Origin of the sequence: Streptomyces bicolor (assembly GCF_000719285.1) — a bacterium.
Lineage (GTDB): Bacteria > Actinomycetota > Actinomycetes > Streptomycetales > Streptomycetaceae > Streptomyces > Streptomyces bicolor.
Map to the genome: position 1 here is coordinate 54,791 of NZ_JOFS01000026.1, position 56,276 is coordinate 111,066.

51 protein-coding genes and 1 pseudogene (2 of these 52 running past the window's edge) are annotated in these 56,276 nt (G+C 71.7%); 31 read left to right on the forward strand and 21 right to left on the reverse strand.

The features are described 5' to 3' along the window. The 4 genes in view from bioB to IF78_RS0129635 are tightly spaced (at most 36 nt apart) and all read left to right on the forward strand, a layout consistent with a single transcriptional unit that may run on beyond the window. A protein-coding gene (gene bioB / locus IF78_RS0129620) for a biotin synthase BioB (RefSeq protein WP_031485943.1) crosses the window boundary here: on the forward strand, positions 1–1,010 show its 3' portion. 238 nt of this gene lie to the left of the window's left edge; the window shows 1,010 of its 1,248 coding nt (coding positions 239–1,248); its start codon lies off the left edge, out of view; the stop codon is at positions 1,008–1,010. Continuing rightward, positions 1,003–2,328, forward strand: a complete 1,326-nt coding sequence (locus IF78_RS0129625; protein WP_051828259.1) for an adenosylmethionine--8-amino-7-oxononanoate transaminase — start codon at positions 1,003–1,005, stop codon at positions 2,326–2,328. Before bioB ends, IF78_RS0129625 begins: the two co-directional genes overlap by 8 nt. 1 nt (position 2,329) lies before the next feature. After that, positions 2,330–3,046: a dethiobiotin synthase gene (bioD, locus tag IF78_RS0129630; RefSeq protein WP_031485945.1), complete on the forward strand. Its 717-nt coding sequence runs from the start codon at positions 2,330–2,332 to the stop codon at positions 3,044–3,046. Positions 3,047–3,082: 36 nt separating this feature from the next. Continuing rightward, positions 3,083–3,592 carry a hypothetical protein gene (locus IF78_RS0129635; RefSeq protein WP_051828262.1) on the forward strand — a complete coding sequence of 170 codons (510 nt, stop codon included), beginning with the start codon at positions 3,083–3,085 and terminating at the stop codon, positions 3,590–3,592. On the opposite strand, the gene IF78_RS0129640 is transcribed toward IF78_RS0129635, so the two are convergent. Beyond that, entirely contained in the window at positions 3,589–5,943 is a 2,355-nt protein-coding gene (locus tag IF78_RS0129640; protein ID WP_031485947.1) for a helix-turn-helix transcriptional regulator, read from the reverse strand. The two genes, IF78_RS0129635 and IF78_RS0129640, sit on opposite strands and share 4 nt — an antisense overlap. A 115-nt stretch (positions 5,944–6,058) precedes the next feature. Here IF78_RS0129640 and IF78_RS0129645 point away from each other — a divergent pair, with 115 nt between their 5' ends. Both IF78_RS0129645 and IF78_RS0129650 read left to right on the forward strand, forming a co-directional pair. Further along, complete coding sequence (locus IF78_RS0129645) at positions 6,059–6,745, forward strand: esterase/lipase family protein (RefSeq protein ID WP_031485949.1); 687 nt, start codon at positions 6,059–6,061, stop codon at positions 6,743–6,745. 98 nt (positions 6,746–6,843) lie between these two features. Next, positions 6,844–7,530, forward strand: coding sequence for a class I SAM-dependent methyltransferase (locus IF78_RS0129650; protein ID WP_031485950.1), 687 nt, complete (start codon positions 6,844–6,846; stop codon positions 7,528–7,530). Positions 7,531–7,549: 19 nt separating this feature from the next. Here the strand turns inward: IF78_RS0129650 and IF78_RS0129655 are convergent, their stop codons facing one another. Both IF78_RS0129655 and IF78_RS0129660 read right to left on the reverse strand, forming a co-directional pair. After that, positions 7,550–7,888, reverse strand: coding sequence for a hypothetical protein (locus IF78_RS0129655; RefSeq protein ID WP_051828273.1), 339 nt, complete (start codon positions 7,886–7,888; stop codon positions 7,550–7,552). Positions 7,889–7,934: 46 nt separating this feature from the next. Beyond that, entirely contained in the window at positions 7,935–8,174 is a 240-nt protein-coding gene (locus tag IF78_RS0129660; RefSeq protein ID WP_031485953.1) for a hypothetical protein, read from the reverse strand. A gap of 195 nt (positions 8,175–8,369) precedes the next feature. On the opposite strand from IF78_RS0129660, the gene IF78_RS0129665 reads away from it, so the two are divergent. From IF78_RS0129665 to IF78_RS0129695, 7 genes are all read left to right on the forward strand, one after another. Continuing rightward, positions 8,370–9,245 carry an ABC transporter ATP-binding protein gene (locus IF78_RS0129665; protein ID WP_037641558.1) on the forward strand — a complete coding sequence of 292 codons (876 nt, stop codon included), beginning with the start codon at positions 8,370–8,372 and terminating at the stop codon, positions 9,243–9,245. Between the two features lie 4 nt (positions 9,246–9,249). Further along, positions 9,250–11,817, forward strand: coding sequence for an ABC transporter permease (locus tag IF78_RS0129670; RefSeq protein ID WP_031485955.1), 2,568 nt, complete (start codon positions 9,250–9,252; stop codon positions 11,815–11,817). 46 nt (positions 11,818–11,863) lie between these two features. After that, complete coding sequence (locus tag IF78_RS0129675) at positions 11,864–12,769, forward strand: LLM class F420-dependent oxidoreductase (RefSeq protein WP_031485956.1); 906 nt, start codon at positions 11,864–11,866, stop codon at positions 12,767–12,769. A gap of 56 nt (positions 12,770–12,825) precedes the next feature. After that, complete coding sequence (locus tag IF78_RS0129680) at positions 12,826–13,251, forward strand: GNAT family N-acetyltransferase (protein WP_031485957.1); 426 nt, start codon at positions 12,826–12,828, stop codon at positions 13,249–13,251. Between the two features lie 182 nt (positions 13,252–13,433). Continuing rightward, positions 13,434–14,777 carry a hemolysin family protein gene (locus IF78_RS0129685; RefSeq protein ID WP_031485958.1) on the forward strand — a complete coding sequence of 448 codons (1,344 nt, stop codon included), beginning with the start codon at positions 13,434–13,436 and terminating at the stop codon, positions 14,775–14,777. Beyond that, positions 14,774–15,787 (forward strand): hemolysin family protein, encoded by a 1,014-nt coding sequence (locus IF78_RS0129690; RefSeq protein ID WP_031485959.1) that lies wholly within the window; start codon positions 14,774–14,776, stop codon positions 15,785–15,787. The genes IF78_RS0129685 and IF78_RS0129690 overlap by 4 nt, the downstream gene beginning before the upstream one ends. A 95-nt stretch (positions 15,788–15,882) precedes the next feature. Continuing rightward, the gene (locus IF78_RS0129695; RefSeq protein ID WP_031485960.1) at positions 15,883–16,665 is read left to right on the forward strand and encodes an SGNH/GDSL hydrolase family protein; all 783 of its coding nucleotides are present in this window, start codon (positions 15,883–15,885) and stop codon (positions 16,663–16,665) included. 96 nt (positions 16,666–16,761) lie between these two features. On the opposite strand, the gene IF78_RS45150 is transcribed toward IF78_RS0129695, so the two are convergent. Then, positions 16,762–17,637: a hypothetical protein gene (locus IF78_RS45150; RefSeq protein WP_158751531.1), complete on the reverse strand. Its 876-nt coding sequence runs from the start codon at positions 17,635–17,637 to the stop codon at positions 16,762–16,764. Between the two features lie 355 nt (positions 17,638–17,992). On the opposite strand from IF78_RS45150, the gene purB reads away from it, so the two are divergent. Both purB and mug read left to right on the forward strand, forming a co-directional pair. Continuing rightward, complete coding sequence (gene purB / locus IF78_RS0129705) at positions 17,993–19,435, forward strand: adenylosuccinate lyase (RefSeq protein WP_031485961.1); 1,443 nt, start codon at positions 17,993–17,995, stop codon at positions 19,433–19,435. A 27-nt stretch (positions 19,436–19,462) separates the two neighbouring features. Beyond that, positions 19,463–20,062 carry a G/U mismatch-specific DNA glycosylase gene (gene mug / locus IF78_RS0129710; RefSeq protein WP_031485962.1) on the forward strand — a complete coding sequence of 200 codons (600 nt, stop codon included), beginning with the start codon at positions 19,463–19,465 and terminating at the stop codon, positions 20,060–20,062. Positions 20,063–20,080: 18 nt separating this feature from the next. Here the strand turns inward: mug and IF78_RS0129715 are convergent, their stop codons facing one another. Both IF78_RS0129715 and IF78_RS0129720 read right to left on the reverse strand, forming a co-directional pair. Continuing rightward, entirely contained in the window at positions 20,081–20,806 is a 726-nt protein-coding gene (locus tag IF78_RS0129715; RefSeq protein WP_031485963.1) for an ABC transporter permease, read from the reverse strand. Between the two features lie 2 nt (positions 20,807–20,808). After that, entirely contained in the window at positions 20,809–21,729 is a 921-nt protein-coding gene (locus IF78_RS0129720) for an ATP-binding cassette domain-containing protein (RefSeq protein WP_031485964.1), read from the reverse strand. 108 nt (positions 21,730–21,837) lie between these two features. On the opposite strand from IF78_RS0129720, the gene IF78_RS0129725 reads away from it, so the two are divergent. The 3 genes from IF78_RS0129725 to IF78_RS0129735 all read left to right on the forward strand — a co-directional run bounded on the left by IF78_RS0129725 (position 21,838) and on the right by IF78_RS0129735 (position 24,936). Beyond that, a complete protein-coding gene (locus tag IF78_RS0129725) occupies positions 21,838–23,004 on the forward strand; it encodes a sensor histidine kinase (protein ID WP_031485965.1) in 1,167 nt (388 codons plus the stop codon). 14 nt (positions 23,005–23,018) lie between these two features. Beyond that, on the forward strand, positions 23,019–23,681 hold the full coding sequence (locus IF78_RS0129730; RefSeq protein ID WP_031485966.1) for a response regulator transcription factor: 663 nt from the start codon (positions 23,019–23,021) through the stop codon (positions 23,679–23,681). Between the two features lie 97 nt (positions 23,682–23,778). After that, a complete protein-coding gene (locus IF78_RS0129735) occupies positions 23,779–24,936 on the forward strand; it encodes an ROK family protein (RefSeq protein WP_031485967.1) in 1,158 nt (385 codons plus the stop codon). A 154-nt stretch (positions 24,937–25,090) separates the two neighbouring features. On the opposite strand, the gene IF78_RS0129740 is transcribed toward IF78_RS0129735, so the two are convergent. Both IF78_RS0129740 and IF78_RS0129745 read right to left on the reverse strand, forming a co-directional pair. Beyond that, on the reverse strand, positions 25,091–25,852 hold the full coding sequence (locus tag IF78_RS0129740) for a GntR family transcriptional regulator (RefSeq protein ID WP_031485968.1): 762 nt from the start codon (positions 25,850–25,852) through the stop codon (positions 25,091–25,093). A gap of 252 nt (positions 25,853–26,104) precedes the next feature. After that, complete coding sequence (locus tag IF78_RS0129745; RefSeq protein ID WP_031485969.1) at positions 26,105–26,989, reverse strand: RNA polymerase sigma-70 factor; 885 nt, start codon at positions 26,987–26,989, stop codon at positions 26,105–26,107. 204 nt (positions 26,990–27,193) lie between these two features. On the opposite strand from IF78_RS0129745, the gene IF78_RS0129750 reads away from it, so the two are divergent. Continuing rightward, a complete protein-coding gene (locus tag IF78_RS0129750) occupies positions 27,194–28,024 on the forward strand; it encodes an alpha/beta fold hydrolase (RefSeq protein ID WP_031485970.1) in 831 nt (276 codons plus the stop codon). Between the two features lie 93 nt (positions 28,025–28,117). Here IF78_RS0129750 and IF78_RS46595 read toward each other — a convergent pair. Next, positions 28,118–28,963: pseudogene (locus IF78_RS46595) on the reverse strand (EamA family transporter); the annotation flags it as partial. On the opposite strand from IF78_RS46595, the gene pdxR reads away from it, so the two are divergent. From pdxR to IF78_RS0129775, 3 genes are all read left to right on the forward strand, one after another. Further along, positions 28,954–30,402, forward strand: a complete 1,449-nt coding sequence (gene pdxR / locus IF78_RS0129765; protein ID WP_031485972.1) for a MocR-like pyridoxine biosynthesis transcription factor PdxR — start codon at positions 28,954–28,956, stop codon at positions 30,400–30,402. The pseudogene IF78_RS46595 and the gene pdxR overlap by 10 nt on opposite strands. Positions 30,403–30,631: 229 nt before the next feature. After that, positions 30,632–32,206 carry an alkaline phosphatase D family protein gene (locus IF78_RS0129770; protein ID WP_031485973.1) on the forward strand — a complete coding sequence of 525 codons (1,575 nt, stop codon included), beginning with the start codon at positions 30,632–30,634 and terminating at the stop codon, positions 32,204–32,206. Positions 32,207–32,389: 183 nt separating this feature from the next. After that, positions 32,390–33,802 (forward strand): GNAT family N-acetyltransferase, encoded by a 1,413-nt coding sequence (locus tag IF78_RS0129775; RefSeq protein WP_051828266.1) that lies wholly within the window; start codon positions 32,390–32,392, stop codon positions 33,800–33,802. On the opposite strand, the gene IF78_RS0129780 is transcribed toward IF78_RS0129775, so the two are convergent. Then, positions 33,752–35,038 (reverse strand): trans-sulfuration enzyme family protein, encoded by a 1,287-nt coding sequence (locus IF78_RS0129780; RefSeq protein ID WP_234439907.1) that lies wholly within the window; start codon positions 35,036–35,038, stop codon positions 33,752–33,754. The genes IF78_RS0129775 and IF78_RS0129780 overlap by 51 nt on opposite strands. Before the next feature lie 93 nt (positions 35,039–35,131). Between IF78_RS0129780 and IF78_RS0129785 the strand changes: the two genes are divergently transcribed. After that, the gene (locus tag IF78_RS0129785; protein ID WP_031485976.1) at positions 35,132–35,638 is read left to right on the forward strand and encodes an Lrp/AsnC family transcriptional regulator; all 507 of its coding nucleotides are present in this window, start codon (positions 35,132–35,134) and stop codon (positions 35,636–35,638) included. A gap of 64 nt (positions 35,639–35,702) precedes the next feature. Further along, a complete protein-coding gene (locus tag IF78_RS0129790) occupies positions 35,703–37,391 on the forward strand; it encodes a DUF885 domain-containing protein (RefSeq protein WP_031485977.1) in 1,689 nt (562 codons plus the stop codon). Between the two features lie 27 nt (positions 37,392–37,418). On the opposite strand, the gene IF78_RS0129795 is transcribed toward IF78_RS0129790, so the two are convergent. The 3 genes from IF78_RS0129795 to IF78_RS0129805 form a co-directional block, all read right to left on the reverse strand. Beyond that, positions 37,419–38,252, reverse strand: coding sequence for an SDR family oxidoreductase (locus IF78_RS0129795; protein WP_031485978.1), 834 nt, complete (start codon positions 38,250–38,252; stop codon positions 37,419–37,421). A gap of 79 nt (positions 38,253–38,331) precedes the next feature. Then, positions 38,332–38,847: an immunity 21 family protein gene (locus tag IF78_RS0129800; RefSeq protein ID WP_031485979.1), complete on the reverse strand. Its 516-nt coding sequence runs from the start codon at positions 38,845–38,847 to the stop codon at positions 38,332–38,334. 57 nt (positions 38,848–38,904) lie between these two features. Further along, positions 38,905–39,390, reverse strand: a complete 486-nt coding sequence (locus tag IF78_RS0129805; RefSeq protein ID WP_031485980.1) for a rhodanese-like domain-containing protein — start codon at positions 39,388–39,390, stop codon at positions 38,905–38,907. 94 nt (positions 39,391–39,484) lie between these two features. On the opposite strand from IF78_RS0129805, the gene IF78_RS0129810 reads away from it, so the two are divergent. Next, a complete protein-coding gene (locus IF78_RS0129810; protein WP_031485981.1) occupies positions 39,485–39,931 on the forward strand; it encodes an Lrp/AsnC family transcriptional regulator in 447 nt (148 codons plus the stop codon). 1,005 nt (positions 39,932–40,936) lie between these two features. On the opposite strand, the gene IF78_RS0129815 is transcribed toward IF78_RS0129810, so the two are convergent. Then, positions 40,937–41,941, reverse strand: a complete 1,005-nt coding sequence (locus IF78_RS0129815) for a hypothetical protein (RefSeq protein ID WP_031485982.1) — start codon at positions 41,939–41,941, stop codon at positions 40,937–40,939. A 138-nt stretch (positions 41,942–42,079) separates the two neighbouring features. Between IF78_RS0129815 and IF78_RS43990 the strand changes: the two genes are divergently transcribed. The 6 genes from IF78_RS43990 (at position 42,080) to IF78_RS50495 (ending at position 47,194) form a co-directional block, all read left to right on the forward strand. Further along, positions 42,080–42,511: a transposase family protein gene (locus IF78_RS43990; protein WP_107050035.1), complete on the forward strand. Its 432-nt coding sequence runs from the start codon at positions 42,080–42,082 to the stop codon at positions 42,509–42,511. 302 nt (positions 42,512–42,813) lie between these two features. After that, the gene (locus IF78_RS0129825) at positions 42,814–44,268 is read left to right on the forward strand and encodes an RNB domain-containing ribonuclease (protein ID WP_031485983.1); all 1,455 of its coding nucleotides are present in this window, start codon (positions 42,814–42,816) and stop codon (positions 44,266–44,268) included. Positions 44,269–44,319: 51 nt separating this feature from the next. Beyond that, complete coding sequence (locus IF78_RS0129830; protein WP_107050036.1) at positions 44,320–45,081, forward strand: transposase family protein; 762 nt, start codon at positions 44,320–44,322, stop codon at positions 45,079–45,081. Between the two features lie 691 nt (positions 45,082–45,772). Then, positions 45,773–46,108 carry a DUF4190 domain-containing protein gene (locus IF78_RS46600; RefSeq protein WP_158751533.1) on the forward strand — a complete coding sequence of 112 codons (336 nt, stop codon included), beginning with the start codon at positions 45,773–45,775 and terminating at the stop codon, positions 46,106–46,108. Between the two features lie 181 nt (positions 46,109–46,289). Next, complete coding sequence (locus tag IF78_RS50940) at positions 46,290–46,652, forward strand: DUF4282 domain-containing protein (protein WP_369122758.1); 363 nt, start codon at positions 46,290–46,292, stop codon at positions 46,650–46,652. 413 nt (positions 46,653–47,065) lie between these two features. Beyond that, positions 47,066–47,194, forward strand: a complete 129-nt coding sequence (locus IF78_RS50495) for a hypothetical protein (RefSeq protein WP_267882980.1) — start codon at positions 47,066–47,068, stop codon at positions 47,192–47,194. A 201-nt stretch (positions 47,195–47,395) separates the two neighbouring features. Here IF78_RS50495 and IF78_RS0129845 read toward each other — a convergent pair whose 3' ends face one another. The 7 genes from IF78_RS0129845 to mshA form a co-directional block, all read right to left on the reverse strand. Then, positions 47,396–50,587: an AAA family ATPase gene (locus tag IF78_RS0129845; protein WP_031485985.1), complete on the reverse strand. Its 3,192-nt coding sequence runs from the start codon at positions 50,585–50,587 to the stop codon at positions 47,396–47,398. After that, positions 50,584–51,747 carry an exonuclease SbcCD subunit D gene (locus tag IF78_RS0129850; protein WP_031485986.1) on the reverse strand — a complete coding sequence of 388 codons (1,164 nt, stop codon included), beginning with the start codon at positions 51,745–51,747 and terminating at the stop codon, positions 50,584–50,586. The genes IF78_RS0129845 and IF78_RS0129850 overlap by 4 nt, the downstream gene beginning before the upstream one ends. Before the next feature lie 135 nt (positions 51,748–51,882). Next, the gene (locus tag IF78_RS0129855; protein WP_051828268.1) at positions 51,883–53,037 is read right to left on the reverse strand and encodes an FUSC family protein; all 1,155 of its coding nucleotides are present in this window, start codon (positions 53,035–53,037) and stop codon (positions 51,883–51,885) included. A 93-nt stretch (positions 53,038–53,130) separates the two neighbouring features. Next, on the reverse strand, positions 53,131–53,757 hold the full coding sequence (locus IF78_RS0129860; protein ID WP_031485988.1) for a YigZ family protein: 627 nt from the start codon (positions 53,755–53,757) through the stop codon (positions 53,131–53,133). Positions 53,758–53,810: 53 nt separating this feature from the next. After that, on the reverse strand, positions 53,811–54,353 hold the full coding sequence (locus tag IF78_RS0129865; protein WP_031485989.1) for a SixA phosphatase family protein: 543 nt from the start codon (positions 54,351–54,353) through the stop codon (positions 53,811–53,813). Next, positions 54,350–55,108 (reverse strand): hypothetical protein, encoded by a 759-nt coding sequence (locus IF78_RS0129870; RefSeq protein WP_031485990.1) that lies wholly within the window; start codon positions 55,106–55,108, stop codon positions 54,350–54,352. Before IF78_RS0129870 ends, IF78_RS0129865 begins: the two co-directional genes overlap by 4 nt. Before the next feature lie 193 nt (positions 55,109–55,301). After that, positions 55,302–56,276 carry the 3' portion of a D-inositol-3-phosphate glycosyltransferase gene (gene mshA, locus IF78_RS0129875; RefSeq protein WP_031485991.1) on the reverse strand. 411 nt of this gene lie beyond the right edge of the window, so 975 of the gene's 1,386 nt are visible here — the last part of the coding sequence; its start codon lies beyond the right edge, outside the window — the gene reads right to left on this strand; it ends in the stop codon at positions 55,302–55,304.

A 56,276-nucleotide genomic window follows, 5' to 3' on the forward strand; every position in this document is an offset into this window, starting at 1 on the left:
CCGGCATCCTCAAGTACACCTGGCTCAAGCCGGACGAGGCGTCCGAGGCGGCGGCCGCCGGGTTGGCGGGTGGCGCCAAGCGGGTGTGCCTGGTGGCGTCCGGGCGCGGCCCGACCGACCGTGACGTGGACCGCGTCTCCGAGACCATCAAGACGATCAAGGACCAGAACGAGGGCGTCGAGGTGTGCGCCTGCCTCGGTCTGCTGTCCGACGGCCAGGCCGAGCGGCTGCGCGAGGCGGGCGCGGACGCGTACAACCACAACCTCAACACCTCGGAGTCCACCTACGGGGAGATCACGACCACGCACACCTACGCCGACCGCGTCGACACCGTGCAGAAGGCGCACGCGGCCGGCCTGTCCGCCTGCTCCGGCCTGATCGCGGGCATGGGTGAGAGCGACGAGGACCTGGTCGACGTCGTCTACTCGCTGCGCGAGCTGGACCCGGACTCGGTGCCGGTCAACTTCCTGATCCCGTTCGAGGGCACCCCGCTGGCCAAGGAGTGGAACCTCACCCCGCAGCGCTGTCTGCGCATCCTGGCGATGGTCCGGTTCGTGTGCCCCGACGTCGAGGTGCGCATCGCCGGCGGCCGCGAGGTCCATCTGCGCACGATGCAGCCGCTCGCCCTGCACCTGGCCAACTCGATCTTCCTCGGCGACTACCTCACCAGCGAGGGCCAGGCGGGCAAGGCCGACCTGGAGATGATCGCCGACGCCGGGTTCGAGGTGGAGGGCACCGACCAGGTGACGCTGCCGGAGCACCGGGCGGCGACGGCCGGGGGCGGATGCGGCTCGCACGAGAGTGCGGGGTGCGGGTCGCACGAGAGTGCCGGGTGCGGGTCGCACGAGAGTGCCGGGTGCGGGTCGCACGAGAGTGCCGGGTGCGGGTCGCACGCGGAGGGCGGTGTCTGCGGTACGGCCGCTGCCGCCGCGCCGGCCAACGAGCCGCGCACCGACCTGGTCGCCGTACGCCGCCGGGGCGCCGGAACGGACCTCGCGCCCAATGCCTGACGCGCACGGCCCGACCCATACGTCTGACGCGCCCGGCCCGGCCGGTCTGACCGTGCCCGAGCTGCTGGAGCTCGACCGGCGGCATGTCTGGCATCCGTACGGCCCCATGCCCGGCCGGGTCGAACCGCTCGTCGTGGAGTCGGCGAGCGGGGTGCGGCTGAGGATGGCGGACGGCTCGGGCGAACTGGTCGACGGCATGTCGTCCTGGTGGTCGGCCATCCACGGCTACAACCACCCGGTGCTCAACGAGGCCGCGCGCGAGCAGCTGTCCCGCATGAGCCACGTCATGTTCGGCGGGCTCACGCACGAGCCCGCCGTACGGCTGGCGAAGCTCCTTGTCGACATGTCACCCGACGGTCTGGAGCATGTCTTCCTGGCCGACTCCGGGTCGGTGTCGGTCGAGGTCGCCGTCAAGATGTGCCTGCAGTACTGGCGTTCGCTGGGCCGCCCCGGCAAGCAGCGGCTGCTGACCTGGCGCGGCGGCTACCACGGCGACACCTGGCAGCCGATGTCGGTGTGCGACCCCGAGGGCGGGATGCACGAGCTGTGGACCGGGGTGCTCCAGCGCCAGGTGTTCGCGCAGCCGCCGCCGGCGGAGTACGAGGAGTCGTACGCCGACCATCTGCGGTCCCTCATCGAGCGGCACGCGCACGAACTGGCGGCGGTGATCGTCGAGCCGGTCGTGCAGGGCGCGGGCGGGATGCGGTTCCACTCCCCCGCGTATCTGAGGGTGCTGCGGGAAGCGTGCGACGCCCACGACGTGCTGCTGGTGTTCGACGAGATCGCGACCGGGTTCGGGCGCACCGGGGCGCTGTTCGCGGCGGAGCACGCGGCGGTGACGCCGGACGTGATGTGCCTGGGCAAGGCGCTGACCGGCGGCTATATGACGATGGCCGCGACCCTGTGCACGTCACGCGTGGCCGACGGGATCTCGCGGGGCGAGGTGCCGGTGCTCGCGCACGGCCCGACCTTCATGGGCAATCCGCTGGCGTCTGCGGTCGCCTGTGCCTCGATCGAGCTGCTGCTCGGGCAGGACTGGCTCGCCGAGGTCAAGCGGGTCGAGGCCGGGCTGCGGGAGGGTCTGGCGCCCGCGACGGACATTCCAGGTGTGAAGGACGTACGGGTCCTCGGGGCCATCGGAGTGGTGCAGTTGGGCCACCCGGTGGACATGCGGGCGGCGACGGCGGCCGCCGTACGCGAGGGCGTCTGGCTGCGGCCGTTCCGCGACCTCGTCTACACGATGCCGCCGTACGTCACGGGCGACGCGGACATCGCACGGATCGCCCGCGCGGTGTGCGCGGCGGCACGGGAGGGCTGACATGCCGGTACTGGTGATCACGGGCACGGGCACGGAGGTCGGCAAGACGGTCACGACCGCCGCGGTCGCCGCGGCGGCGGTGGCGGCGGGCCGCTCGGTGGCGGTGCTGAAGGCCGCGCAGACGGGCGTACGGCCGGACGAGCGCGGGGACGCGGACGAGGTGGCGCGGCTCGCGGGCGCGGTGACGACCGCCGAACTCGCCCGCTATCCGGACCCGTTGGCCCCGGCGACGGCCGCGCGCCGGGCCGGCCGGGCGGCGGTCCGGCCGCACGAGATCGCGGAGGCCGCCGCCAAGCTGGCCACCGGGCACGACCTGGTGCTGGTGGAGGGGGCGGGCGGTCTGCTCGTCCGCTTCGACGAGGCGGGCGGCACACTTGCGGACGCGGCCGAGCTGATGGCCGCGCCGGTCCTGGTGGTGGCGTCGGCGGGCCTGGGCACGCTGAACACGACGGAGCTGACGGCGCGTGAACTGCGCGGTCGCCGGCTGGATCTGCTGGGCGTGGTGATCGGCAGCTGGCCCGAGTCACCTGACCTGGCGTCGCGTTGCAATCTGGCGGATCTGCCGGAGGTGGCGGAGGCGCCGCTGCTGGGGGCGGTACCGGCTGGGTCCGGGGCGCTGGCGCCCACCGACTTCCGTGCCGCGGCGCCGGGTTGGCTGGCGCCGCGACTGTTCGGGACGTGGGACGCGGAGGGGTTCCGGGGGCGGGAGGCGCCCTGAGGGGTGCTTGTCGGACCCTCGTGCCATCCTCTGATCATGGCCAACGCTGACACGCTCGATGACCGGCATGACGACCACGAGGTGCCTCCCACCGCCGCCGAGTGGGACGACCTGATCGCCGATTGGGACGAGATCCGGGAGGGTTACCACGCCGGCGACGCGTCGCGCGCGGTACTGGAATGCGCGAGGAAGGTCGAGGCGAGTGTGGCGGCCGACGCTCCGAACACCGCTGCGTGGACGCTCGGTCTTGTGCTGACAGGGCCCTATGTGATCTACGGACGTCCGGACGCGGCGGCCGAGGCGCGCGTGCTGCAGGCGTTGGGCGCGGTCGAGCGTGCTCTGGGCCGGACGCCTTGTGCCCATGAGGAGCATCCGTATGAGGATCTGCCGCTCGATGACGAGCTGGCCGACCTTCGACTCGCGCTGGAGGCGCTGGTCTTCCCGGAGCGGGGCGACACCCAGGAGGCGCAGATCTGGGCCTGTCCGCAGAATCTCGCCGGACTGGCCCGCGTCTTTTCCGACGAATGGGCACCGTCGGGCTCCTAGACAGCCCCGCTCTCGTCGCTCTCGGCGATGAGCCGCACCAGTTCGATCCGGGAGCGGATCCCCAGGCGGGTGAAGACGCCCCGCAGGTGGTGGTCGATCGTGCGCGGGCTGAGGGCGAGGCGGGCGGCGATCTCACGGTTGGTGGCGCCCTCGGCGGCCATCCGGGCGACCAGGAGTTGCTGGGCCGTGAGGCGGGTCGTGGGGTGGTCCGTGGTGTTGGGGGTCGATGAGGCGGGTGCGCCGAGGGCACGGAGTTCGGTACGGGCCTGGGCCGCGCAGTGCGGGGCGCCGAAGGAGTCGAAGGCCTCCAGGGCGCTGTGCAGGCGGTCTCGTGCCTCCGTACGGCGGCGCAGTCGGCGCAGGGCGCTGCCGAACAGCAGCTCCGTGCGGGCGCGTTCGAAGTCTCGGGTGCCGTGGGAGTGCAGGTCGAGGGCCGTGCGGTAGTGGTCCACCGCCTCCGCGCCGGGCGCGAGCAGGGCGCGGCAGCGGGCACTGAGGGCCAGGTCGTCCGGGCTGTGTACGGCGCTCGCCCACCGGTGGTAGTCGGCGTGCGCGACACGCGCGATGCGGGTGTCGCCGGTACGGACGGCGGCCTCCACATAGTGCGGGGTGGCCAGGTGGCGGATGGCCCGGTGACCGTGACCGGGGCCGAAACCGGCGAGGGCGCGCAGCCGGGCGGCCGCGGCGGCGAAGCGGCCACTGCCGAGGTCGAGGAAGGCGAGCGCCCACTGGGCGAGGGCGGCGGGCAGGCCCAGGCCGTGGGCGAGGGCGTACGACCGTGCGGTCGCGGCACGTTCGCGGCAGACCTCGGCGTCTCCGGCGAGCGCCGCGAACATCGCGAGGGCGGCCTGCAGATGACAGGCGCCGTTGTCCTGACCGGTGGCGTGAGCCTGCCACAGCGCGTCGGCCGCGGCGGCCTCGCCGGCCCGGGGGCGCCCGGTCCAGAAGTCGGCGTACGCGCGGAACTCCATGGCCTGCGGCACGGTCACCGGCGTGCCCAACGCCCTTGCGGAGGCGGCCGCACGGACGGTCGCGGTGGCCGCGCGGGTGTGATCGCCGAGGAGCAGCGCGGCGATCCCGGCGTGGATCAGGACGGTGGGGTCACCACCCGGACCGCACCGCCCGGCCGCCGCCTTGAGCAGGTCCCGCGCGTCCTCGTACCGCCCGTCGAAGGCGGCCACGAGCCCGGTCAACGTCCCGGGCGGCACCACACCGTGCCGGTCGGCGACCCGGGCGGCCTCGCGCAGGCGGCGTATGTCCCCGGTGTAGATGGCGGCCTCGGTGGCTCTGGCGAGGAGGTGGGCCTCCGGGGTGGAGGCGCGGGTGGGGACAGGGGTCGGGACGCGAGCGGCGACGGTGGCTGACGCGGGGGGCACCACCACGCCCCTCGACTCCCGGGTCTTCGCCCGCACGATTCCCGTCGGATGCACGCCCCCCGCCTCCGCCCGCACCACCCCCGTCGGATCCACGCCCGCCGCCCCCGCCCGCACCACCCCCATCAGCAATGCGTCGAACGCCTCCGTCGCGTTCCCCGCCCGAAGGGCCAGCACCCCGCTCAACGCGTCGTCGGAGACGGTGGCCGCCAGCCTGCGGGCGCGGTCTCCGTCGCCCGACCGCCACGCGTAGGCGGCGGCCCGGGCCAGCAGGCGGCTCCGCCCGGGCGGGTCAGGGCACAGCGCCGCGGCCCGTTCGGCCAGCGCTCGCGCCACCGACAGCCGTCCCGCGTCCCCCGCCCTGCCCGCGGCGGCGCCGAGTTCCGCCGCCAGCCGTGCGCTGGGGCCGAGTGCCCCCGCACCCCGGTGCCAGGAGCGACCCGGCGTCTCGTCCTCGCCGCGCAGTACGCGGGCCAGCAGGCGGTGCACATCGCGGCGGTCGGCCGGGGAGCCCGTCTCGTAGGCCGCGATCCGCGTCCACGCGTCACGGAACACCACCCCGCCCGCTCCCGCGTGCCCGATGCCGGCCGCCTCGGCGGGGTCCAGGAGCCGGGTGTCGAGGCGGGCGGCCATGACGGCGCGCAGGAAGGCGTCGGTGGGGACGGGGTACTGGTCGGCCGCGGCCAGGAGCAGCAGGAGGCGGGTGTCGTGCGGCAACGCCCTTATCTCCGCCCGGCGTTCGCGCAGCAGCGACGGGGCCAGTTCGGCCGGGTCGGTGGGGAGCGGGTCGACGCCGGCCGCCTGGCGGTCGGTCAGGCGCGCGGCCAGTTCGGCGGCGGCGCGCGGATCGCCGTACACGGCACGCAGCACCCGTACCCGGACGCCTTCCGCCAGGGCGGCGGCCTGCTGTCGCCAGTCGCCCGTCAGCCGCGGTGGCGAAGTGCGGTCGCGGGGCTGGGGGTTCACCGGAGTCACCACACAAATGACGTTACTGGCGGGTTAATTGAACCGTAAAGACCGGCGATTTCGCCGATGCGGCGCGCGTAGACCCGGCTCGACACTCCTGACAACCCCACACGTTTCAGGAGGCACCATGCAGCGCACCACGCGTCGCATCGCCACGGCCGCCTCGGCCTTGGCCACCTCGCTCCTTCTGTCACTGTCCCTCTCCCCCACACCCGCGCACGCCGCCACCCACGACCCCGTCGTCTTCGTGCACGGACTCAGCAGTTCGGCGAGCAGCTGGGACGACTGGATCGGCTACTTCTCGGCCGACGGCTACAGTTCCTCCGAGCTGGACGCCTTCTCGTACGACTGGACCCAGTCGAACGCGACGACGGCCCAGCAACTCTCGACCGAGATCAAGAACGTCCTCGCCCGGACCGGTGCCTCGAAGGTCGACGTGGTCGTCCACTCCATGGGCGCCCTCAGCTCCCGCTACTACCTGAAGAACCTCGGCGGGACGTCGTACGTGGACGACTTCGTCTCGACGGCCGGCGTGAACCACGGCACGTCCACCGCTTCGTGGTGCGCGTGGCTGTACACCTCCTGCGCGGAGATGAACACCGGGAGCTCGTTCCTGACCGCTCTGAACTCGGGTGACGAGACGCCGGGCAGTGTGTCGTACGCCAGTTACTGGTCGAACTGCGACGACGCGCTCACCCCTGACACCACCGCGATCCTCAGCGGCGCGACCAACGTGGAGGTGGGCTGCGTCTCGCACACCGACATGAACAACGACCACGGCGTGTACGAGCAGGTCCGGGACTTCATCGGCTGAGTCGCGGCGGCACGACAGACACAGCGACAGCGGGGGGGTGCGTCGACGCCTTACGGGGGACAATCGGGAGTGAGTCCCATCCCGCCCGGGAGGTCCCCATGGCCCTACGGTCCGCCGGCTCCGGCAAGGTGTCACGGGATGCCGTGCACCACCCGCTGTTCGCCCGTTTCTACGCCCGGATCAGCGTCAACGCCGAGACGAAGATGGGGATGGGCGGTGTACGCGATCGGCTGCTGGCCGGGCTGTCCGGCCGGGTGATCGAGATCGGCGCGGGCAACGGACTGAACTTCGCCCACTATCCGAGCGCGGTCTCGGAGGTCGTCGCCATCGAACCGGAGCGCGTGCTGCGGCAGTTGGCGGTGGAGTCCGCGCTGCGGGCCGGGGTGCCCGTGGACGTCGTGCCGGGCGCGGCGGAGGCGCTGCCGGTCAAGAGCGAGGCCTTCGACGCGGTAGTGCTCTCGCTCGTGATGTGCAGTGTGCGGGACGTGCCGCGGGCACTGAGTGAGGTACGGCGGGTGCTGCGGCCCGGCGGTGTCGTGCGGTTCTTCGAGCACGGCCGGGGCGGCGGGCCCGCGATGCACTTCACACAGCGCGCGCTGGACCGGACCGTGTGGCCGTTGGTGAGCGGCGGCTGCCATCTCTCCCGTGAGCCGGTCGCCGCGCTGCGGGCGGCAGGGTTCGAGCTCGGCCCCTACCGGCGGGTGATGATGCCGGAGAAGGGGCCGGTGCTCCCGTCGTCGTACTGCGTGCTGGGCACGGCGTGGCGGCCCCGGATCAGCGAGTGATCAGGATGTGGTCGGCTGCTCACAGGCTCCACTGCCGCAGTTCCCGCGCGATGTCGTGCACCGAGGCCTCGCCGGTCTTCACCAGCCGGGCCAGTTCGCGCACCTGCTCGGGCGAGGTGACCACCTTCATGCCGCTGGCGACGAGATAGGCGTAGGCGACGGCGGAGGCGAACAGGGCGTTGGAGCGCTCCAACGCGGGGACGTGGATGAGCAGTTGGAGGAGGGCGGCGGCTCGGGCGTGCGGGCTGTCGTAGACGGGGACGTCGAAGATCTCCGCCTGATGGCGGGCGACGGCGGCGACGAGAGCTCCCCAGTCGGTGACCTGGGGATCTCCCGGTGTTCTCTTCTCGGCGAGCATCAGGAGCCAGGCAAGGTCGATGGTCAGGTCGCTGTTGCTCAACGGATCAGGGGCGACCTTCGCGCGTGCCTTCGCGGTCGGCACCGAACTCCTCCGCGAACACCGACTCGTACTGCTTCATGAAATCCGCGGCGGCCTCCACGAACGTCTGGCCGACCTCGCCGGTGTCCTGTCTCACCAGTTCCTCGATGTACCGGTTGACGCTCATGCCTCGGGCCAGGGCGCGTTCACGGGCGGCGCGGGCGGTGCCCTCGTCCACTCTCACGTTCAACTGGGTCTTCGCCATACCTCGAAGCTAGCGCGATGGTGCTAGCACCGGCAAGGGTGCGGCCGAGCGGACAGAGCATGCCCCTTACATCGATATCAGGGGCCCGACCTGGGACGGAGACGGACCGGGACCTTCGACGGATACCGAGTGTGTGGTGGATCACATTACGCTCGGCGGGGACGAGGTGTCCGTTACGTCCGCGAGGAGGCGGTCTTGTCCACTGCAGCTGCGGAGCACGCCCCGAACCCCGCGTCGGCCGACGGGATCGCGGCCCGCGCCCGCGGTCTGACCAAGGCGTACGGCTCGGGCGAGACGACCGTCCTCGCCCTCGACTCGGTGGACGTGGACATCGCGCGCGGCCGGTTCACGGCGGTCATGGGGCCGTCGGGTTCCGGGAAGTCCACACTGATGCACTGTCTCGCCGGCCTCGACGACGTCTCGGCGGGACAGGTGTGGCTCGGCGACACCGAGATCACCGGGCTGCGGGAGCGGGAGCTGACCCGGCTGCGGCGGGACCGGATCGGGTTCATGTTCCAGTCGTTCAACCTCATCCCGACCCTGAACGCGGCCGAGAACATCACCCTGCCCATGGACATCGCCGGCAAGAAGCCCGACGAGAAGTGGCTCGACCAGGTCATCGACACACTGGGACTGCGCGACCGGCTGCGGCACCGGCCCTCCCAGCTCTCCGGCGGTCAGCAGCAGCGCGTCGCCTGCGCCCGCGCGCTGGCCTCGCGGCCCGAGCTGATCTTCGCCGACGAGCCGACCGGCAACCTCGACTCGCGGGCCGGCCTGGAAGTGCTCGGCTTCCTTCGGCAGGCCGTGGACCAGCTGGGGCAGACCGTCGTCATGGTCACCCACGACCCGGGGGCCGCCGCCCACTCCGACCTGGTGCTCTTCCTGGGCGACGGGCGGATCGTGGACGAGATGGAGCGGCCGACGGCGGAGGCCGTGCTGGAACGCATGCGCCTTTTCACCGGGGGGAACCCCCAGGCCCCCGGTTCCGATGCGGTCCGCAGCCAGTTCGAGGACTCGGGGCCCGCGCCGGGAGCGATACCCGCCGACAGTCCCTCGCCCGAGGAGAGCTGAGGCCGTGCTGAAGGCGACGCTCCGGAGCTTCCTCGCCCACAAGGGGCGGCTGCTGCTCTCCGCCCTGGCGGTGATCCTCTCCGTGGCGTTCGTCGCGGGAAGCCTGATCTTCTCGGACACCGTCAGCCGCACCTTCGACCGGCTCTTCGCCTCGACCGCCGCCGACGTCACCGTCACCCCGAAAGAGACCCTCGACGAGACGATCCCCTCGGGACAGACCCTGACCCTGCCGGCCTCGCTCGCCGACCGCATCGCCCAGGTCGACGGCGTCTCGGCGGCCCGCGCTGACGTGGACGTGGACGGCATCACCGTCGCCGACGAGGACCGTCGTTCGGTGGGCCCGACCACCGGCGCCCCCACGATCGGCACCGCCTGGAACCCGACCGAGCGCAGCCCCGTGGAGCTCACCTCCGGCCACGCCCCGCAGGGCGACGGGCAGGTGCTCATCGACGCGGACACCGCCGACAGCAAGGACGTTCGGATCGGCGACCGTCTCACGGTCATCGGACAGGAGGGCTCCTTCCCGGTCGAGGTCGTCGGGATCGCCACCTTCACCACCACCAACCCCGGTGCCGCCCTGGTCTTCTTCGACACCGAGACCGCGCGGACGAAGCTGCTGGGCGACCCGCGGGGTGCCACCGGCATCTCGGTGGACGCGGCCGAGGGCGTCAGCGACGCGGAGCTGATGCGGCGTGTGGCGGCCGAGCTGAACACGGACGCCTACGAGCTGCGCACCGCCGAGGAGCAGGCCGAATCGGACGTCGAACAGCTGGGCGGATTCCTCGACATCATCAAGTACGTGATGCTGGGATTCGCCGGCGTCGCTGTCCTGGTGGGCGTCTTCCTGATCGTCAACACGTTCTCCATGCTGATCGCCCAGCGCACCCGCGAGCTCGGCCTGCTGCGGGCGCTCGGCGCCGACCGGCGCCAGGTGCGGCGCTCGGTCCTCACCGAGGCCCTGCTGCTCGGGGTGGTCGGCTCGACGCTGGGCCTCGCCGCCGGCATCGGGCTGGCCGTCGGACTCATCGAGCTGATGGGCCTGATGGGCATGAACATCCGGGCGAACGAGATGGTCATCGGGTGGGTGACCCCGTTCACCGCGTACGTCGTCGGCCTCGGCGTCACCTTCGTCGCGGCGTACCTCCCGGCCCGCCGCGCGGCCGCCGTCTCACCGATGGCGGCCCTCGCCGACGCGGAGATCGCCGACATCGGCCGGCCGCTGCGGATGCGCGCGGTGGCGGGCTCGCTGGTCGGGGCGGCCGGGGTGGCGGCGCTCGTGGGCTGTGCCGTGTCGTCGCAGACGTCGTCGGCGGCGTCCCTGCTCGGTCTCGGCGTCCTGCTGACCCTCATCGCGACCGTGATCGCGGGACCGCTCCTCGTACGGCCCGTGATCCGGGTACTCGGCGGCGCCTTCCCGGCGCTGTTCGGCCCCATCGGCCGGATGAGCCAGCGCAACGCCCTGCGCAACCCGCGCCGGACCGGGGCCACGGCGGCCGCGCTCATGGTGGGCCTCGCGCTGGTCGGCGGTATGTCGGTGGCGAGCGCCTCGATGACCAAGTCGTTCGACGAGCAGATCGACAAGACGCTCGGCGCCGACTTCGTGGTGCAGAACAGCAACTTCGTGCCGTTCCCCCGGGAGATCACCGACCGGATCGCCGGCACCGAGGGCGTGGGGCTGGTCGTGCGCTCGCAGTTCACGACGATCGCGGTGCGCCTGCCGGACGGGGACCGCGTGAAGACGACCGCCGCGGCCTACGAACCGCAGCTCGACGAGGTCGCGAACATCACCTACGCCCAGGGTGATTCCGCGGCCGCGCTCGCGGACGGGCACCTCGCCATGGACAAGGACTTCGCCGAGGACCACGGCGTACGCGTCGGCGACACGCTCCCCGTCGAGTTCCAGGGCGACCGACGGGCCGAGCTGACGGTGGGCGCCCTCACCGACCAGGAGTCCGCGGACGGCTTCGGCAGCCAGGGCGGGATCTACTTCGGCCTGGCCACGCTGCGGAAGTACGCGCCGGGCGGGCAGGACGCGGCCGTGTACGTCAACGCCGCCGCCGGCACCGGCACCGGCGACCTGCGCGCCGGCCTCGAGAAGACGCTCGACCCGTATCCGCAGGTGCAGGTCCGGGACATCGCCGACTACAAGGAGCTTGTGCACGACCAGATCGCCGTACTGCTCTACCTCGTCTATGCCCTCCTCGGGCTCGCGATCATCATCGCGGTGCTGGGCGTCGTCAACACCCTCGCCCTGTCGGTCGTCGAACGCACCCGGGAGATCGGGCTGCTCAGGGCCATCGGGCTGGCCCGGCGGCAGCTGCGGCGCATGATCCGGCTGGAGTCGGTGGTGATCGCCGTGTTCGGCGCCGTCCTGGGTCTGGCGCTGGGGCTGGTGTGGGGCGTGTGCACCCAGCAGGTGCTGGCACTGCAGGGCATGACGGCGCTGGCGATCCCCTGGAGCACGATCGTCGCGGTGGTGATCGGCTCGGCCGTCGTCGGCGTCGTGGCGGCACTGCTGCCCGCGTTGCGTGCATCGCGCATGAATGTGCTGGCGGCCATCGCGCACGAGTGATGGAATCGCGGCAGGCACTCAAGTCCCGTGCAGGTGAGGAGAGTTCATGTCGCAACCGGTGAGCCCGCGTCCGTTCCGCTTCGGCGTCAATCTGATGACCCCCGCCCCGGCCGACGAGTGGCGGGCCAAGTGCCGCAGGGCCGAGGAGCTCGGCTACGACGTGATCCTGGTCCCCGACCATCTGGGCATGCCCGCGCCGTTCCCGGCCCTGGTCGCGGCGGCGGAGGCGACCGAGCGGCCCAGGCTGGGCACGTTCGTGCTCAACGCGGGGTTTTGGAACCCCACCCTGCTCGCCCGGGAGGTGGCCACGACCGATGCCCTCACGGGCGGACGCCTCGAACTCGGACTGGGCACCGGCTACGTACGGGCGGAACACGACACGGCCGGTCTGCCGTGGGGGTCGCCGGGCGAGCGCGTGGACCATCTGCGGCGCACGGTCGAGGAGCTGGAGCGGCTGCTCGCCTCCGAGGAACACCAGCCCCAGCCGGTGCAGAAGCCCCACGTGCCGCTGCTCATCGGCGCCAACGGGGACCGCATGCTGCGCCTGACCGCCGAGCACGCGGACATCGCGGCGTTCACGGGTGCGCGCTCGGTGCCGGGGAGTACGACGGGACAGCTGGCGCCGATCACGGCCGAGGAGCTCGACGAGCGCGTCGGGCACTACCGCGAGCTTGCGGCCGGTCGAAAGGAACCGGCTGAGCTGAACCTCCTTCTCCAGATGGTCATCGTCACCGAGGACCGCGAGGCCGCGGTCCAGCCCTTCCTGGAGCGCATCCCGAACCTGACCCTGGACCAGATCCTCGCGCTGCCCATCGGCCTCGTCGGCACCCTGGAGGAGATCACCGAACAGGTGCTGACCAGGCGCGAGCGGTACGGGTTCTCGTATCTGACCGTCCTGGAGCCGTACATGGAGGCGTTCGCGCCGGTGATCGAGCGGCTGCGCGGCGAGTAGTCGTCCGGATACCGGAATGCCGTGTCCCGTTTCGCCGACGGTGATGGGATCGGACCATGACTGATCTGCGGACGCGGGCCGCCACGGCCGACGACCTCGACACCGTGCTGGCCTTCTGGAAGAAGGCCGCGGAGGGCACCAGCATCAGCGACGACCGGGACGGCGTGGAGCGGCTGATCGCCCGCGATCCCGAGGCGCTGATCCTGGCGGAGCTGGACGGCGAGCTGGTCGGCACGGTGATCGCGGGCTTCGACGGCTGGCGCTGTCACCTGTACCGGCTGGCGGTACACCCTGAGCGGCGCCGCGGGGGCATCGGCTCGGCGCTGCTGGCCGCCGCGGAGGAGAGGTTCGTACGGCTCGGCGGGCGCCGGGGCGACGCGATGGTGCTGCAGCGCAACGAGACCGCGCACCATGCCTGGCGCGCTGCGGGGTACGCGCCCGAGGAGCAGTGGCGGCGGTGGGTGAAGTACCTCACCGACTGACCACCGCCCGACCGAGCACCGTCCGATCACCCGACCGAAACCCTTTGCCCGTCCTTTACTATTGGGGGACCGCTTCGGTCCTCCAATGAAAGGTGTGAGCGTCCGCCCATGGGCGAGCCTCCCAGTAGACGACATCGCGCGATCCTCCCCACCCTGTCCGACGATGGGACAGAGGTGACCCGATGACCGAAGTGCTCCTCCTTCTGGTGGCGATCCTGCTGTCGCTCGCCTGTGGCGCCTTCGTCGCGGCCGAGTTCTCGCTGACCACCGTCGAGCGAAGCGAGCTGGAGCGCGCCGCGGAGCGCGGCGAGCGCGGCGCCGTCGGTGCCCTCAGGGCCGTACGGAATCTGACGTTCCAGCTCTCCGGCGCACAGCTCGGGATCACCGTCACCAACCTGGTCGTCGGCATGCTCGCCGAGCCGTCGATCGCCGCGCTGCTCGCGGGCCCGCTGGAGTCGCTCGGCCTCTCCCGCTCGACGGCGAGTTCGATCGCGCTGGTGATCGGCACCGCCCTGTCGACCGTCGTCCTGATGGTCGTCGGCGAACTGGTGCCCAAGAACTGGGCGATCTCCTCGCCCCTGGCCGTGGCCAAGCGGGTCGGGAACGCGCAGCGCTGGTTCAGCGCGATCTTCCGGCCCTTCATCACCCATCTCAACAACACGGCGAACCGCATAGTGCGCCGCTTCGGCGTGGAACCGACCGAGGAGCTGGCGGCCGCGCGCGGACCCCAGGAACTGGCCGCCCTCGCCCGGCACTCCGCCCGCGAGGGCGCCCTGGAGGCCGACACCGCCGAGCTCTTCGTACGCACCCTGAACCTGGCCGATCTGACCGCGGAGAACGTCATGACCCCGCGCGTCCAGGTGGTCGCCCTCGATGCCCAGGCGACCTGCGAGGACGTGGCGAACGCGACGCGGGCGACCGGGCTGTCCCGGTTCCCGGTCTATCGCGGCAGCCTCGACTCGGTCGTGGGCACCGCGCACATCAAGGACATCCTGACGGTGCCCGCCGAACGCCGAGCCCGTGTCTCCGTCGCCGAGCTGATGCGCGAGCCGCTCCTCGTCCCCGAGACGCTCACCGTCGACCGGCTCCTCGACCGCCTGTCCGGCAAGCGCACCATGGCGGTGATCATCGACGAATACGGCGGCACGGCGGGCGTGGCGACGCTGGAGGACATCGTCGAGGAGGTCGTCGGCGAGGTGCGGGACGAGCACGACCCGCACGAGACGCCCGACCTGGCCACCGCCGGGCGCGACGACGAGGGCCGGGCACTGTTCTCGGCCGACGGTTCGGCGCGCTCGGACCAGCTCGCGCGCGTGGGCCTGCGTGCGCCCGAGGGGCCGTACGAGACGCTGGCCGGTCTGGTCGCCACCGAACTCGGCCGCATCCCCGCCGTCGGTGACCGTGTCGAGGTCGCCGGCTGGCTCCTCGACGTCGTGGACGCCACGGGTCGCCGGGCCGCGCGGGTGCTGCTGCACGCGCCGCTGGACGTCTCGGCGGAGGACGCGAAGGAGGAGGACGGGCGATGACCGCCGTACAGCTCTTCATCGGTTTCCTGACGCTGGTCGTCAACGCCTTCTTCGTGGGCGCCGAGTTCGCCCTGATCTCGGTGCGGCGCTCGCAGATCGAGCCGTACGCCGACCAGGGCGACCGGCGCGCCAAGAGCGTGCTGTGGGGTCTGCAGCACGTGTCCGCCCTGATGGCCGCGGCACAGCTCGGCATCACGCTGTGCACGCTGGTGCTCGGTGTGGTCGCGGAACCCGCCATCGAGCACCTCCTGGAGCCGGTGTTCCACGCGGTGGGCGTGCCGGAGAGCGCCGGGCACGCGGTGTCCTTCGTGATCGCGCTGGCACTGGCGACGTATCTGCACATGCTGCTCGGTGAGATGGTGCCGAAGAACATCGCGCTGGCCGAGCCGGTGCGCAGCGCCCTGCTGCTCGGTCCGCCGCTGGTCACGCTGGCGCGGGCGGTGCGGCCGGTGATCTTCACGATCAACGCGTTCGCCAACGCGCTGCTGAAGTTGCTGCGCGTCGAGACCAAGGACGAGGTGACGGCGACCTTCTCGGACGCCGAGCTGGCCCGGCTGGTGCGTGACTCAGGCGAGGCCGGCCTGATCGACGAGCGCGCGCGGGAGCGGCTGCACGACGCCCTGGAGCTGGGCCGCCGGCCGGTGCGCGACGTGGTGCTCCCGCTGGAACGCGTCGTCTACGCGCGCGTGGGCGTCACGCCGGAGGAGCTGGAGCGGCTCTCCGCCGAGTCGGGGTTCTCCCGGTTCCCGGTCGTCGACGAGGGCCGCCGCATCGTCGGCTACCTGCATGTGAAGGACGCGCTGGACGCCGCTCCGCGGGATGTGCCGTTCCAGGTGCGGGACATGCGGCCCATCGCGCGCGTGCGGGAGAGCACGCGGCTGGACGACGTCCTCACGGCGATGCGGGGCAGCCGCACGCATCTGGCCGCCGTACTCGGCGGCGACGGCCGGCTGGCGGGGGTGGTGACCATGGAGGACGTGCTGCGGGAGCTGTTCGGGCAGCGGGCCTGACGGCCGGGTTCAGACGGTGGCCCGGGAGCCTGGTCCGGGTGAGACCGGGCCGACCGACCGGCGGGTATGGAGCCCGGGATACCATCTCTGTCGCCATGCACACGAACCCCACACACACCAGCCTTGTCGCAGTCGGCGACTCCTTCACCGAGGGCATGTCGGACCTGCTCCCGGACGGCTCCTACCGGGGCTGGGCCGATCTCCTCGCCGGGCGGATGGCCGCCCGTACGCCCGGTTTCCGGTACGCCAACCTCGCGGTGCGCGGGAAGCTGATCGGGCAGATCGTGGAGGAGCAGGTCGGCGTGGCGGCCGCGATGGAAGCCGATGTGATCACGCTGGTCGGCGGGCTCAACGACACGCTGCGGCCCAAGTGCGACATGGGGTGGGTGCGCGGGCTCCTGGAACAGGCCGTGGAGACGCTCGCCCCGTCCTGCAAGCAGCTGGTCCTGATGCGCAGCCCCGGCCGCCAGGGCCCGGTCCTGGAGCGGTTCCGGCCGCGCATGGAGGAGCTGTTCGCCTGCGTCGACGAGCTGGCGGAGCGGCACGGCGCGGTCGTCGTCGACCTGTACGGTGCCCCGTCGCTCGCCGACCCCCGCCTGTGGGACGTGGACCGGCTGCATCTGACGGCCGAGGGGCATCGGCGGGTCGCGGAGGCGGTGTGGCAGACGCTCGGCTACGACCCCGAGGATGCTGAGTGGCGTACGCCGATGCCGGCCGCGGCGCCGCCCGGGTGGGTCACGCGGCGGGCCGCGGACGTGCGGTTCGCCCGGCAGCATCTGCTGCCGTGGATCGGACGGCGGCTGACGGGGCGGTCGTCGGGGGACGGGCTGCCGGCGAAGCGGCCCGAGCTGCTGCCGTACGAGGGCCCCGCGGCGTAGGCCCGCGGGGCCGCGGCCGGGGGCCAGGGGCGGCCTCCCGCCACCGCGCGTGCCATGGGCAGCGCGGTGAGGGACCGTCCCCCGGCGCCCGGTGCTCTACTGGCGGGACGCGGCCCGGCTCCGCCGGTACAGGACGGTTCCGGCGATCAGCAACGCCCCACTGGCGGCCGCACCCGCGATGACGCTCTCGGCGCCGGTCTCGGGCATCTTGGGGTGGTCCGGCTTCTCGGGCTCGGCCGGAGGAGGCGTCGGCTCGGGCTCGTGGGGCGGCTCGGTGGGCGTGGGTTCGGGTGTGGGCGTTTCCTCCTCGCCGTAGCCGTAACCGTCGTCGCCGTAGCCCTTGGGCTCCTCGGAGCCGTAGCCCTTCGGCTCCTCCTCGCCGTAGCCATAGCCGTAGCCGTCGTCCTTCGGCTCCTCGGAACCGTAGCCGTAGCCGTCATCCTTCGGCTTCTCGTGGCCGTAGCCGTCATCCTTCGGCTTCTCGTGGCCGTAGCCCTCGTCATTCGGCTTCTCGTGGCCGTAGCCGTCATCCTTCGGCTTTTCGTAGCCGTAACCGTGATCCTTCGGCTTCTCATGGCCGTAGCCGTCGTTCTTCGGCTTCTCGTGGCCGTAGCCGGAGTCGCCGTATCCGGAGGAGTCTTTTCCGGAATCAGGCTCCCCCTCGTGGAACCTGCTGAGTTTGTCATTCAGGTCATAGAATTTGTCCTGCATCTCGCCGAATCTGTCCTGCATCTCGACGAATTTGCCGTCCAGGTCGTCCAGCCCGTCAGAGTCCCATGGATCCGCATGGCCCGACAGTGCAGAAGCGGAGTTCACCACGGTCCCATGCATGCGTGGGGCTGCGGACGCGCATGTGCCGTATAGAGACAGGGCGCTTGTCGCGGCGGCGGCCACGATCAGTCCCTTGCCCAAGGCCTGTCGCATTCTCGTTGTCTTTCTCTCAGGCGGAATGGGGAAACCGACGTCGGTCATTGACGCGATCTTGCGGATTGGCGGGATTCGCAAGGTCATCGCAGGAGCCGTGATGCCACACGCTCACACTCGCCACGACCTGCAGACTATGAACGAGTTAAGGAGGCCCAGGGAAACCACGACGCGTTGACTCCGAGGGAATTCACCCGATCGCCCGTATGCGGCAGGCGGTTTCACTCCGATGGCCACGCTCGGTAGGGCCGAAATCGGTGACGTGTGGAACCCTGCGGCGTCCGTCCTCGCATCCGTCTCGCAGACCGGCGGAAGGACCGCGTCAAGAACACCCCTGACCTGGGGTGCTGTGCGCTGTGGGGACGATCCGGGCCCATCGGGACGCCGGGTAGACTCCGTGCACGTGACTTCTGCGCCCGCCAAGCCCCGCATCCCGAACGTCCTCGCCGGACGCTACGCCTCCACCGAGCTCGCCACGCTCTGGTCCCCCGAGCAGAAGGTGAAGCTGGAGCGGCAGCTCTGGCTCGCCGTGCTGCGGGCCCAGAAGGACCTCGGCATCGACGTGCCGGACGAGGCGATCGCCGACTACGAGCGTGTCCTGGACACCGTCGACCTGACCTCGATCGCCGAGCGCGAGAAGGTCACGCGGCACGACGTGAAGGCGCGGATCGAGGAGTTCAACGACCTCGCCGGGCACGAGCACGTACACAAGGGCATGACGTCCCGCGACCTCACGGAGAACGTCGAGCAGCTGCAGATCCGGCTCTCCCTCGAGCTGATGCGCGACCGCACGGTTGCCGTGCTGGCCCGCCTGGGCAAGCTGGCCGGGGAGTACGGCGAGCTGGTCATGGCCGGCCGCTCGCACAACGTGGCCGCGCAGGCCACCACGCTGGGCAAGCGCTTCGCGACCGCCGCCGACGAGCTGCTCGTGGCGTACGGCCGGGTCGAGGAGCTGCTCGGGCGCTACCCGCTGCGCGGCATCAAGGGCCCGGTGGGCACGGCGCAGGACATGCTCGACCTGCTCGGCGGGGACGCCTCGCAGCTGGCGGACCTGGAGGGCCGGATCGCCGGGCACCTGGGCTTCTCGCAGGCGTTCACATCGGTCGGCCAGGTCTACCCCCGCTCGCTCGACTACGAGGTCGTGACCGCCCTGGTGCAGCTGGCGGCGGCGCCGTCGTCGCTGGCGAAGACGATCCGTCTGATGGCCGGGCACGAGCTGGTGACCGAGGGCTTCAAGCCGGGCCAGGTCGGCTCCTCCGCGATGCCGCACAAGATGAACACGCGGTCGTGCGAGCGCGTCAACGGCCTGATGGTCATCCTGCGCGGCTACGCCTCCATGACCGGCGAGCTGGCGGGTGACCAGTGGAACGAGGGCGACGTGTCCTGCTCGGTGGTGCGCCGGGTCGCGCTGCCGGACGCGTTCTTCGCGCTGGACGGTCTGCTGGAGACGTTCCTGACGGTGCTCGACGAGTTCGGTGCCTTCCCGGCGGTCGTGGCGCGTGAGCTGGACCGTTACCTGCCGTTCCTCGCCACCACCAAGGTGCTGATGGGCGCGGTGCGCGCGGGCGTCGGCCGTGAGCTGGCGCACGAGGCGATCAAGGAGAACGCGGTCGCCTCCGCGCTGGCGATGCGTGAGCAGGGCGCCGAGCGCAACGAGCTCCTCGACAAGCTCGCCGCCGACGAGCGCATCCCGCTCGACCGCGACCGGCTGGACGCGCTGATGGCGGACAAGCTGTCGTTCACGGGGGCGGCGGCCGACCAGGTGGGCGTCGTCGTGGGGCGGATCGAGGAGATCGTGAAGCAGCGGCCGGAAGCGGCCGGGTACACGCCCGGGGCGATCCTGTGACGCCCTCCGTCTGACACTCCTCACGGCATGACGCGCTTCACCCCGGCGGAGCTGGAGGCCGCCCGCGACCGACTCGTCCCGGACGTCGTCGCGGACGGCCTCCACGTGCTGTTCTGTGGCATCAACCCCGGTCTGATGACGGCCGCGACCGGCCATCACTTCGCCCGCCCCGGCAATCGCTTCTGGCCGGTCCTGCACCTGTCCGGGTTCACCCCGAGGCTCATGAAGCCGTCGGAGCAGGGCGAGTTGCTCTCCTACGGGCTCGGCATCACGAACGTCGTCGCCAGGGCGACCGCGCGGGCCGACGAGCTGAGCGCCGAGGAGTACCGCGAGGGCGGGCGGCTGCTGGCGGCCAAGGTGGCACGGTTGCGGCCGCGTTGGCTGGCGGTCGTGGGCGTCACCGCGTATCGGGCGGCGTTCGACGACCTCCCCCACTCTCGAATTCGCTCGAGCGGGGGGACCCCCATGGCCCAGGTGGGTCCGCAGGAGCGGGTGATCGGGGGGACGCGCGTGTGGGTGCTGCCGAATCCGAGCGGGCTCAACGCGCACTGGACGGCGGCGACGATGGCGCAGGAGTTCGCCAGGCTGCGGGTGGCGGCCGAGGCTCGGGAGAGCACCGAGGGTTGACGTCCGTCGGCTCGCGGGTCAGGCGTCCCGTCGCCGCACGCTCCAAGCCCCCGCCAGCAGCGCGGCCCCCGTCCACAGGGCGGTCACCGCGAGTCCCGACCATGGCCCGAGCGTGCCGTCGTACGTCTGGTGAAGGGCGATCTGGCCGGCCTTGTCGGGGAGGAAGTCCGCGACGGTGCCCGCGGCGTCGCCGATGACGAACGACACCACGAGGATGAACGGGATCAGGATGGAGAGCGTGGCCACTCCGCTGCGCAGCAGGGCGGTGAGACCCGCGGCGAACAGGGCGATCAGCATGAGGTAGATCCCGCAGCCCAGGATCCCGCGCAGTTGCTCGGCCCCGGTGAGCGCGTCCGCCGCGGAGCCGAGTCCGGCGCGTGCGACGGCGAGCGCGGCGACGGCGGTGACCAGTCCGGCCGACAGGGCCGGTACGGCGATGGCCGTCACCTTGGCGGCGAACCAGCGTCCGCGTTGCGGGACCGCCGCGAGGCTCAGTCGGAGCGCACCCCCGTGGTACTCCGACGACACGGCCAGCGCGCCGAACGAGATGGCCGCGATCTGGCCGGGCAGGATCCCGGACAGGGCCGTGAACAGCGGGTCGAACTCCGGGTCGGAGCTCCCGTCGAGGCCGGCCACCGCCGAGAACGCCGTGGTCACGGCGAACAGTGCCAGCAGCGCTCCCGGAAGCGAACGGAGGGTGCGGATCTTGAGCCACTCGGCGCGGAGCACGGGTGCGAATGTCATGGTCAGGCCTCCTGGGGCTGGGTGGTGAACTCGGCCTCGGCCGCGGTGAGATCGAAATAGGCCTGCTCCAACGTGCCTTCTTCGGCGGCGAGTTCGAGGAGCGGAACCCTCGCTTCCGAGACGATGCGGCCGATGTCGTCCACGCGCGCGTGGTGCACGGTCCAGTGCCCGTCGTCGTGCGGGACGGCTTCGTGACCGTGCCGGGCGAGGGCGGCTGTGAGTGCGGTGTCGTCCGTGGTGCGGATCCGCACGCTCGGCCGCACGCGCGCGTGGATGAACTCCCGCATCGGGGTGTCGGCCAGCAGGCGCCCGCGGCCGAGGACCACGAGGTGGTCGGCGAAGGATGCGGTCTCCTTCATGAGGTGGCTGGAGACGAGGACCGTCCGGCCCTGATCCGCCAGGCGCCGCATCAGTTCCCGGATCCACACGATGCCTTCGGGGTCGAGGCCGTTGGACGGCTCGTCGAGCATGACCACCTCGGGGTCACCGAGGAGTGCGGCGGCGATGCCGAGCCGCTGGCGCATGCCCAGCGAGTACGTCTTCACCCGGCGCCGCGCCACCGATGCGAGGCCTGTCTCCTGAAGCACCTCGTCGACGCGCGTGCTCGGGATGCGGTTGCTCGCCGCCAGGACGCGCAGATGGTCCCGGGCGGTGCGCGAGCCGTGCGCGGCCCCGGCGTCGAGCAACGCGCCTACGTGGCGCAGGGGTTCGCGCAGGGTCGGGTAGGGGCGGCCGCCGATGGTGGCGGTGCCGGAGGTCGGCCGGTCGAGGCCGAGCACGAGTCGCATGGTGGTGGACTTTCCGGCGCCGTTGGGGCCGAGGAAGCCGGTGACGCGGCCGGGGAGGACGGTGAAGGTGAGGTCGTCCACGGCTCGCCGGGTGCCGAACTCCTTGGTGAGGGACTGGACTTCGATGCTGGTCATGGCAGCAGCCTGGCCGCCGGGGCCGGTGCGGGTCCTCCCCCGCGGGTGGAGATCGTCTCCCCCGTGCGGGGGAAGTCCGTTGTCAGTGGCGGCTGGCACGATGACGGAATGACCCGCTTGCTGCGCCCGTTCGGACGGGCGGTGACGTACACACGCTGGCTGCATCTGCTCGTCGCCATCGTGTGGCCGAGCATGTGGCTGTTCGTCCAGGAAGCGTGGTGGATCTGGTTGGCGGCGGCCGCGGCGCTCGCCCCCGCCGGTCTGGTGCCCGCGATGCGCACCGTGGAGGGGCTGCAGGCGAGGCTGCTGCTGATCGGTCACCGGCCCGACAGCGGGAGCGCCGACATCGTCGTCGCGCCGTCCGCCTCCTGGAGCGACCGGGGGCGGCTCGTCGTGTGGCTGGAGGCGCGGCTGCTCGTCGGCTGCACGACCTCAATCGTCACCGCTCAACTGCTCTTCGTCACGGTGGACTTGGTGTCAGCGCCGTTGGGCCGTGATTTCGGGGACGGCGGGTTGTTCCTCCCGGGCCACCCATGGTGGCACTTGCTGCTCGTGCCCCTGGCGCTCGTCACACTGGCGGTGACCGTGGTCGCCTCGGGCCACCTCATCACCGCACTCGCCCTCCGACTGCTGGGCCCCTCCCCGGCGGAGCGCCTCGCCGCCCTTGAGGCACGCACCGAGCAACTCCTGGAACGCACCCGTATCGCCCGCGAACTCCACGACTCCATCGGCCATGCCCTGACCGTGGCGGTCGTTCAGGCGGGTGCGGCCCGTGCGGCCGGTGATCCCGCGTTCACCGACCGGGCCCTGGACGCCATCGAGGAGACGGGCCGGGCCGCCCTGGAGGACCTGGAGCGTGTCCTCGGCATCCTGCGCGAGTCGGAGCGGCCGGTCAGCAGCCGGCCCACGCTCACGGACGCCGACCGCCTGCTGGAGTCCGCGCGGGCGGCCGGCGCGAAGGTGGACGCCGACATGACCGGGCCCTTGGACACCGTTCCCGGCCCGGTCTCCCGGGAGGGCTACCGCATCCTCCAGGAATCGCTGACGAACGTGCTGCGGCACGCGGGCTCCGTTCCGGCCCTGGTGCGCATCGCCGTCGCGGACGGCACCCTCACCCTCGAGATCCGCAATCCGCTCACCGCCGGCATACCCGGGCCCGGCAGAGGCAGCGGCCTGCGCGGCATACGCGAGCGCGCCGCTCTGCTGGGCGGCCACGCGCGAACCGGTCCCGACGACGGTGACTGGCAGGTGCATGTAGAGCTGCCGCTGAGTTGATCTAGGCTGACCGGATGCCGGTCACCGTTCTCCTCGTCGACGACGAACCGCTCGTACGCGCCGGTCTGCGGGCCGTGCTGGAGGCTCAGCCCGACATCGAGGTCGTCGGAGAGGCGGCCGACGGTGCGGCGGTGATTCCGCTGGTACGGCAGCTGCGGCCCGACGTGGTCGCCATGGACGTGCGGATGCCGTTGCTGGACGGGATCGAGGCCACGCGCGCGGTGCTGCGGACGTTCGACGAGCCGCCGAAGATCGTCGTCGTGACGACCTTCGAGAACGACGAGTACGTGTACGAGGCGCTGCGGGCCGGCGCCGACGGCTTCCTGCTCAAGCGGGCCCGGCCGGCGGAGATCGTGCACGCGGTGCGGCTCGTCGCCGAGGGAGAGTCCCTGCTGTTCCCGGCCTCCGTACGACAGCTGGCCGCGCAGTACGGCGACGACGGCGGGAACCGAGCGGCCCGCGCCGTGCTGGAGCGGGCCCGGCTGACCGAGCGGGAGGCCGAGGTGCTGCGGCTGATGGCGCGGGGCCTGTCGAACGCGGAGATCGCCGCCCGGCTCGTGGTCGGAACCGAGACGGTCAAGTCGCATGTGAGTGCCGTCCTGGCGAAGTTGGGGGCACGGGATCGCACGCAGGCCGTGATCACGGCGTACGAGTCGGGGTTCGTGACGCCGGGGTGAGCCGCCCGCCGCCAGTCGGTGCGTGATCCCCACTCGCCGGGGTCCGCCATGGCGAGTACCATCCGGCCAACATGCGCACGAGCTGGGAGGACGGACTTTGGCGCGGCTGACCGGCGGGGATCCCTCGCTGCTGCGAAGGATCAACTCCGCGGTGGTGCTGCACGCGCTGCGTGCCACGGACGCCGCGACACTGACGGAGATCACCCGGGTGACCGGACTGTCCCGGCCCACCGTGGAGGGCGTGGTCGAGGGGCTCATCGAGGCGGGTTACGTCGTCGAGAAGGCGGCCGACGAGAGCGTCGTACGGCGTCAGGGGCGGCCCGCACGGCGGTTCCGGTTCCGGGCCGAGGCAGGGCATCTGCTGGGCCTGGACATAGGGGCCCATCGGGTCGCCGCGCTCCTCGCCGACCTGGACGGCCGGGTGCTCGGCGCGATCATCAAGGACGTCGACGAGACGGCTCCGGCCGACGAGCGGCTCGAGAAGGTGCGTACGGCGGTGGCCGAGCTGCTGCGCCGGGCCGGGGTCGCGCGCGGCTCGCTGCGGGCCGTGGGGGTGGCGACGCCGGGCATCGTCGAGGCGGACGGCACCGTGCGACTGGGCGCCGCGCTGCCGGAGTGGACGGGGCTGCGGCTGGGCGAGCGGCTGAGCCGGTCCTTCAAGTGCCCGGTCCTGGTGGAGAACGACGCCAACGCGGCGGCGGTCGCCGAGCACTGGAAGGGCTCGGCCACCGAGTCCGACGACGTCGTGTTCGTGCTCGCCGGGCTGAGCCCGGGCGCCGGTTCGCTGATCGGCGGGCAGTTGCACCGGGGGTTCGGCGGGGCGGCCGGCGAGATCGGCGCGCTGCATCTGCTGGGCCGCGAGGCGACGCCGGAGACGCTGCTGTCCACCACGGACGAGCCGCTGCGCCCCCTCGACGAGCACGCCGTGGCGGCGGTCTTCGCACAGGCCCGTGAGGGGGACGAGCAGGCCCGCGCGGCCGTCGACCGCTTCATCCAGCGCCTCGTCCACGACGTGGCCGCGCTGGTCCTCGCCCTCGACCCCGAGCTGGTCGTCATCGGCGGCTGGGCGTCCGGCCTGGACGGCGTACTGGAGCCGCTGCGCCGCGAACTGGCCCGCTACTGCCTGCGCCCGCCGAAGGTCGCCCTCTCCCTGCTCGGCGAGGCGGCGGTGGCCACGGGCGCGCTCCGGCTCGCGCTCGACCACGTGGAGGAGCAGCTGTTCGCGGTGGAGGGAACGGTGACGGGGCGGCGCTGACCTCGCTCCTGTGCGTCGGCCGTGGGTCGGCCGTTCACGCGTGGTGCAACGAGTTCCGTGCCGGTGATACGCGTCGCGCCCCGGAGCCGGTCCGGGGCGCGAGGCAGGTGTCGGTACGGACGTCAGGTCGCCCGGACATGCGTCGGTACGGCGGTCAGGACGCCCGGCGCTCCGGGTCCTGGTGGATCTCCACGCCGCCGGAGTCGCCGAAGGTCAGCCGGCAGGTGTCCGCGCGGTAGGTGGCGACGGAGAGCGCGGCGGTACGGCCCCCGGCGAGGTAGCGGGTGGTCACGACGAGAACGGGCGCTCCCGGGAGCCGGTCCAGCTCCTTGGCGTCGTCCGCGCGGGCCGAGCCCAGTTCGACGGCGCTCTCCTGACCCTCCAGTTCCAGGCGCTGCAGCTCGCGCAGCACGGCACGCGCGCGTGCCGCTCCGGACGGGGCGTCTATGGCGGAGAGGTCGGGCACCGACGACTGCGGGATGTACAGCAGCTCGGCGGCGACGGGCTGGCCGTGCGTCACGCGGGAGCGGCGCACGGTGTGCACGGGCTCGTCGCGCCCGGTCTCCAGGGCGTCGGCGACGGACGCGGGCGGCACCGCCTGCGTGCAGTCCATGGGCTGCCAGACGTCGTCGGCCGCGCCCGGCCAGGCGTGCTGCTCGGTGCCGACGGCCACGCCCACGCGCGGCGGCGCCACGGTCGTACCGACACCTCGGCGGCGCTGCAGCCTGCCCTCCAGCTCCAGCTGCTCCAGAGCCTGGCGGAGCGTGGCCCGGGCGACGCCGAAGCGGGCGGCCAGGTCGCGCTCGTTGGGCAGGATCTCGCCCACGGTGAATTCGGAGTCCAGTGCTTCACTGAGCACGGTCCTCAGGTGCCAGTACTTCGGTTCCGGCACCGATTCCAGCTGCGTGGTCCCCACCCTGTCCTCCGCAATCGCCGTGGCCCAGCGGCGTTTTAGCGCCCTTGTTTATTAAAGGTTGTTGCACTTTCTCTGCGACCATAGGACGGCCCTCAACCTTGGTCAATACCAATCCTCCATCCCTTGTGACCCGCACGCACACGCTGCCCGGGAACGTTCACGGCGTGTTGGCGCAGGAACGACTTTTTGACGTGCGGGCAAAGCCCCCGTCACACGACGGGGGCTTCACGGGGGCAGCGGCGGCGCCGCGATCTAGTCGGCGTCGAGGGACCGCAGCTTGTCGGGGTTGCGGATGATGTAGACGGCCTGCACGCGCCCGTCCACGACGTCGATCTGGAAGACCGCGTCGGGCTTGCCGCCGGACAGGGTCAGCACCGCGGGCCCGCCGTTGATCTCCAGGAACCGCCAGGACAGGTCCTCGACACCCTTCCGGGCGACGCCGACGATGAAGCGGCCCACCTTGTCGGCCGTCTCCAGGACGCGCAGCGGCGCCTTGGCCTTTCCGCCGCTGTCGCCGACGAGGCGGACGTCCGGGGCGAGCATCGACATGAGCCCCTCGAGGTCGCCCTCGGCGGCCGCGGCCAGGAACCGCTCGGTGAGGTCGCGGCGCTGGGTGGGATCGACCTCGTAGCGGGGCCGCCGCTCCTCGACGTGCTTGCGGGCCCGCCCGGCGAGCTGACGCACCGCCGCCTCGCCGCGGTCGAGCATGACGGCGATGTCCGCGTACGGGTAGCCGAAGGCCTCCCTCAGGACGAACACCGCGCGTTCCAGAGGAGAGAGCGACTCCAGGACGACGAGGACGGCGAGGGAGACGGAGTCGGCGAGGACGGCCCGCTCGGCCGTGTCCGGCACGGTGTCCCCGAAGTCGGTGACGTACGGCTCCGGCAGCCAGGGGCCGACGTAGGTCTCACCTCGCGCCTTGACCTGGCGCAGCCGGTCGATGGCGAGGCGGGTGGTGATGCGCACCAGGTACGCGCGCGGTTCGCGCACCTCCGACCGGTCGGCGCCGGACCAGCGCAGCCAGGCCTCCTGCACCACGTCCTCCGCGTCGGCGACGCGGCCGAGCATGCGGTAGGCGACCCCCAGGAGGACGGGGCGGTGCTCTTCGAAGACGTCGGTCTCGGTTTCGGTGGTCACTGCACCATCCCAGCCGACGCGTCCGGCGGTGTCCAGGCGACATCGGTCACCCCGGGTCGGTGGCGCTCAACCCCGGGGCGCGCACGGCCCGTTGGGCTCCGCGTATCCGCCGTGATCGGCGACCAGCAAGGTCTACCCGCCAGTAGCAATTGCTGACAAGCTGTCCAAGGCCGTCCGTCAGCGTGTCCCAGACGAGGAGCACCCATGTCCGCCACCGTCTCCTTCCAGGTCCCCTCTCCCCGCGGCCCGCAGAGCGTGAGCGTCGAATACGCGCGCGTGGGGAGCGGTGAACCGCTGCTCCTGCTGCACGGCATCGGCCACCACCGGCAGGTCTGGGACCCGGTGGTGGACATCCTCGCGACCGAGCGCGACGTGATCTCCGTGGATCTGCCCGGGTTCGGGGCGTCCCCGGGCCTGCCGGACGACCTCTCCTACGACCTGGCCACGACGGCGGCCGTGTTCGGTGCCTTCTGCGAGGCCATGGAGCTGGACCGGCCGCATGTCGTGGGCAACTCGCTGGGCGGTCTCATCGCCCTGGAGCTGGGCCGCGAGAAGCTCGTGCGGACCGTCACCGCCCTCTCCCCCGCCGGGTTCTGGTCCGAGGCCGAGCGTCGCTACGCCTTCGGCGTGCTGCTGGCGATGCGGCAGATCTCCCAGCGGCTGCCGTTGCCGCTGGTCGAGCAGCTGTCCCGGTCGGCAGCCGGCCGTACGGTCCTGACGAGCACGATCTACGCCCGCCCCGGCCGCCGGTCACCCGAGGCCGTGGTCGCCGAGACGCTCGCGCTGGCCCGGGCCACGGGATTCGACCAGACCCTCCGGGCCGGCCGGGCCGTGCGGTTCACCGACGACATCCCCGAGATCCCGGTCACCGTGGCCTGGGGCACCCGCGACCGGCTGCTCGTGCGCCGCCAGGGGGTGCGTGCCAAGCAGGTCATTCCCCGGGCGCGCCTCGTCCGGCTGCCCGGCTGCGGCCACTGCCCGATGAACGACGACCCGGCCCTGGTCGCGCGCGTCATCCTCGACGGCAGCCGCTGATCCACGCGGGGCACGCGTCAACGCGCCCGAGCCCAGGGCGACTCCGGCCCCGACCAGGGCGCCGCCCAGGGCCTGGACGGCGCCGTAGGAGCCGGTTCCGACGAGCGGGGCGGTGCAGGCGGCGGCGACCGGGATGAGGCCGGAGAAGAGCGTGGCGCGCTCGGCGCCGATCCGCTGCATGCCCATGTACCAGCACACGAAGCCGACGACGGTCACGATCAGCGCCTGCCACACCAGTGCGGCGGTCTCCGTGAGGTCCGGCCGCCGCAGCCACGCGGTGCCGTCCAGGAGCAGTCCGGCCGCCGCGGACTCGGCGGCGGCGACCCCGCACACCGTCGCGGACAGCAGCCGCGGGCCCAGGGGGCGCAGCACGGGCACGGCGAGGACCGCGAATCCGACCTCGCCGACCAGTGCGCACGCGGAGAAGGCGATGCCGGCGGTGTCCGTACGGCCCCAGCCCTGAACCGTGAACGCGCCGACGGCCACGAGCAAGGCCCCGTACAGGACGGCTCGTTGAGGCCGTCGCCCGTCCAGCAGGGGGACGACGACCGCGACGACCACGGGCGCGCAGCCGACGAAGACACCGGGAACCGCGGGTTCGGCGGTGCGCTCGGCCGCGATGACGGCCAGGTTGAAGCCGACCATGCCCACGGCCGCCAGCACCGCGAGGCGGGCCCACTGGCGGGCGGCGAGCGCCCGCAGCCGGGCCGGGGCGTCCCGCCCGGCCAGCGGGACGAGCAGCAGACAGGCGAGGCCGTAGCGCAGGAACTGGCCGCCGGCGTACGGGTACTCGCCGAGCAGGCTGTTGGCGGTGAAGGACCCTCCGACGAGGACACAGGCGAGCGCGGCGAGGAGGGCACCGCGCGTGGTGGTGGCGTTCATGGCAGCGACGCTAGGAACCGCGGCGGTCCGGTTTAAGGTCCAGTTCCATGACGTCATCGGAGACCAATCCCGACCCGCACGCCGGCTCCCCCGCCTGGGAGTTGCTGCTGCCGGCGGTGTCCGCGCCCGCACGCGCGCGTGGGCGCTCGTTGCAGGCGGCCCTGCGTGAGGCGGTGCGGTCGGGGCGGCTGGCGCCGGGTACCCGGCTGCCGTCGAGCCGGGATCTCGCGGCCGACCTCGGTGTGTCGCGAGGGCTGATCACCGAGGCGTACGAGCAGCTGACGGCGGAGGGCTATCTGCGCAGCGGCCGGGGTGCCGGGACCTGGGTGGGCGGTGCCGTACGGGCCGCCCCGCCACGCGCGCGTGACCTCGCTCCGCGCTCCGCCGACGCCCGGGCCGACTTCGTGCCCGGCACACCGGACGTGTCGCTGTTCCCGCGTGCCGCATGGGCGGCCGCGCAGCGCGGCGTGCTGGCCGAGCTGCCGCACCACGAGCTCGGCTATCCCGACCCGCGCGGACTGCCCCGGCTGCGTACGGCGCTCGCCGAGCTGCTCGCCCGGCGCCGGGGCGTGGTCGCCGACCCCGAGCGCATCGTGGTCGTCTCCGGGGTCTCGCAGGCGACGACCGTGCTCGGCTTCGTGCTGCACGCGCGCGGGATGCGCGAAGTCGGTGTCGAGGACCCCGGGAGCCCCCAGCACGACGCCCTCTACGCCGCCGCGGGCGTCTCCACCGTGCCACTGCCCATGGACGACGAGGGGCTCGCCATCGGCCCGCTGCGGGAGTCGGGCGTACGGTCGATCGTCACGACACCGGCCCACCAGTTCCCCACCGGTATCGCCTACTCGGCCCGCCGCCGTACCGAACTGCTCGACTGGGCGCGGTCCGTCGACGGATTCGTCCTGGAAGACGACTACGACGGCGACTTCCGGTACGACCGCGCCCCCGTGGGAGCCCTCCAGGGCCTGGACCCGGAGCGCGTCGCCTACGCGGGGTCGGTCAGCAAGTCCCTCGCCCCGGGGCTGCGGCTCGGCTGGCTGCTCGTACCGGAGCCACTGACCGAGGAGGTCGTCGAACGCAAGCGGACCATGGATCTCGGGCATCCGACCCTGGATCAGGCGCTGTTCGCCCGGTTCCTGGAGCGCGGCGACTACGACCGTCAGCTGCGCCGCTGCCAGCGCGCGTACCGGGAGCGCCGCGACGCCCTGGTCGGTGCTCTGGAGGAGGACTTTCCGGGGGCGGAGGTGACCGGGATCGCCGCGGGACTGCACGTCATCGCCGCGCTGCCGGAACGGTACGGCCCTCAGGAACGGTTCCTCGCGCGCGTGGCCGCGGCCGGGGTGGCGGTGCGCCCGCTGACGGACTACACGCACGCGGGTGCCGGTGACAGCGGGCGGCCCGGCGTGCGCCTGGTCCTGGGATACGCGCATCTGTCGCCCACCCGGATCCGGGCGGGCGTACGGCTGATGGCCGAGGCGGTCGCCGGGCGTCCGGGCTGACCGGGACGGCCGCGACGCCCGCGACGGCACCGGGAGGCGAGCAGCACCGCCGGGAGGTGCCCGGCCCCACAGGAAGATGACGGGAACCGTACGCCCGTCTGTCTCCCGCGTGACTCGCAAGTTCCCTTGCGGATGCGGTCAGTTGTTCACTTGTGGTTTCCGTGTGCGCTGCGGCGCACCAGTAGTTGTGGCACTGCACACTGGCCGGATCCCGCCCCTGGAGGCCTCCATGTCCCACCGTCCGTTCCCGGGCCGCCGCAGCGTCCTGCGCGGCTCGCTCGCCGCGTCGGCGGCCCTGACCCTGCCCACCGCCCTCGGCTCGGCACCCGCCTTCACCCTCTCGGGGCGTCCCAGGGCGGGCTGGGGCGTGCAGACGGGAGACGTGACCTGCGACTCGGGGCTGGTGTGGGTGCGCTCCGACCGTCCGGCCCGGATGATCGTCGAGACGTCCGCCACCGAGTCGTTCCGGGGCGCGCGCAGATGGCACGGCCCGCTGCTCGGCGCGGACACCGACTTCACCGGCACGACCCGGCTGCGCGGCCTGCCGTCCGGCGAGCAGATCCACTACCGCGTGCTGCTCGCCGACCCGGACGACCCGCGCCGCACCGGCGAGCCGGTCACCGGCACGTTCCGTACGGCCTCCGCGCGCCGGCGCGACGGCGTGCGTTTCGTGTGGTCGGGCGACCTGGCCGGACAGGGCTGGGGCATCAACCCGGACTTCGGCGGCTACAAGATCTACAACGCGATGGCCGCACTGGACCCGGACTTCTTCATCTGCAGCGGCGACAACATCTACGCCGACGGCCCGATCTCGGCCTCCGTCACCCTGCCCGACGGCAGCACCTGGCGGAACATCACCACCGAGGAGAAGTCGAAGGTCGCCGAGACCCTGGCCGAGTTCCGCGGCAACTTCCGCTACAACCTGCTGGACGACAACCTCAAGCGGTTCAACGCACAGGTCCCCTCGATCATCCAGTGGGACGACCACGAGGTGACCAACAACTGGTACCCCGGCGAGATCCTCGGCGACACCCGCTACACGGAGAAGAACGTCGACGTCCTGGCCGCACGCGCCCGGCAGGCGTTCTCGGAGTACTACCCGATCTCGACCCTGCGCCGCCCGGACGGGCGGGTCTACCGCGTGGTCAACCACGGTCCGCTGCTGGACGTGTTCGTCCTGGACATGCGCACCTACCGCAACGCCAACTCGCCGGACAACCAGGCCACCGACGCGCAGGGCATCCTCGGCGCCGAGCAGCTGAACTGGCTCAAGCGCGAGCTGTCCCGCTCGCGGGCGGCGTGGAAGGTGATCGCCTCCGACATGCCGCTCGGCCTTGTGGTGCCGGACACCGGCGACGGCAAGCCGAACATCGAGGCCGTCGCGCAGGGCGACCCCGGTGCTCCGCTGGGACGGGAACTGCAGATCGCCGAGCTGCTCCGGTTCATCAAGCACCGCCGGATCACCGGCACGGTCTGGCTGACCGCCGACGTGCACTACACCTCGGCCCAGCACTACCAGCCGTCGCGGGCGGCCTTCACCGACTTCGAGCCGTTCTGGGAGTTCGTCTCCGGCCCGCTCAACGCGGGCGCGTTCCCGGCGAACACCCTGGACAACACCTTCGGTCCGGAGCGGGTGTTCCTCAAGGCGCCGACGACGGCCAACGTCTCGCCCGCCGGCGGCTACCAGTTCTTCGGCGAGGTCGACATCGACGGCGACAGCGGCGAGCTGACGGTGCGACTGCGCGAGTCCGACGGCACCGTGCTGTTCACACAGGTCCTGCAGCCGGGCCGGGTCGGTCAGTAACTCCCGTAGCCTGTAACCGTGCCGCGCACCGGTGTCGTCCCCCGGTGCGCGGACCGCGGCAGAGAGGGACGGAGCGCGACAGCGGGGATCGCAAACCAGACATAAGGGCTCTTTACCGCCCGGTCACAAAGCGTTCGTGATCACGCAACACCCTTCCTTCACAGTGGGTGCATGAGTCGAGACATGTCTGATGTGACGCGTGCGAAGCACGGACGTCCTGTACACCACTGGCGGCGCGACGTCATCGAGCTCGCCGCGCTCTTCACGGCGGTGGCGGTTGCCGACGCCGTGGCCAACATGATCGGGCACGGGCCCGACGGACCGGCGCTGCTGCTGGTCTCGGCGGCCCTGCTGGTCGCCACCGTGGGGTTCCACACATGGTGGGCACGCCGCCACGGTCACGCACCGCCGACAGGCGATACCGGTGCCCGGCCGCGCTCCGAGGAGCAGGCCGGGCCGTCGGACCAGTCGGGGGAGTCGGCCGCGACGGTGTCCGAGGACGGTGTCCTGTGGCGGATGCGGACGACGGTGAAGGACGAACCGGGGTCACTGGCCGCGCTGTGCACGGCACTCGCCGACCTGCGGGTCGACATCCTGAGCCTGCAGACGCATCCGCTGGCCGACGGCACGGTGGACGAGTTCCTGCTGCGGGCGCCCGGCCGGCTCGCGGCGGCGGAGATCACCCGAGCGGTGTCGGTGGCCGACGGCGCGGGCACCTGGATCGAGCGGGCCGACGCCCATGACCTGGTGGACGCGCCGACCCGGGTGCTGGGCCTCGCCACCCGCACCGCCCTGGACGCGGCGGAACTACCACTGGCGCTGCGGCAGTTGCTGGGCCGGTGCACCATCCGGTCACTGCCCGCCGTCCCGGCCGGAGGCGGCCGGGGGCCGGAGCCGGTGCCCACGGAAGGCGTTCTCGAGGACACCGTGATGCGGCTGCGTGCGCCGGAGGGTGGAGTGATCACTGTGGAGCGGCCGTATCTGCCGTTCACCCCGACCGAGTTCGCGCGGGCGCGGGCGCTGGTGGAACTGGACGCCCGGCTCGGCCCGCGCGTGCCGCGCAGCCAGGACGTGCTGACGCTGCCCGAGGGCAACGACATCACCGTGCGCCGGGCGGACACCGGTGACCACGCCGCCGCCAAGGAGATGCACGAGCGCTGCTCGGCGCGGACGCTGGGGATGCGCTATCACGGGCCGGTCGGCGACGCGGACCGGTATCTGAACCACCTGCTCAGCCCCCGGTTCGGCCGCACGCTCGCCGTGCAGACCGCGTCGGGGCGCATCGTCGGCCTCGGCCACCTGCTGTGGGACGGTGACGAGACGGAGGTGGCGCTCCTCATCGAGGACGCGTGGCAGCGGCGTGGGATCGGTACGGAGTTGCTGCGCAGGCTGGTGGGGATGGCGGTCCAGGCGCGCTGCGAGAGTGTGTACGCCGTGACTCAGTCGTCCAACACCGGGATGGTCGCGGCGATGCGAGGGCTGGGGCTCCCCCTCGACTATCAGATCGAGGAGGGAACCTTGGTCATCACGGCCCGGCTGGACGCCTCACTGGTTGCGCCGGAGGACGGAGTGAGGGTCAGGACGGAAGCGCCGTAGGGACTGTGGTGCGGCCGGCCGCTGCGGGTTCGCCGTGGCTGGTCGCGCCCCGCGGCGGAGCCGCATGTCGATACGGCCCCGCGCCCCTTCGGGGCGCCCCAGCGCCCGGTCCAGATCCGCCCACAGGTCCTCCACGTCCTCCAGACCCACCGACATCCGCAACAACCGGTCGCTCACCCCCGCACCTCGGCGGTCGTCCTCCCCCACGATCCGATGGCTGATGGACGCCGGGTGCTGGATGAGGGTGTCGACGCTGCCGAGGCTGACGGCGGGGGTGATCAGGCGGACGCCGGCGATGACCTCGTGCGGGTCGCCCTGGATCTCGAAGGCGATCATCGCGCCGCCGATGCGCGGATAGTGGACGCGGGCGACGCGCGGGTCGGCGGCGAGGCGGCCGGCCAGTTCGGCTGCGGTCGCGGAGGCGGCGCGGACCCTTACCGGCAGGGTGGACAGGCCGCGCAGCAGCAGGTATCCGGCCAGCGGGTGCAGGACGCCGCCCGTGGCGAACCTGATCTGCCGCAGCCCTCCGGCGAGCTCCTCGTCGCACGCGACGACGCCGGCCATGACGTCCCCGTGCCCGCCGAGGTACTTGGTCGCGCTGTGCAGCACCAGCCGTGCGCCCTGTTCGGCGGGGCGCTGGAGCACCGGCGTGGCGAAGGTGTTGTCCGCGAGCAGCGGGACGGAGCCGCAGGCGTGGGCCACCGCCCGCAGGTCCACCTCGGCGAGCGTGGGATTGGCCGGGGACTCGACCATGACCAGGCCGGTGTCGGGGCGCAGCGCCTCCGCGATGCCGGCCGGGTCCGTCCAGGTCACCTCCGAGCCGAGAAGTCCGGCGGTCAGCAGGTGGTCGCTGCAGCCGTACAGGGGGCGTACGGCGACGACGTGCCGCAGGCCCATCGAGGCCCGTACCAGGAGAACCGCGCTCAGCGCCGCCATCCCGCTGGCGAAGGCGACCGCGGCCTCGGTGCCCTCCAGCCGGGCCAGGGCCGTCTCGAAGCGGGCGACGGTCGGGTTGCCGAGGCGCCCGTACACGGGCGGGCCGTCCGGCTCCGCGCCGGTCGCCGCGAACGCGTCGATGCGGGCGGCCTCGCCGCGGCTGTCGTGGGAGGGGTAGGTGGTGGACAGATCTATCGGCGGGGCGTGCAGCCCTTGCCGGGCCAGGTCGTCGCGGCCGGCGTGGACGGCCTCGGTGGCGAGTGCTCTGGGGGCGGTACGTATGTCGTCATACCCGTGCATGCCGTCGTATGCCTCTCTGCTCGCTGGATCCATGAGCGGAAGAGTGAACATCGACCGGGGGTCCGCGGGCACATACCGTGCTACGTTCGGCCAATGGCCGAATCCGTCGTACTGGACCCGGTCGATCTGCATCTGCTGCGGCTTCTGCAGAACGACGCCCGGGCCACCTACCGCGACCTCGCCGCGCAGGTGGGCGTGGCGCCGTCGACGTGTCTGGACCGGGTGACCCGGCTGCGCCGCTCGGGCGTGATCCTCGGTCATCAGCTCCGGCTGGATCCGGCCAAGCTGGGCCGCGGGCTTCAGGCGCTGCTTTCCGTTCAGGTCAGGCCGCATCGGCGGGAGCTGGTGGGGCCGTTCGTGGAGCGGATCCGGGCGTTGCCGGAGTCGCTGACCGTCTTCCATCTCACCGGGCCGGACGACTATCTCGTGCATGTCGCGGTGGCGGACATGGCGGATCTGCAGCGGCTGGTGCTGGACGAGTTCACGTCCCGGCGGGAAGTGGCGCGGGTGGAGACCCGGTTGATCTTCCAGCAGTGGGACTGCGGACCGCTGCTGCCACGCGACGCTCCGGGAAGCACGCCCTCAGCGAAATCAGGCTGACTTGGGACAAGGCCCGGTCAAACCGGGCTGACGTGGCAGCGGTCGCCGTATGAGGATGGACCGCATGTCAGAGACCAAGAGCCCGCTGCCCCGTGAGGTCGCCGACGCGTATGTCGACGAGCTCATCGCCCTCGACCCGTTCACCGGTACCTATCTCGGCGTGAAGGAGAGTTCGGGCAGGCTCCCCGACCTCTCGCCCGCGGGCCAGGAGGCGCTCGCGCGGCTCCAGCGGGCCACCCTCGCCCGGCTCGACGAGGCCGAACGCCTGCCCGGCGCGGACAGTGACATCGAGCGCCGGTGCGCGCGCCTGCTGCGCGAGCGGCTGACGGCGGAACTCGCCGTGCACGACGCGGACGAGGGTCTGCGGACGGTCGGCAACATGGCCACGCCCGCGCACTCGGTACGCGAGATCTTCACCGTCACGCCGAACCAGACCGACGAGGACTGGGCGGCGATCGCCGAGCGGCTGCGCGCGGTACCGGCCGCGTACGCGGGCTACCGTGAGTCGCTCGCGCTGGGGCTGGAGCGCAAGCTGTACGCGGCCCCGCGTCCGACCGCCACCTTCGTCGAGCAGCTCACCGAATGGGCGGACACCGGTGAGGGCCGCGGCTGGTTCGAGGACTTCGCGTCGGACGGCCCCGAGTCGTTGCGCGCTGAGCTGGACGAGGCCGCCCGTGGCGCGACGGCCGCCGTGCTGGAGCTGCGGGACTGGCTGCGCGATGTGTACACGCCGGCGATCGAGGGCGCGCCCAACACGGTGGGCCGCGAGCGCTACGCCCGCTGGGCCCGCTACTTCAACGGCATCGATCTCGACCTGGACGAGGCGTACGCCTACGGTTGGTCCGAGTACCACCGGCTGCTCGGCGAGATGAAGAAGGAGGCCGAGAAGATCCTGCCGGGCGCCGCGACGCCATGGGTGGCGCTGGCGCACCTCGACGAGCACGGCAAGCACATCGAGGGCGTCGACGAGGTCCGCGAGTGGCTCCAGGGCCTGATGGACGAGGCGATCGAGAAGCTGGACGGCACGCACTTCGAACTCGCCGAGCCCGTGCGGAAGGTGGAGTCGTGCATCGCCCCGCCCGGTGGTGCCGCGGCGCCGTACTACACGGGCCCTTCGGAGGACTTCTCGCGTCCGGGCCGCACCTGGCTGCCGACGATGGGCCAGACCCGCTTCCCGGTCTACGACCTGGTCTCGACCTGGTACCACGAGGGCGTGCCGGGCCATCACCTCCAGCTCGCGCAGTGGACGTACATCGCCGGGAGCCTCTCCCGCTACCAGGCCACCATCGGCATGGTGAGCGCCAACGCCGAGGGCTGGGCTCTGTACGCGGAGCGGCTCATGGACGAGCTGGGCTTCCTCACCGACCCGGAGCAGCGGCTCGGTTACCTCGACGCGCAGATGATGCGGGCGGCCCGGGTCATCGTCGACATCGGCATGCACCTGGAGCTGGAGATCCCGGCCGACTCCCCGTTCCACCCGGGCGAGCGCTGGACTCCGGAGCTGGCCCAGGAGTTCTTCGGCGCGCACAGCAGCCGTCCGGCGGACTTCGTGGAGAGCGAGCTGACCCGGTATCTGACGATTCCGGGCCAGGCCATCGGCTACAAGCTCGGCGAACGGGCGTGGCTGCTCGGCCGCGACAGGGCGCGCGAGCGGCGGGGCGACGCCTTCGACCTCAAGGCGTGGCACATGGCGGCCCTGTCCCAGGGTTCGCTGGGCCTGGACGACCTGGTGGACGAGCTGGCCCGGCTCTGACCAGGCGCGCTCACCCGGCGCCCTGCCTCAACGCCGGAACCCGCCCTCGGAGTTGATGACCTCACCGGTGATCCAGCCCGCCTCGTCCGTCGCCAGCCAGGCGATCAGGCGGGCCGGGTCGTCGGGCATGCCCCACTGGCCGGCCGGGAAGCGGGCCGCCACGGCCTCGTACGCCTCGCCGGTCAGGTAGTCCGTGTCCACGGGGCCGGGGTTGACGGTGTTCACCGTGATCCCCTGTTCGGCGAGCGTGGTGGACAGGGACCGGGTGATCGAGGCGAGGGCGCCCTTCTGGAGGGCGTAGGCGATCTCGCCGGGCATGCCGCCCGCGATGTCCTGGCCGGACGTCATCATCACGACGCGGCCGCCGGGGCCGGCCGGCCTCAGCCGGGCGTGGGCCTGGACGAGCAGCAGCACCGAGCGGGTGTCGACCGCCCAGTGCTGGTCGAGCATCGCGGCGTCGATCTGGTCGAGGGTGCCGTCGGAGCCGCTGACCGCGTGGTTGGCGACCAGGATGTCGAGCCGTCCGCCCAGAGCCGCGGCGGCCGTGGCGATCAGTTCGGCGGGTGCGGCCGGGTCGGAGAGGTTACCGGGACCCGCGAGGACCTGGCCATCGGGGTCGCCGAGCGCCTCACGCACGGAGGCGACGACGTCCTCGGGACGGTCGGCCCCCCAGGGCATGGCGGCGTCATGCGGCACATGGTGATGCAGATAGACGCTCGCCCCGTACGCGGCGAGCCGCCGGGCCACGGCATGTCCGATGCCGGCACGTCTGCTGGCCCCGGTCACCAGGGCGGTGCGCCCGCGCAGGGGCAGGGGGTCGCGGCGCAGGGCTTCGGGGGCGGGGTGCGGGAGTCGGGGCATGGCAGATCATGATGGCGAACGGCCGGGTGTAGGCGCACCCGGTTATCGGGTCATGCTGCCGGCCCGCGAACTCCGCGGGTCAGTGCGGCAGCCGTCTGAGTTGCACGAGCCCCAGCCAGGTCTCCGGCCCGGGCTGCACCTGGGCGGCGCGGACCGCGTACGCCCCCGGCTCCAGGTCCACCCGCAGATGCTCGGTCCGTTCCGTCTCCCGTCCCGGCCAGGCCGAGTCGAACAGGACCACCGCTCCCGGCACCTTCCAGCGCACCTCCTGGGCCCAGTCCGCCGTGGCCAGGGCGGCCGGAACCCGGGCCAGCACCTCCTCCTCCGAGTCGGCCGCGCACCACCGTACGAAGATGGCGTGGTCGGGCAGGTACGAGGTGGACGCGGGCTCGTCACCGAACACCAGCGCCGCGCTGTCCCCGACGGGCAGGAGCCCCACGAACCCGTCGACCTCGCAGGCCCGGTCGTAGTCGGACGCCGTCTCGTCGCCGTCGGCGCCCGCCCAGAACGGCAGCACCGTCTCCGGCACCGCTATCAGGGGGCCGCCGCCCGACTCCACCCACTCCACCGCGCCCGGTTCCGCGTATCGCACCATGGCAGCAGAACCTACACGCACACGGACCTCACAGGTTCACCGTGACCGACTCCCGCCTCAGCAACCGCAGTTGTCCGACGCCAGCGGCGCGGTCAGCGGGTCGACGGGGGCGCTCTTACGGCGCTGCCAGGTCTCGTACTCGAAGCCCTCGCGTGCCCAGTACTCGAAGCCGCCGAGCATCTCCTTGACCTGGTAACCGAGTTCGGCGAGGGCGAGTGCGGCGCGGGTCGCGCCGTTGCAGCCCGGGCCCCAGCAGTACGTCACGACGGGCACGGACTTGTCGAGGAGCTGCTCGGCCTGCTCGGGAATGAGCGCGGTGGGGAGGTGGATCGCGCCCGGGATGTGGCCCTGGTCCCAGGACTCGGTGGAACGGGAGTCCACGACGACGAACCCGGGGTCGCCGCCGGAGGCGAGGGCGGCGGCGACGTCGGAGACGTCCGCGTGGAAGGCGAGGCTCGCCCGGAAGTAGGCGGCGGCCTCGGCCGGGGCGGCGGGGGCGACGCGGAGGACGGGGTTGGCGGTGGTGGCTGCGGTAATCGTCATGATCAGAAATCTACGGCCGGTGCTCCAGCCACTGAAGGGACGATCCCCGGCACTCGGCTTGATCTGCCGGGGAATCACCTGCTACTTCTCCCCCATGACCGCGTTTTCCCCGGACGCCACCGACTGGCGCATCCTCGACGTCCTCCAGCGTGAAGGCCGCGCCAGCTTCGCCGAGTTGGCCCGTGCCGTCTCCATGTCCGCGAGCGCGGTCACGGAACGGGTGCGGCGGCTCGAGGATGCGGGCGTCATCCAGGGCTACGCGGCGGTGGTCGACCCCGAGCGGCTGGGGCTGCCGATCCTGGCCTTCGTGCGCCTCCGGTACCCCAACGGCAACTACAAGCCCTTCCACGACCTGGTCGCCGCCACGCCGGAGATCCTGGAGGCCCACCACGTCACCGGCGACGACTGCTTCGTCATCAAGGTCGCGGCGCGCTCGATGCGGCACCTGGAGGTCGTGTCCGGCAAGATCGGCACGCTGGGTTCGGTGACGACGAGTGTCGTCTACTCGTCACCACTGCCCCGCCGGGCGCTTGGACAGTGAGTCCCCCCGTAACGGGGGTACGAAGAGCCCCTCGGAGTGGTCTCCGAGGGGCTTCATTACGCGGGGTGGGCGACTGCGGGAGTCTGCCTCGGCCGCAGTGGCTTGCTGATCGCTGGGCTTTTCGACGCTGTTGCGGCGCGGCACCAGGTGAACGGGGGCGTTGGCGGCTGCTTGCTCGAACTGTGGCGGCAGGCTGGTCGTGGAGGCGGATGAGTGGGAGGCCGATGCGTTGGATGTCCGCAGGCGACTGATGTGATCGAGGACGAGCAGTAGCAGCCGACCGGGCTTGTCCACCCTGCGGTGGGTGCGCAGATCAGCGGCCGTCAGATTGCGGTGATGTGGCCGGTTGCGCGACTGCCGGTAAGAAGCCGAGCTGCCGACCCTGGCCACCGGGGCCTTGGCCCCGCTCGCCGCGCGTCGCATCCGGGTGGAGAAGGACGACCGGCGCCAACTGGCGAGCGTGGTCAGGCCGGTGACGGTCACCCGGTGCGCGCTGCACGCCCTGGGGCCTGCCCAACTGCTATACGGCCGCCCAGGCGCTGGGGTTGCCGCGCGAGGGGCACAGCCTGGGACTGCGTCGACGGCGCCCCAGGGGCGATCGGACGCCGCTGCGGGACGCGAGCGGTCGGCAAACACCAGGCCGAACAACTCGTGCGGGCGCCCGCGGTGGACATATCTGCCTTCCGGACCGCCCGCGCCCATGCTCCGGCGGCGAACACGCGCTGCTGGTGCTCAGTGTCGACGTCAAGGTGGATCGTGATGCTTCCGGGTCACAATGCGGAAGGCGACACGCAAGGCAACACAGCGCGCGACCCGCACTTCCGCACCCGTCTGTCCGCCGGGGAGGAGACCTGCCGCAAGCGGATGGCCACGCTGGCCGCCGCCTCGTCGGGGCGAGTCCCGACGAGGACTCCGTACGCGCCCACCCCCACGGCTGACTGTCACGCCGAGCCCCTCCCGGACGGCTCCGGGAGGGGCTCGGTACAGTCCGGCACAGTCGGCCGCCTACTGGCCGCCGCCGAGTTGCTGCTCCAGATTGCGGACCCGCTGCACCACACCCGGCTTGACCCGGCGACTCTCCAGGGTCCGGGCGAGACCGCCCACCAGCTGCGCGGCGGGCTCGCTCTTGCCCTGCTGGTCGAGCGACCGGGCGATGTGCTCGATGTTGCGGGTCAGACGGATGTGGCCGAACGTCTCGGCGGCGGCGTTCAGGTCTCCGTACGCCTGCTCGGCGCGCTGCCACCCCGACTCGGTGTCGGCCGTCGTGAGGTCCACGCGCGGGCCCATGGCGTCGCCACCACCCTGCATGACCTTGCCAGGGACGGTCTCCGCCAGTGCCAGGCAGGCGGCGGCGTGCTTGGCGACGGCCTCGTCGGGAATTCGGTCCACGACCTCGCGCAGCACGTCGTTGGCTCCGTACAGCACCCGGCTTCCGCCCAGCGCCAGCACGCGTCCCACGGTGTCCGTGCAGACGTCGTCCGCCAGTCGCTCTTGTTCACGGCTGGCCGGGTGCTCCACCCGGAGCGTGAGCGGCACGGCCATGACCTGTCCTGCCGGGGTGCCGGCGACGGAGGCCGCTGCTCCGCCGGTGGTCGTGCGCAGCGCGGCGTACACGCGGTACGTGCCCGGTTCGGCGATCTGCCAGCCGCCGAGTCCGGAGCTGAGGGGGATCTGCTCGTAGAGTGCCTCACCGGGCTGCAGCACGACGGGTTCGGGACGCATGCAGTACTTCATGTACGGGCGGTGCATCCGCGCCTCGGTCTCCCCCTCGCGCTGGATGACGATGCCGAGGTCGTCGCCCATCAGCTTGTTGCGGTCGACCATCACCGGGTCGGTGGAGGTGTTGGCCAGCTTCAGCTCGCCGATCACCGGCTCGAGCATGCCGTAGCGATACGCGCCCTCGTGGTCGGGATTGCGGCTGACGCGGAGCGAAAGCGTCAGGGGGCTGGGGGCGGAGTACTGGCGGACCTGCTCGAAGGCGTGGTGGTCGAACCAGGGGATGTTGCCCATCTGGACGAACCGCTCGGTGCGTGCCGCAGGAAGCGCAGCTCGATGGCACGGAGATCCGTGTGCGACGCCCGGCCGCAGGCCGCAAGGACCGGGACAAGTTCGTCTCCGGCAAGAGCAAGCAGAACGCCCGTGAAGGCCATGGTCCTCACGGACGACGAAGGGCGGCTGCTGTACTGCAGCCCGGTCCGGCCGGGCAGTTGCGCCGACATCGCCCAGGCCCGGCAGCTGGGACGGGTCAAGCTCCTGGCCGACGGCCCGTTCATGGAGATCCTCGCGGACGCCGGCTATCAGGGCATGGGCGCGCAGACCGGCGGACGGGTGGTGACACCGCCCCGTCGCAAGTTCAAGAAGAACGCCCCCGCCTGGTACGAAGAGCTGCACGAGCTCCAGCGCAAAGCACACGCTTCACGGCGTATCCGCGTCGAGCATGGCATCGCGCACTTGAAGAACTGGCGGGCTCTTGCCCGCCATCTTGGCCGTCACGCGCACATGAGCGACATCGTCCAAGCCGTCGCTGGACTGCTCTCACACCAGCAGAACGCCGCTCTCCCCCGCGGCGTTCAAGCGTGACCACTGTCAGGACCGCAACTGTCGACGAGCCACGGCCAACCGTGCACGAGGTCCGTAAGGGCTGTCCCGTAAATCCCCGGTGGATCAACGCGCGGCATCAGATGCGGTGCATCGCAAGGCGGAGGGTCTCGTCCTCATGCTGGGCATGTTCGGGCGATCCGACAACGCGGCGAGGTGCCGTAGCTGTCGTCGCGCGCCCTCCGGCGGTGTCCCCTCCCGTGCTGCCGCCGTCGCCCCGGTCCACTCCGCCGCCCGGCCCCGCTCGCCGCGCCGGTTCGTGACCGCCGCCCTACGCTCGGGGCATGCAACGCCGCCCGATGCACATGTCTGCCGAGGCCCAGGCCGCTCTGCGCACCGCGCTGGAGGAACTCCGCGCGGAGCTGAAGGTCCCCCTGCGCTTCCCCAAGCGCGTACTAAAAGCGGCCGACAAGGCCACGGGTGAGGCGCGCTTGCCCGACAAGGACGCCACCCACCTGCCGTTCTTCACGATCGATCCGCCGACCTCGAAGGACCTCGACCAGGCCATGCACCTGGAACGGCGGCCCGGTGGCGGCTACCGCGTGTACTACGCCATCGCGGACGTGGCGACCTTCGTCAGGGCGGGCAGCCCTCTGGACATCGAGGCGCACGACAGGATCGAAACGCTGTACTTCCCCGACCTCAAGGTGCCCCTGCACCCGCCCGTCCTCTCCGAGGGCGCGGCCAGCCTGCTGCCGAACAAGGACCGCCCCGCCCTGTTGTGGCAGCACGACCTCGACGCCCACGGCAATCTGACCGACTCGTCCGTGAGCCGGGCCATGATCCGAAGTCGGGCCCAGCTCGACTACGCCGGCGCCCAGCAGGCCATCGAGAACGGCACCGCGGAGGAGTCCCTCGCCCTGCTGCGCGAGATCGGCGAGCTGCGGGAGGCCGTCGAAATCGCGCGCGGCGGCATCTCGGTGAATCTGCCGGACCAGGAGGTCACCCTCGAGGACGGATCGTTCCGGCTGCGCTACGTGGCGACGCTGCCGGTCGAGGGCTGGAACGAGCAGATCTCCCTCATGACCGGGATGTCCGCGGCCCAGATCATGCTCGACACGGGTACCGGCATCCTGCGGACCCAAAAGGAGCAGGCCGATCAGAACGTGATCAAGCGCCTGCACGACATCGCGAAGGCCCTGGGCATCGTCTGGCGGCCCGGCATCTCGTACGCCACGCTGGTCCGCAAGCTCGATCCCCAGAACCAGCAGCACATGGCCTTCCTCACTGAGGCCACGAGCACAATGCTCAAGGCGGAGTACACCGTCTTCCGCGACAACCAGAAGCCGGCGTACACGATGCACGCAGCGATCGCGGCCCCGTACACCCATTGCACGGCTCCGCTGCGGCGCCTGGTCGACCGGTACACCGGTGAGCTGTGCGTCATGGCGTGCGCGGACAAGGCCCCGCCGAACTGGGTGCTCGACGCCCTGTCCTGCATCCCGTGCGACACGGCACGGGGGAAGGGCGGCCTGGCGAACCGGCAGACCATGGACCTGGCCGAGGCCGCGGTGCTCAAGGATCGCGTGGGCGAGGTGTTCGACGCCACGGTCATCGACACTGACGCGGAGCGGGGCAGGCCGCGCGAGGGCAAAGTGTTCCTGGCCGACCCCGCCGTGCTGGCCAAGGTCGTCTCGACCAACGGCCTGGATCTCCAGCTCGGATCCAGCATCAGGGCCAGGCTCAAGCAGGCGAACCCCGCCGCGGACGAGGACAAGGTCCTCTTCACCGTGCCCTAAGGGGTGTGTTGCACAAGGCCGTGAGCTGGGCATCTCCCTTGTACGGCCGGAGTGTTAAGGGCTGAGCGGGTGTGGGCGGAGACGTTCACCGGGCTGCGTGTGACGCAGTTTTCGGGTCTGTTGAAGGTGGTCCGGGAGCGGGGCGGCAACGGCACCCTCCGGGGTCGGCCGTGGTCGTTGCCGCTGGCCGAGCGAGTGCTGATGGTCGCGGTGTACTACCGCACCAACCTGACTATGCGGCAGCTGGGCCCGCTGTTCGGCGTCTCCTCGTCCACGGTGTGCCGGGTCATCCAGCGTCTGGGACCGCTGCTCGCGCTCGAACCCGTCTCCCGGCCGGCCGATGCCGCAGACCGGCTTTGGATCGTTGACGGCACGCTGGTCCCGGTCCGCGACCGGAGGGTGGGCGCGTCCTCGCGTAACTACCGGTTCTCGGCGAATGTGCAGGTCATCGTGGACGCGGACACCCGGCTCGTGGTCGCCGCGGCCCGTCCGCTGCCGGGCACCACCGCGGACGAGCACGCCTGGCGTCGCTCCGGCCTGGCAGCGCACTGCGCGGATGTGACGGTGCTCGGTGACGGCGCCTACCTCAACACCGGCCTGATCGTCCCGCACCGCAAACGCTCCGGACGCCCACTGCTCAACGGCGAAGAAGAGGACAACGCGGAGCACCGCAAGGTCCGCGCCCGCGTGGAGCACGTGATCGGACGGATGAAGAACTACAAGATCCTCCGCGACCGCCGGCAGCGCGGCGACGGCCTCCACCACGTCGTACAAGCCGTCGCCCGCATGCACAACCTCGCCCTCGCCGTATGAACCACACACGCCCACAACCCAGCTCAGGCCGCCTGATCACGGCCTTGCGCAACACCCTTTAGCCGCAATGTCATAAGGCTGAATGGGCTGAGATCTGAGGCGGTCACCTGCAGTCCTTCTTCATAGTTCTAGATTGCCGACCAACAGGTTGCCCCAAGGTCACCACTTTGTTGCTCCAGGAACAATTGAGCTTGCAAGTCGCCGGGATGGGGCTCGCACTCACGCTTGGCTCTCAGAGTCTGTCGCACATCGCACATCAGGGGCAATACGACAACTTGAGAGCGCAGCAGCGCCCCTGCGAGCATTTGTTCAGGCTTCACCTTTTCCATCGCAGGACACGTCCGGATCGCACGACTACACTGAACCTGTGGTGTTTCCGGCTAGGTCCGGAAGCGTGAGTGAATCGGCGGCTCGGCGCCATGCAGGATCAGCCTCTTCCACAGGCAGCCGCGCTGGCCGGTGTTGCGGATGGTTCAGCTCAGGACACGCAGAAGCGTCTTCATACTGAGGGAATTTACGGCCAAGATTCAACAGGGCGCCGTGATTACCATCGCCAACAAGGAGGGGGTTTCCTCGTCCTCCGAACTCTGCGAAAGGCGGTCTATTCGGAAGTTGGCGAAGCTGGACATATGTTTGGTGATTCATGGAACGTCGATTTTATACTGCAGAAATAACGGAATCGAGGAGAGTCATGAGCGCCGAGCAGCCGCAGGATCCTCAGTACAGGCCTCCGCAATATCAGCACCCTCCAGAGTACCAGCCGCAACCTAACACCAGCGGCAAGGCGGTGGCCTCCATGGTCACCGGAATCATCTCTCTCGTAGTGCCATTTGTCGGCATCATTACAGGGCCTCTTGCCGTCGTGCTGGCCGCCAGGGCGCGCAGTGAGATTCGACAAAGCGGAGAAAAGGGCGACGGGTTGGCCATCACCGGGCTCGTGACTGGCATCATTGGCTGTGTTGGCTACGGCATATTCGTGCTACTACTCATCATTGGTGCGATTGCCGGTGCAACAGCAGCTGCGTGAAGGCCGGGGTACGGATCGACTACGACTGCCTCAAAGTTGACTGCCCAAGAGGGCCTATTCTGCAACTTGGCGAGGTTTCGAAGTGAGCAGGGACTCGGCTCCAGTTTGGGCCAGCAGGAAGATTCTCACCGAAGAAGCTTGCTCCACATCTGACCCTGGGTTTTTCCGGGACCTATTGGATGTGCGTTTCCGCAGGCTGACCACCCCTCAAATTATTCAGTTCACCTACACTCTCTTCTTGACTCTAAACGCCGTCCTGTCATGTGCTCTAATTGTCGCCGGGGTGGTCGTCGCCGCAATCTGGGACCAGTACATACTCATACCGGCGGCTATTATCGCATGCCCGCTTTACTGCATTTTTTCCACTTTCCTCTTTCGGGTGGTCATGGAACGCATCCTTGTGCTCTTTCGAATTTACGAAGAATACCAGCGGGCCAGTGGGCAGGCCCAGCAGAATGCGCACGTAGGGGTGTCACCGGATATTTGCCGAAATACGGGGAAAGTCGTACCGCTGAGGCCGGGTAAGCCCAAAAAGCCGAGCTAATCTTCTGGTCTGGAATCCCAGTCGACTGCGAATCTTGCCCTCCCGAAGCCTCACATTTCGCGTAGCTCTCAATCTCAGCGGTTTTGGAGGACTCCCTTGGCTATTTCCTCGAACGACGGAGGCGGACGACCGAAGCGGAGCACTGGTACCGGGCGGCCGTTGCCAGCGGCCGACCTTACGCGCGCCGCGGCCTGACTTCGTTACTGATCAAGCAGGAGCGTCTGGAGGAGGCCCCGAAGTGTCTGAGGCAGGAAGCGGAAGCAGGCATCTGGGGAGTCTGGGAGAGCGCCGGATGACTGGCCTACCTTCTCGACAAGCTCGGCCGGGCGGGGGAAGCCGCCGACTGGCGCAGGCGGGCTGAGGCGCCACCCGAGCACGAGGGACCACTCCCACGGGGAACTGGCCCGGAACTGGTGGCAATCACCGCGACGGCGCTCGTCACCACCCCCGTCGTGCCGTTCATCCAGACCCTCGCATCCAAGATCGCCGAGGAGGCATACGGCCAGGCCAGGCAGCTCGTCCGACGCCCGCTGCAGCGGTAACCCCCTGCGGCGAGAGTTCGACCCGAAAGGCTGAAGGCCACGGTGTCCACGGAGTCCACGGACGGATCCTGCACTGTTCGGTGTCCATGCTACGGCTCACGATCGGGCCCAGTGATCACTCGTCGAACGCCCGACATCACTCCTGAAATCTCAGTGGGTATTGCTGAGCCCTGGGATCACGAATTGAAAACGCTCCCTCGCTCAGTGCCCCCACTGCCGCAACACCGACCCCGACCTCCCCTTCACCACCTCCAACTGCGCATGAATCCGCCGCCGCAGATCGGCGACATGGCTGACGATCCCGACGCTGCGGTCCCGCTCGCGCAGTGAGTCCAGGACGTCGAGCACCTCGTCCAGCGTCTGGTCGTCGAGGCTGCCGAAGCCCTCGTCGATGAAGAGCGTGTCGAGGCGGACCCCGCCGGCCTCGTCGGTGACGACGTCCGCGAGGCCGAGGGCGAGGGCGAGCGAGGCGAAGAACGTCTCGCCGCCCGACAGGGTCGCCGTGTCCCGTTCGCGACCGGTCCAGGCATCGACCACATGCAGCCCGAGACCGCTGCGGCCACGGCCCGCGCGGTCGTCGGAGTGGACCAGGGTGTAGCGGCCGGAGGACATGCGCCGCAGCCGAACGGTCGCGGCCGCGGCGACCTGTTCGAGGCGTGCGGCGAGCACGTACGACTCCAGGCGCATCTTGCGTTCGTTGTCCGCCGAGGTGCCCGCCGTGAGCCCGGCGAGGCGGGCCACGCGGTCGTACTCCTCGCGCAGCGGAGCGAGTTGGCGTACGGCGACGGCCGCTCGGGTGGACAGCCGGTCGAGTTCGGTGCAGCGCCGGGCGGCCGCGTCGCGCGCGGAGGCGGCGTCGCGGGCACGCTGGGCGGCGAGGGAAGCGGTGCGCTCCGCGGACTCCACGTCGGCGGTCGGCTGCTGGGCGGCGGCCGCGGTGTCGGCCTCGGCCAGGACGGCGCGTACCGCCGCCTCCTCGGACTGCCAGGCGTCCAGGCGTCGTTGCAGCTCGCGGTGGGCGGTGTCGTCGAGGAGGGCGGCGGCCGCGGCCTGCGGGGTGTCGAAGCCCGCGCGGAAGGCGGCGTCGGCCAGGCGGGCGTCGGCGTCCTTGAGCCGCTGGGCGGTGTCCTCGGCGGCGCGCGCGGTGTCGGCGGCCTCGGTGAGCAGCGCGACCTGGCGCTCCAGTTGCGCGGCCCGTGCGGCCACGCTGTCGGCGGTGCCGCGCGCCTGGGCCAACTCCGTTTCCAGGGCCGTCTTCTCGCGGTCCAGCCGCTCGCGGTGGCCGACCCGGGCGGCGGCCCGGACCGCCGCCTGCTGCTGGGCCGCGGTGCGCTGCTCGTGTTCCGCCTCGGCCCGCCGCAACTCCTCGTGTGCGGCGTGCAGTGCCGAGGCGTCCCTGCGGGCCTGCGTGTACAGCCGCTCCAACTGGTCGGCCTCTTCCGCGAGCCGGCCCGTCGGCAGATCACCGGCCTCGGCGGTGGCGGCGGCCAGGGCTTCCCGTACGACGCCCAGGCGCCGTTCGCTCTCCGTGTGCCGTTCCTCCGCCTGCTGGTAGGCGGCCAGCGCACGCTCCTCCGCCTCCCGGTCGACGTGTCCGGCGTCCTTGCGGGCCGGGGCGGGGTGCTCGGTCGCACCGCAGACGGCACAGGGTGCGCCGTCCTGGAGCTGCGCGGCGAGTTCGGCGGCGATGCCGTTCAGACGCTGTTCCTTGACGTCCAGCCAGTGCGCCTTGGCCTCGAGTGCCTGCTGCTGGGCGTGAGCGGCCTGTTCGGCGGCCGTGTCCGTGTCGCGGGCCAGTTGGTCGCGCAGCCGGGCCGCGGCGAGCCGCTGCCGCGCGGGCTCGCGCTGCACGGCCAGTTGGTCGGCGCGGTGCGCGGCCTCCTGGGCGGACTCGATCCGGGTCTGCAGTCCGGCCCGGGTCGCCTCCCATCCGGCGAGCCAGGCTTCGGCCTCCAGTCGGACCTCGTCGTCCGCCCGTTCCTGACGGTCCAACTGCGCGCGTTCCGCCAGGAGTTCACTCAGCCGTCGCTCACCCCGCCGGGCCGACTCGAGTCCGCCCAGTTCCTCGGCGAACCGCCGCGCGGCGGCCGCCAGCCCGGCGGCGCCGGAGTCGGTGAAGGTGTGCGCGGCCTGGGCAGGCGCGTGCCCTTCGGGGAAGGTGTCCGGTGTCCGGGAGGAGGCGGGCGCCCCGGCGGCCCCGGACCGGTCATCGGCGAGAACGTCCTGCGGCCGGAAGGCCCCTGGCCCGTCCGGTGAATCGCCTCCGGGCCCGGCCCCCGCACCGCCGCCCGGCCCAACTCCCGCACCTCCTCCCCCGAGGGCATCCCGCAGTAGCGCAAGCGCGCGTGCCTGCGCCTCGGCGGCCCGCCGGTGCTCCGCGTCGGCGGCCTCCCGCAGCTCCAGTGCCGGTGCCACAGTCTCCGCCTTGCGGGCCCGCTCCATGCGTGCCTGCGCCTCGCGGTGGGCGTCGGCCCGCTCCTCCAGCAGCCGGGCCCGCGCCTGTGCCTCGGCGAACCGCCGCTGCAGGCGGGCCACCTCGCGTACGTCGGCGAGGGTGCGGTCGGCGGCGGCCTGGGCGGACTCGGCGGCAAGGAGGTGGCAGTGGGCGACGGTCAGCTGTTCGCGCGCGGTGCTGCGGGCGACGGCGGCGGCACCCAGGATGGCCTCGGCCAGCCCCGGCTCGCCCGGTGCCAGCTCCGGCAGCTCCATCACGCTGCCCGCCGCCTGCTGCATGCGGTGCGCGTCGGCCAGCAGCGCGGCGTCGCCGTCCCGCACCTGGGCCTCGGCCGCCCGTCGCCGCTCGGCGAGGCGCTTCTCGACCTCGGCGAAGCGGTGGGTGTCGAAGAGGCGGCCCAGCAGCTTGCCGCGGGCCTCGGCGTCGGCGCGCAGGAAGCGCGCGAAGTCGCCCTGCGGCAGCAGCACGACCTGGCAGAACTGCTCACGGCTCATGCCGAGCAGCTGGGTGATCTCCTCGCCGATCTCCTGGTGCGAGCGGCTGAGGTCCTTCCAGGCCCCGGCCCGCGCGTCGTACTCGCGCAGCCAGCTCTGCGCCTTGTCGAGCGTCGTACCCGAGCCGCGCTTCTTCGGGCGCTCCCAGGGCGGTTGCCGGGTGACCTCCAACCGGCGCCCGGCGACGGTGAGTTCGAGGCGGACCTCGGTGCGTGTGCCGGGCGCGGCGTGGTCGCTGCGCAGGGTCATGCCCTGTCCGCTCTGCCGGGCGCCCGGCACGGAGCCGTAGAGCGCGTAGCAGACGGCGTCCAGGACGGAGGTCTTGCCGGCGCCGGTGGGGCCGTGCAGCAGGAAGAGCCCGGCGGTCGACAGCGCGTCGAAGTCGACGCTCTGGGAACCGCCGAACGGCCCGAACGCCGTCACGTCGAGGCGATGCAGCCTCACCGCGCCACCTCCCGCACCGCCTCGTCGGCCCGCACCGCGTCGAACGCGTCCCGCAGCACGCCCTGTTCGCGCTCGTCCGGCCCGGCCCCGCGCACATGCGCGACGAAGTCCTCCGCGATCTCCTGGTCGCTCCTGCCCGCGAGCCGCCGCGCATAGGACACCTCGGGATCGTCCGGCGCCCGCTCGGGGGCGAAGACGAGGCTGAGGGTGTGCGGGAAGCGCTCGGCGAGTCGGGCCATCGGGTCCGAGGGGCGCACCGCGTCCGTGAGCGTCGCCTCGACCCACGACTCCTCGTGCCTCGCCAGCCCGGGATCGGCGAGCAGTTCCTCCAGCGTTCCCCGGAGTCGGGCGAGCGCGCGCGGCACCGGACAGTCCACGCGCTCCGCGGTGAGCGCGCCGTCGCCGTCCAGGTCGACGAGCCACATGGTCTTGCGGTGACCGGCCTCCGAGAAGGAGTACGGCAGCGGCGAGCCCGAGTAGCGGACCCGGTCGGTGATGGTCTGGCAGCCGTGCAGATGGCCCAGCGCCGCGTAGTCGACGCCGTCGAAGACCCCGGCGGGCACCGCGGCCACCCCGCCGACGGTGATGTCCCGCTCGCTGTCGCTGGCCTCGCCTCCGGTGACGAAGGCGTGCGCGAGGACGACGGACCGGGTGCCCGGCGCGCGCGTCGCCAGGTCCGAGCGGACCCGGCGCATGGCGGCGGCGAGCACGGCCTCGTGGCCCGTCTTCTCCACCCCGAACTCGTCTTTCACCAACGCGGGTTCGAGATACGGCAACCCGTAGAAGGCGACGTCACCGTGGGCATCGGTCAGGATCACCGGCATGCCCGCCGCCGAGGCGTCGGTGCACAGGTGGATGCCCGCACGCTCCATGAGCCCGGCGCCGACGCCCAGTCTGCGCGCGGAGTCGTGGTTCCCGGAGATCATCACCGTCGGCACGCCCAGCTCGGCGAGGCTGTGCAGGGTGTAGTCGAACAGTTCGACCGCGGCGAGCGGCGGCACCGCCCGGTCGTACACGTCTCCCGACACGACCACTGCGTCGACACCCCGCTCGCGCACGGTCGCGACGAGTTGGCGGATGAACTCGTTCTGGGCGTCGAGCATGTTCACCCGGTGGAACGCCCGGCCGAGATGCCAGTCGGAAGTGTGCAGCAGCCTCATGATCCCCGAGACTAACGGCCGGGTCTGACAGCACGAGCGGTTACTCCCGTATCGCCCCGTCATGAACGTTCCCGCACCCGCCCCTTAACGGGTCGACTTGATCCGCTATGCCGTGCATGCCCGATAAGAGATGGTTCAGTGCCTGGCCAACTGGTCGGCCAGCCGGCGCGCCTGCGTGAGCAGTGTGCCGTAGCTCGCCAGCGCGTCGGGGTCGTCGGGCACCGCGGCATGGAGCCGCTGCCGCAGATCGTCCAGAGCGCGGACCATGTCATCGACCACCTCTCGCAGCTCCTGGTCGGCGTGCTGGTCGTGACCGCCCGGGGCGAACCGGCTGCGGGTGTAGAGCTGGATGGCGCGGGCACTGCCCCGCAGGAACTCCGCGTACCGCTCGGTGACCGGCGGTCCCGGGCGCGGTTGCCCGCGTTCGTCCTCGCACGCCTCCAGCAGCGCCCGGGTGACGCCCGCGGTGTGGACGGCCAGGTAGTCGAGCACGGTGACCGCGTCGTCGTAGTCCTGTCCGGGCGGCGAGACGGCGCGGCTGCGGCGCCGGGGATTGGCGCGCAGGCTCTCGCGGCTCCAGCCCACCGCAGCACGGGCCTGCTCCACCAGGCGGTAGAGCCGCAGGGCCCGCTCATGCAGGGAACCCGCCGTTCGGGCATCCCACTCGTCGGCGGCCAGCCGGTCGGCCACCGCGTCCAGGATCTCCTGCGCCTCGTGCGCCGCCTCCTCGAGCGCGGAGCGGGTGCTGCGCAGATAGACCGGAGGCCGGATCAGCGCGTTGACGGCGATGCCCACCACCGCGCCGAAGACCGCCTCCGCGATCCGGGCCGCCGACCCGGCGATCGTGACCGGTCCGCCGGTCAGTACGAACAAGGCACCCGTGGCAGCGTAGACGCCTTGGCTGCCCAGGCGCCGCCAGTTGCCCAGCAGTACCACGGCCGGCAGCACCAGGCCCATCGCCGCCATCGGGGAGTCCAGCATCAGCGCCACGCCGGTGGCCACCACCGTGCCCGTGGCGATCGCCGCCAGTTGCTGCAGCCCGTGCGCGATCGACCGGAACACCGTCGACTCCACCAGGACGACCGCGACCCACGGTGCGACGAAGGCCATCGGCATCTTCAGCCACCAGCCCGCCACCGCCCAGGCCACACAGGCCGCCAGCGCCGCCTTGGCGGCCTGTACCGACAGATCCCGTTCCCGGCCCGGCTGCGTCCATGCCCGCCGAGCCGCCCGTACGGCCGCCCCGACATGGCGCCGAGCACCCTGCACCGTCGCACGTGTCCCCTGCATGACGACCCAGGTGCCACGCCTGCCCCGATGAATGCCGCCCTTCTTCCCGCGACCGGGGCGGAAAAGGTCACACGTCGCCGTACGTCTGTCCGCTCACGCGTCCCCGTACGCCTCTCCCCCGAGCTCGAACCCGGCCGTCCCCGCCGTCACGTCCGCGAGCCACGCCCGGAACGTCTCCACCTCGGCGTCCGGCAGGCCGACCTCGATGGTGACCGCCTCTGCGTACCGCACGTCCCGTACCTCGCGCCCGGTCGACCGCAGGTCGTTCTGCACCTTGCCGGCGCGCTGGTGGTCGACGGTGACCGTGACCAGCCGGAAGCGGCGCCGGGTGAGCGTGCCGAGGGTGTCCAGGGCCTCGCCCACGGCTCCGCCGTACGCCCGGATGAGGCCGCCCGCGCCGAGCTTCACACCGCCGTAGTAGCGGGTGACGACCGCGACGACGTAGCGCATGTCGCGGCGCAGCAGCATCTGCAGCATGGGGACGCCGGCCGTGCCGCCCGGTTCGCCGTCGTCGCTGGCCTTCTGGACGGCGGCGTCGGCGCCGATGACGTAGGCCCAGCAGTTGTGTGTGGCGTCCGCGTGTTCCTTGCGGACGGCGGCGACGAACTCCTGGGCCTCCTGCTCGGTGGCGGCCGGGGCGAGCGCACAGATGAAGCGTGAGCGGTTGACCTCGGTCTCGTGCACGCCCGCGTGGGCGACTGTGCGGTACTCGTCCTGCATCGGGACAGCCTATGCCGCCGGCCAAGGACCCCAGCCCCCGGCCGCTGCTCGGCTCACTTCTTCCTGCCGCGCGCCACCATCACGTCCGTGAGCAGCGCCGTCCCGGGCGCGAGGGCCCGCCACGCGGCCCCGTGCCAAGCGAGTACGGCGATCGCCGACGTCGGGAACTTCGTGCTGACCTCGTCCAGCGTGTCGTCCAGACCGTCCCCGGCGAGTTCGAGGACGAGGTCCTCAAGGCCGGGGTTGTGCCCGACCAGCAGCAGCGTCTTGACCTCGGGAGGCACCTCGTGCACGACCGCCAGCAGGTCGGGCACGTCGGCCCCGTACAGCCGCCGGTCATGGCGCACCGGCGGCGGCGTGCCCCACTCGGCGGACGCCAGTTCCCAGGTCGCACGCGCGCGTGCCGCCGTCGAGCACAGCGCGAGGTCCGGCAGGCAGTCCGCGTCGGCGAGCATGCGGCCCGCGACGGGGGCGTCCCGCTGGCCGCGTGGGGCGAGGGGGCGTTCGTGGTCGGCGACTCCCTCGGGCCAGGCGGACTTGGCGTGCCGGAGGACGACCAGACGGCGCAGCGGTCCGGCTCCGATGCGGGCGGTCATGAGGGGGTTCCCAGGTCGTGGGTGAGGTCGAGGCCGAGGAGTCGGTCGGCGTAGGCGTACGTCTCGAAGCGGGCGCCGTCGGGCAGGTCCGAGGCGGTCTCCACCCAGCGCAGGACTCTCAGGACTCCGGGCACGTCCAGGTCGCCCTCCCATGCGGTGCGCAGCTCCGCCCGCACCTCGTCGGGGATGGGCCGCGACGGCCGCTGCGCCCAGGCGGCGACGGCACCGCGCCAGCGTGCGAGTGTGTCGTGGGCGTCGGCGAGGGCGGCAGTGTCGAGCCGCACCGGCACGTTTCTGCGCAGGGAGAGCAGCGCGAGGCGCAGGGCCGCGGGGTCGGCCTCCTCGGGGGGTGCCTCCGAGTGCACGGGCGCGACGGCGACCCGCACTCCGTCGGGCTCCGCGCCTCCCTCCCGTACGACGTGGATGACCTGCGCCTCGCCCAGTCCCGACGCGGCGTCCCGGCCGTCCTCGAAGGGCCGGATGCCCAGCGCCGCGGCGCCGGCCCGCAGCTCCGCCTGCTGCCGCTCCTCGTCGAGCAGCGCCCAGACCGGTGTGCCGCCGAGCTCCAGGGCGCGGACCAGGAGATCGGCGACCAGCAGGATCCGCAGGGCGGTGACGTCGAAGCCCTCCGTATGCGCCTCGATCCGGGTCAGGCCCCGGCGGGCGGGGGCGGCGTCGACGGGCTCGCCGGTTCGGGCGTCGGTGATGCGCAGCACGGAGCGAGCGTAGGCGGACGGGCCGTCCTCCGCAGCCATCCGGCCCGCTTTCCGGACATCGTGGCGGGCTTCCCTGCTGCCGGGAGTTCGCTGGTCATCCATGGTTGTACGGCCCACCCACACGCGCGGCGCGCATGTCGTACCCGGGCATCTCCACCCCCTGCCGTGCGGACTGCGCGGACTGCCCGCACGGTACTGCGCACCGGCCCGCCCGGACAGGAGTTCGGACCGGCTACCGGAGTTGTCTCTGTCCGACTGCGCGCAAGCCGTGGCTTCGGCCGCGCAGGGCCGCCGTGTACACGTCCGCCGTCGCCGCCGCGGCGGTGGCCCAGCCGAAGGACCGGGCATGCCGGACCGCTGCCTCGCTCATCCGTGCCGAGCGGGCGGGGTCGCCGGCGAAGCCGTACAGCGCCCGCGCGTAGTCCGCCGGGTCGTGTCCGGGTACGAGAACGCCGCTCGCCCCGTCCCGTACGGCCACCGGCAGGCCGCCGACCCGCGCGGCGATCACCGGGGTGCCGCAGGCCTGTGCCTCGACGGCGACCAGACCGAAGGACTCGCTGCGGGAGGGCATGACCAGGACGGACGCCGCCCGGTACCAGTCGGCGAGCCGGTCCTGGCCGACCGGCGGCCGGAACAGCACGACGTCATGGACGCCGAGGCGGGCCGCCAGTTTCTGCAGCCCTTCCGGCTCGGCGAGGCCGCTGCCGCTGGGCCCGCCCACGACGGGCACCAGGATCCGCTCACGCAGCCACGACCGCTCGTCCAGCAACCGCGCGACCGCACGCAGCAGTACATCCGGTGCCTTCAGCGGCTGTATGCGGCCCACGAACAGCGGTATCAGCGCGTCCTGCGGGAGGCCGAGGCGGGACCGGGCGGCGGCCCGGCCGGCCTCGACACCCCGGGGGTCGGGGCGGAAGCGCTCCAGGTCGACACCGGGGTGGACGACGGCGACCCGGCCGGTGTCGGCGTCGTAGTGGCGGAGCAGTTCCTGCGCTTCGTTCTCGGTGTTCGCTATCAACCGGTCGGCGGCCCGTACGACTTGGGTCTCGCCGAGCAGGCGGGCCGCGGGCTCGGGGGTGTCGCCCTCGGCCTGCGAGGCGTTCTTGACCTTGGCCATGGTGTGCATGGCGTGGACGAGCGGGACGCCCCTGCGCTCGGCGGCTAGCCGGCCGACGTGGCCGGAGAGCCAGTAGTGGGAGTGGACCAG

Bases quoted from the DNA above. Each gene is read 5' to 3' on its own strand.
- IF78_RS0129715 (WP_031485963.1), bottom strand. From the start codon at position 20,806: ATGACATTCGCACCCGTGCTCCGCGCCGAGTGGCTCAAGATCCGCACC.
- IF78_RS0129825 (WP_031485983.1), top strand. From the start codon at position 42,814: ATGCAACGCCGCCCGATGCACATGTCTGCCGAGGCCCAGGCCGCTCTG.
- IF78_RS0129870 (WP_031485990.1), bottom strand. From the start codon at position 55,108: ATGGCTGCGGAGGACGGCCCGTCCGCCTACGCTCGCTCCGTGCTGCGC.
- IF78_RS0129805 (WP_031485980.1), bottom strand. From the start codon at position 39,390: ATGACGATTACCGCAGCCACCACCGCCAACCCCGTCCTCCGCGTCGCC.
- IF78_RS0129680 (WP_031485957.1), top strand. From the start codon at position 12,826: ATGACTGATCTGCGGACGCGGGCCGCCACGGCCGACGACCTCGACACC.
- IF78_RS0129645 (WP_031485949.1), top strand. From the start codon at position 6,059: ATGCAGCGCACCACGCGTCGCATCGCCACGGCCGCCTCGGCCTTGGCC.
- IF78_RS0129655 (WP_051828273.1), bottom strand. From the start codon at position 7,888: ATGCTCGCCGAGAAGAGAACACCGGGAGATCCCCAGGTCACCGACTGG.
- IF78_RS0129685 (WP_031485958.1), top strand. From the start codon at position 13,434: ATGACCGAAGTGCTCCTCCTTCTGGTGGCGATCCTGCTGTCGCTCGCC.
- IF78_RS0129800 (WP_031485979.1), bottom strand. From the start codon at position 38,847: ATGGTGCGATACGCGGAACCGGGCGCGGTGGAGTGGGTGGAGTCGGGC.
- IF78_RS0129695 (WP_031485960.1), top strand. From the start codon at position 15,883: ATGCACACGAACCCCACACACACCAGCCTTGTCGCAGTCGGCGACTCC.
- bioD (WP_031485945.1), top strand. From the start codon at position 2,330: ATGCCGGTACTGGTGATCACGGGCACGGGCACGGAGGTCGGCAAGACG.
- IF78_RS0129860 (WP_031485988.1), bottom strand. From the start codon at position 53,757: ATGCAGGACGAGTACCGCACAGTCGCCCACGCGGGCGTGCACGAGACC.
- IF78_RS0129660 (WP_031485953.1), bottom strand. From the start codon at position 8,174: ATGGCGAAGACCCAGTTGAACGTGAGAGTGGACGAGGGCACCGCCCGC.
- IF78_RS45150 (WP_158751531.1), bottom strand. From the start codon at position 17,637: ATGACCGACGTCGGTTTCCCCATTCCGCCTGAGAGAAAGACAACGAGA.
- IF78_RS0129815 (WP_031485982.1), bottom strand. From the start codon at position 41,941: ATGGGCAACATCCCCTGGTTCGACCACCACGCCTTCGAGCAGGTCCGC.
- IF78_RS0129790 (WP_031485977.1), top strand. From the start codon at position 35,703: ATGTCAGAGACCAAGAGCCCGCTGCCCCGTGAGGTCGCCGACGCGTAT.
- IF78_RS0129850 (WP_031485986.1), bottom strand. From the start codon at position 51,747: ATGAGGCTGCTGCACACTTCCGACTGGCATCTCGGCCGGGCGTTCCAC.
- IF78_RS43990 (WP_107050035.1), top strand. From the start codon at position 42,080: ATGGTCCTCACGGACGACGAAGGGCGGCTGCTGTACTGCAGCCCGGTC.
- IF78_RS0129855 (WP_051828268.1), bottom strand. From the start codon at position 53,037: ATGCAGGGGACACGTGCGACGGTGCAGGGTGCTCGGCGCCATGTCGGG.
- IF78_RS0129775 (WP_051828266.1), top strand. From the start codon at position 32,390: ATGTCTGATGTGACGCGTGCGAAGCACGGACGTCCTGTACACCACTGG.
- IF78_RS0129865 (WP_031485989.1), bottom strand. From the start codon at position 54,353: ATGACCGCCCGCATCGGAGCCGGACCGCTGCGCCGTCTGGTCGTCCTC.
- IF78_RS0129785 (WP_031485976.1), top strand. From the start codon at position 35,132: ATGGCCGAATCCGTCGTACTGGACCCGGTCGATCTGCATCTGCTGCGG.
- IF78_RS0129795 (WP_031485978.1), bottom strand. From the start codon at position 38,252: ATGCCCCGACTCCCGCACCCCGCCCCCGAAGCCCTGCGCCGCGACCCC.
- IF78_RS0129780 (WP_234439907.1), bottom strand. From the start codon at position 35,038: ATGCACGGGTATGACGACATACGTACCGCCCCCAGAGCACTCGCCACC.
- pdxR (WP_031485972.1), top strand. From the start codon at position 28,954: ATGACGTCATCGGAGACCAATCCCGACCCGCACGCCGGCTCCCCCGCC.
- IF78_RS0129720 (WP_031485964.1), bottom strand. From the start codon at position 21,729: ATGACCAGCATCGAAGTCCAGTCCCTCACCAAGGAGTTCGGCACCCGG.
- IF78_RS0129625 (WP_051828259.1), top strand. From the start codon at position 1,003: ATGCCTGACGCGCACGGCCCGACCCATACGTCTGACGCGCCCGGCCCG.
- IF78_RS0129690 (WP_031485959.1), top strand. From the start codon at position 14,774: ATGACCGCCGTACAGCTCTTCATCGGTTTCCTGACGCTGGTCGTCAAC.
- IF78_RS0129770 (WP_031485973.1), top strand. From the start codon at position 30,632: ATGTCCCACCGTCCGTTCCCGGGCCGCCGCAGCGTCCTGCGCGGCTCG.
- IF78_RS46600 (WP_158751533.1), top strand. From the start codon at position 45,773: ATGAGCGCCGAGCAGCCGCAGGATCCTCAGTACAGGCCTCCGCAATAT.
- IF78_RS0129675 (WP_031485956.1), top strand. From the start codon at position 11,864: ATGTCGCAACCGGTGAGCCCGCGTCCGTTCCGCTTCGGCGTCAATCTG.
- IF78_RS0129650 (WP_031485950.1), top strand. From the start codon at position 6,844: ATGGCCCTACGGTCCGCCGGCTCCGGCAAGGTGTCACGGGATGCCGTG.
- IF78_RS0129810 (WP_031485981.1), top strand. From the start codon at position 39,485: ATGACCGCGTTTTCCCCGGACGCCACCGACTGGCGCATCCTCGACGTC.
- IF78_RS0129730 (WP_031485966.1), top strand. From the start codon at position 23,019: ATGCCGGTCACCGTTCTCCTCGTCGACGACGAACCGCTCGTACGCGCC.
- IF78_RS0129725 (WP_031485965.1), top strand. From the start codon at position 21,838: ATGACCCGCTTGCTGCGCCCGTTCGGACGGGCGGTGACGTACACACGC.
- IF78_RS0129635 (WP_051828262.1), top strand. From the start codon at position 3,083: ATGGCCAACGCTGACACGCTCGATGACCGGCATGACGACCACGAGGTG.
- mug (WP_031485962.1), top strand. From the start codon at position 19,463: ATGACGCGCTTCACCCCGGCGGAGCTGGAGGCCGCCCGCGACCGACTC.
- IF78_RS0129750 (WP_031485970.1), top strand. From the start codon at position 27,194: ATGTCCGCCACCGTCTCCTTCCAGGTCCCCTCTCCCCGCGGCCCGCAG.